Below are 57,671 nucleotides of genomic sequence, written 5' to 3'. Positions count from 1 at the left end.
AATCTGTCACCCCAAAACCCCAGCCCCTCCCGTCCTGCGCGGGAGGGGCAGAAAGGAGGGTAAACCCCTATGGATTTTCTGTGGGATGCCATAACCGAATGGCTCAAGGAGCTTCTGGTGGGCGGTATCACGAGCAACCTGTCCGGGATGTTCGATTCCGTCAACCAGAAGGTGGCTGAAATCTCCGGCCAGGTGGGTATGACCCCCCAGGGCTGGAATGGCAGCATCTATAACATGATCCACAACCTTTCGGAGACGGTCATTGTCCCCATCGCCGGAGTGATTTTAGCGTTTGTTATGACGCTGGAATTGATCCAGATCATCACCGACAAGAATAACTTCCACGAGATCGAAACAGCGGTCTTTTTCAAGTGGATTTTCAAAACTGCCTGCGCCATCCTGATTGTCACCAATACCTGGAACATCGTCATGGGTGTGTTTGATGTGGCGCAGGGCGTTGTCAATCAGGCATCCGGCGTTATCATTTCGGATGCCAGCATCGACATCAGCTCCGTTATCACCGATATGGAGAGCCGCCTGATGGAGATGGAGCTGGGGCCGCTGTTCGGCCTGTGGTTTCAATCCCTGTTTGTGGGCATTACCATGTGGGCGCTCACCATCTGCATATTCATCGTCATTTATGGCCGGATGGTGGAAATCTATCTCGTGACCTCTGTGGCTCCCATCCCGATGGCGGCCATGATGGGCCGGGAATGGGGCGGCATGGGCCAGAACTACCTGCGCTCCCTGATGGCCCTGGGCTTTCAGGCATTTCTCATTATTGTCTGCGTGGGCATCTATGCGGTCCTGGTGGAGAATATCGCCCTGGATGATGACATCATCGGCGCAATCTGGAGCTGTGTGGGCTATACGGTGCTGCTGTGTTTTACCCTGTTCAAAACTGGAAGCCTCGCCAAGAGTATTTTCTCGGCGCACTAAATCGGGAGGGAGGTTTCTAAATGGCTTATGTACCAGTACCAAAAGACCTGACCAAAGTAAAAACGAAGGTCATGTTCAATCTCACCAAGAGGCAGCTTGTCTGCTTCGGGAGCGGGGCGCTTCTCGGCGTGCCGCTTTTCTTTCTGCTCAAAGGGCCTGTGGGGACCAGCACAGCGGCCATGTGCATGGTCATCCTCATGCTGCCGTTTTTCCTGCTGGCGATGTATGAGAAGAACGGCCAGCCGCTGGAAAAGATACTCCGCAACATGATCCGGGTGTGTTTCCTGCGGCCCCGGCAACGGCCCTATAAAACCAAGAACTTTTACGCCGTTGTCATGCGGCAGAACCAGTTAGACAGGGAGGTGTATCACATTGTCAACGGAAAAGCGAAAACTGACCCGCGCCGAGAGAAAACTGATCGAGGCCGCCATCGCCAGGGCGAACCAGACCGATAAAAAGCAGCTTTCGGCGCAAGACAGCATCCCTTATCAGCGGATGTTCCCGGACGGCATTTGCCGTGTCACTGATACCTTTTACACCAAGACGGTCCAGTATCAGGATATTAACTACCAGCTTTCGCAGAACGAGGATAAAACCGCCATCTTTGAAGGCTGGTGCGACTTCCTCAACTACTTCGACAGCTCCATCAAATTTCAGCTTTCCTTCCTCAACCTGACTGCCAGCCGGGACAGCTATGCGAACAGCATCAACATCCCACCCCAGGGCGATGAATTTGACAGCATCCGGGCTGAGTACACGGAAATGCTGCAAAACCAGCTTGCCAAGGGCAACAACGGCCTTATCAAGACCAAGTACCTGACTTTCGGGATTGAGGCGGCCAGCCTGAAGGCGGCAAAGCCCCGTCTGGAACGCATTGAGACGGATGTGATAAACAACTTCAAGCGGCTGGGCGTGGTGGTGGAACCGTTAAACGGCAAGGAGCGCCTGCGGGTGCTGCATCAGATCTTCCACATGGATGGACAGGAGCCATTTCAATTCTCCTGGGACTGGCTGGCCCCATCCGGCCTCTCCACCAAAGACTTTATTGCGCCCAGCTCCTTCTCTTTCCCCAACGGCAAGACCTTCTGCATGGGGAAAAAGTTCGGGGCTGTCTCCTTCGTCCAAATCCTCGCGCCGGAGCTGAATGACCGGATGCTGGCGGATTTTCTGGACATGGAAAGCAGCCTGATCGTGAACCTGCACATCCAGTCGGTGGACCAGGTGAGCGCCATCAAGACCATCAAGCGCAAGATTACCGACCTGGACCGGGCAAAAATCGAGGAACAAAAGAAAGCGGTCCGAAGCGGATATGACATGGATATAATTCCCTCCGACCTTGCCACTTATGGGACGGAGGCGAAAAAGCTCTTGCAGGACTTGCAGAGCCGCAACGAGCGAATGTTCCTTTTGACCTTCCTGGTCCTCAACACCGCAGACAGCCAGAGGCAGCTTGCCAATAATGTGTTTCAGGCCAGCTCCATCGCCCAAAAGCACAACTGCCAGCTCACCCGGCTGGACTTCCAGCAGGAAGAAGGGCTGATGAGCAGCCTGCCCCTGGGCTATAACCAGATCGAGATACAGCGGGGCTTGACGACCTCAAGCGTCGCTATTTTTGTACCCTTTACCACCCAGGAGCTTTTCCAGGATGGCAAGGAGGCCCTGTATTATGGGCTGAACGCGCTCTCCAACAACCTCATCATGGTGGACCGAAAACTCCTGAAGAACCCCAACGGATTGATCCTCGGCACACCGGGCAGCGGCAAGTCCTTCTCGGCAAAACGCGAGATTTCCAATGTGTTCCTGGTGACGAATGATGATGTTCTGATTTGTGACCCGGAGGACGAATATGCCCCGCTGGTGATCCGCCTGGGCGGACAGGTGGTGAAGATTTCTCCCACCAGCAACCAGTATGTGAACCCAATGGACATCAACCTCAACTACTCGGACGATGATAACCCGCTGGCTTTGAAAGCCGACTTCATCCTCTCCCTGTGCGACATTGTGGTGGGGAGCAAGGACGGATTGCAGCCGGTGGAAAAGACCGTCATTGACCGCGCGGTGCGGAATGTGTACCGGCCTTATCTGGCCGACCCGGACCCGGAGAAAATGCCTATCCTGCAAGACCTCTATGACGAGCTGCTGCGCCAGCCGGAGCCGGAGGCCAAGCGCGTGGCGGCGGCCTTGGAGCTGTATGTGACCGGCTCCCTCAATGTGTTCAACCACCGTACCAATGTGGAGCTGACAAACCGGCTGGTCTGCTTCAATATCAAGGAACTCGGCAAACAATTAAAACAGCTCGGTATGCTGGTCATTCAGGACCAGGTGTGGAACCGCGTCACCGTCAACCGGGCGGCTGGCAAGACCACCCGCTACTACTGCGATGAGTTCCACCTGCTTTTGAAGGGGGAACTTGCAAGCTGGAGCGTGGAAATCTGGAAACGCTTTCGGAAATGGGGCGGCATCCCCACCGGGATCACCCAAAATATCAAGGACCTGCTGGCCTCCCGCGAGATTGAGAACATCTTTGAGAACAGCGACTTCATCTATATGCTCAATCAGGCATCCGGGGACCGGCAGATATTGGCGAAGCAGCTCAACATCAGCCCGCACCAGCTTTCCTATGTGACCCACTCCGGCGAGGGCGAGGGGCTTCTGTTCTACGGGAATGTCATTCTGCCTTTCCTGGATCGGTTCCCGAAGGACACGGAGCTGTACCGCATTATGACCACCAAGCCCCAGGAGGTATCGGCATGAGGCAGGAACCCCGCTTACAGTTTACCAAAGAGGAACGGGCTGCCCCGGCACTGGAAAAGCCCATCCGCAAGGCAGACCGGGCGGCGAACAAGGCAGAAAAAGCGCGGGCGAAAATCCCTAAGAAGAAAATCCGCTTCGAGGAAACGGTAACGGACCCTGCCACCGGCAAGACCGTCACCCGCCTGCGCTTTGAGGAAGTGGATAAGAAAAAGCCGCCTTCCAAGCTGTCCCATGCAGTACGGGATGCGCCTGGGAACGCGGTTCTCTCCAAAGTACACAAGGAAATCCGGGAGTCCGAGGAAGATAATGTGGGCGTGGAGAGCGCCCACAAGATGGAAGAAGCCGCCGAAACGGGCGGGCGCATGATTGAGAGCGCCTACCATTCCCACAAGCTGAAACCTTACCGGGAGGCCGCCAAAGCCGAGAAAAGGCTGGAAAAGGCCAACATTAACGCCCTTTACCACAAAAGCCTGCGGGATAATCCCCAGCTTGCCAGCAATCCGCTGTCCCGATGGCAGCAAAAGCACGCCATCAAAAAACAGTATGCCGCTGCCAAGCGTGCGGGCCAGACCGCAGGCAGTACCGCCAAAGCTGCGGAACAGACGGCAAAGACCGCCAAAACCGCCGCCAAAAAGAGTGAACAGGCGGCACAGTTCGTCTGGCGGCACCGGCGGGGCTTTCTGGTGGGCATCGCCCTGGTGGTGATGCTCTGTTTCCTGCTCAACACCATGTCCTCCTGTTCCATGATGTTTGAAAGCGTGGGTTCCGGCGTTGCCGGTTCCACCTATCCCTCCCGCGATGAGGATATGCTGGGGGCCGAGGCCGCCTACGCGCAGATGGAGGCAGAGTTGCAGGACTACCTGGATAACTACGAGGCAACCCATGACTATGACGAGTATCACTTTGATCTGGATGAAATCGTCCATGACCCCTATGTGCTGATCTCCATTCTCACCGCCTACCATCAGGGGGAATGGACCCTTGCCGAAGTGGAAGGAACCCTCTCCATGCTCTTTGAGCGGCAGTACATTCTCACCGAGGAAGTGGTGGTGGAGACACGCTACCGTACCGAAACCTCAACGAACCCGGAAACCGGCGAAACCACCAGCGAGCAGGTCCCTTACGATTACTATATCTGTTATGTGACCCTGGAAAACTTTGACCTGTCCCACCTGCCTGTCTACATCATGGGTGAGGAACAGGTGAGCCTCTACGCGGTCTATATGGCAACGCTGGGCAACCGGCCCGATCTCTTTGAGGGCAATCCCAACGCCTCCAACAGCGGCAGCCTGGAATTTACCGACTATGACATTCCCCCGGAGGCCCTGGAAGATGAAACTTTCCGGGCCATGATTACCGAGGCGGAAAAGTACCTGGGCTATCCCTATGTGTGGGGCGGCAGCTCTCCCAGCACCAGCTTTGACTGCTCCGGCTTCATTTCATGGGTCATCAATCATTCCGGCTGGGATGTGGGGCGGCTGACCGCCAACGGCCTTTTGAACATCTCCACCCCTGTTTCCCGTGAGAACGCCCGGCCCGGCGACCTGATCTTTTTCCAGGGGACCTATGACACCGCCGGGGCCTCCCATGTGGGGCTGTATGTGGGTGACGGAATGATGATCCACTGCGGGTCCCCGATTTCTTACGCAAATATCAACACCTCTTACTGGCAGCAGCATTTTTACACCTTTGCGAGACTGCCGTAACAGAAAGGAGCTTTTGTATGAACGCCAAAATCAAGAAAATCAATGCCGAGTATGAGAAGAACGCCGCGAAGATCGCGGAGCTTCAGGCCCGGCAGAAGGAACTGGACAAACAGCGCACCGAGCTGGAAAACCTGGACATTGTGGGCATGGTCCGCAACATGGGCATGACGCCGGAGGAACTGGCGGCCCTGATCGAAGCGTCCAAAAACGGCCAGATGGCCCCTGCCATGACGGAGAAGGAGGAAACCGGCGATGAAGAAAACTAAATCTCGTATCCTTGCCAGCTTTGTGGCCGTGATGCTCTGCTTCACGGCTTTTTCTACGGTGGCTTTTGCCAATGGGAACGACCCGGAGGCAAAGCCGGAAACCACGGCCAGCACCGAACAGGCCGAGGAAACGGAGGCCCCCACCACCGGCGGCATCGAAGATACTGCGGATGCAGACGAAAATGCCTCTGATACGGCAGAAGCTGAAACCATGACCGAGGAAGATGTGGCCAAGCTGCTTTCCTCCCTGTTCGGCTCCCAGATGGAAGTCACCACCACGGACAGCGGCCTCCAGATCACTTCCAGCGGCGAGGCGGCCAGCACCAGGACCGGGACCGTCACCACCAACGGCGGCAACCTAAATGTCCGCACCGGCGCAGGGACCGACAATGCCGCCATCACCCAGCTCCCCAATGGGACCGAGGTGGAGGTGATCGGCACCGAAGGCGGCTGGGTGAAAATCCTCCTGCCGGAGCGCGAGGGCTATGTGTGCGGCGACTACCTCACCATCAGCGATGCCAGTACCGGCGATGGCAGCTTTTCCCTCTCTCTTGGAGAAGATGAACTTTCTTCCCTGATGGGACTGCTTGGCGGCGGGGGCGGCAGCGCCCTGACCCCGGACGGGAACCTGACCCTGATTGACGATTACGGCAGCACAACCGGCAGCGGCAAGCAGTTTATCACGCTGGAAACGAAAGCCGGGAATGTCTTTTACCTGATTATTGACCGTGACGATAAAGGCGAAGAAACGGTCCACTTCTTGAACCAGGTGGACGAGGCGGACCTGATGGCCCTGGCCGATGATGGCGAACCGGCCACCTGTTCCTGTACTACCCGCTGCCAGGCCGGAGCGGTCAATATGAACTGTGAAATCTGCGCTTCGGATATGACCGCCTGCGCTGGCCCGGAACCAGAGCCGGAGCCGGAAGAAACGCCTGCCGCCGAGGAAACCGAACCAGCGCCGGAGGAAGAAAGCGGCGGCATGGGCGGCCTGCTGATTGTCTTGCTGATCGCGGCCCTGGCGGGCGGCGGCGCGTTCTACTACATCAAATTCATCAAGAATAAGCCCAAGACCAAGGGCGACACCGACCTGGACGATTACGACTACGGCGAGGACGAGGAACCTGCCGGGGAGGAAGATCTGGACGAGGACGCAGAGGAAGAAATGGACGATGAGTTTACTATGGATGCGGAGCCGGAGGATGAGAAGCTATGAGATATTTCACCGACAACCCTCTGGAGCGCATGATGATGCAGGTCCCCCGCCAGGAGCGGGGGCCTGACCTGTCCCGCCCGGCCAAAGGCCATCCCTGCCACGGCTGCAAACGCTACGGGGAGGGCTGCATCCTGCCCTGTTACCGGGGTGTGATGGAACCGGCGGCGATGAAACCCAAAGAAAGGAGCGTGAACCCATGAGCCGACTTGTGATCGCAGAGAAGCCCTCCGTGGCACAGAGCATCGCCTCTGTGCTGGGGGCGGGGAACCGAAAGGATGGCTACCTGGAAGGCGGCGGGTATCTGGTGAGCTGGTGTTTCGGCCACCTGGCGGAGCTTTCGGATGCCTCTGCTTACAACCCGGACTATGCCAAGTGGCGCTATGAGGACCTGCCGATCCTGCCGGAGAAATGGCAGTATTCGGTGGCCGCCGACAAGAAAAAGCAGTTTGACCTGCTCAAAAAGCTGATGGAGCGGTCCGATGTGACCGAGGTGGTGAACGCCTGCGATGCCGGGCGTGAGGGAGAGTCCATCTTCCGCACCGTCTACAACCTGACCGGCTGCAAGAAGCCCATGCTCCGGCTGTGGATTTCCAGCATGGAGGATGCCGCCATCCGGGAGGGCTTTTCGTCCCTCAAACCGGGCGGCGACTATGACGGGCTGTATGCGTCCGCCCTGTGCCGGTCCAAAGCCGACTGGCTGGTGGGTATCAATGCCACCCGGCTTTTCAGCGTGCTGTATCACCGCACTTTGAACATCGGGCGGGTGATGTCCCCAACGCTGGCCCTGATCGTCCAGCGGGAGGCCGAGATCAGCGCCTTCAAGCCGGTTCCGTTTTATACGCCGGTCCTGGACTGCGGAGGATTTTCTGCCGCCGGTGAGAAATGCGCCGAGAAAGCGGCGGCCCAGGCGGTGGCGGATGCCTGCAAAGGCCAGCCCGCCCTGGTCCAGACTGTGGAGCAGAAAGAAAAATCGGAAAAGCCGCCTGCCCTCTACGACCTGACAACCCTCCAGCGGGACGCCAACCGGCAGCTTGGCTACACAGCCCAGCAGACCCTGGACTATCTCCAGGCATTGTATGAAAAGAAGCTCTGCACCTATCCCCGCACCGACAGCCGGTATCTGACCGCCGATATGGAAGGGACGGTTCCGGCTCTGGCGGCTGCGGCGGCGAAGATCTGCGGGGTGGCTGTGCCGGACACCGTTCTGGCCGCCCAGGTATGCAACAGCGCCAAAGTCACCGACCACCATGCCATCGTCCCCACCGAGGGAGCTGGCCGGGCGGATGTGGAGGCCCTGCCTGCCGGGGAACGGGAAATCCTGCGTCTGGTGGCGCGGGAGCTTCTTTGCGCCACCGGCTCCCCTTACCGCTACCAGGAAACGGCTGTCACTCTGGACTGCGGCGGGAACCAGTTTTTGGCCAAAGGAAAGGCCATCACCGCTCCGGGCTGGAAAGCCTATCAGCGGGAAAAGGCAGACCCGGCAAAAGAAAGCGTCCTACCGGACGGACTGACAGAAGGAATGACGCTCCCTGTCACCGCTGTCACCATCAAGGAGGGCAAGACCACCGCCCCCAAGCACTACACCGAGGATACGCTGCTCTCCGCGATGGAAACGGCTGGCGCAAAGGATATGCCGGAGGATGCGGAGCGCAAGGGCATCGGCACACCGGCCACCCGCGCCGGGATATTAGAAAAGCTGGTGTCTACCGGCTTTGTGGAACGCAAGAAGCAGAAAAAGGCCACCAACCTTATTCCCACGCAGATCGGCGTTTCCCTGATTACCGTCCTGCCGGAGCAGCTTCAATCGCCGCTTCTGACTGCGGAATGGGAACACCAGCTCAAAGAGGTGGAGCGCGGTGAAGTGAAGCCCAGCGCCTTCATGGACGGTATCTGCAATATGCTCCGGGACCTGGTGGGGACCTACAAGGTGATTGACGGTTCCCAGGTGCTTTTCCCCTCTGACCGGGAGACGGTGGGCAAATGCCCCCGCTGCGGCGGGGCTGTCACCGAGCGCAAGCAGGGATTTTTCTGCGAAAACGCTGGCTGCCGGTTTGTCCTTTGGAAAAACAGCAAGTTTTTCACCGCCAAGAAAAAGAACCTCACCAAGTCGGTGGCCGCCTCTCTCCTGAAAGATGGCCGGGTGAAGCTCACCGGCTGCTATTCGGAGAAAACCGGCAAGACCTATGACGCAACGGTGGTGATGGAGGACACCGGCGAAAAGACCAACTTCAAGCTGGTGTTCGGGAATGGATAAGCCCCGCATGACGGAGGGCCAGCTTCGGCGCGCCCGAAAGCTGATCCGCCGCCTGTGCGCCAACTATGACGAGGGAAACTGTCTGGCCCTGGATGAAGGCGAGGGATGTGTCTGTGTGCAGAGCATTTCCTACTCCCTTCTCTGCCGGTATTTTAAGGAGGCGGTCCTGCCTGCGGATGCGGAGCTGTGCGCGGCCATCGGCCAAGGAGCCGATGATCTGAAACGCTGCCGGTCCTGCGGCAAGCCCTTCCAGGCCAGAAGCAACCGGGCCTTGTACTGTCCCCGCTGCGCCGCTTTTGAACAGCGGAAGAAAACCCGTGAACGGGTGCGCCGCCACCGGGGGCAGATGTAACGCTTTCGGGGCCGGAAAGCCCAGGTATTTCAAGGCATTTCCGGCCCCGTTTGTGCGTTGCCGTATGTTTTCCCCTTTCCCCCTCAAAACCGTGTTTGAAACCGTTACAAAACCAACGCCAAGCTGTTTTCGTCCAGCAAGTTTACAATTCATCTATTCCCAAAGGCAGCCGGTCATAGTATAATAGGGTCAACGACAAATATACTTTTAGGGGGATATAGCAATATGAAAAGCAATAGATACTTAACTATTGGCTTATTAACAGGATTTATTGTCGGTGGTTGCATAGGTGTGTTGGCATGGGCGTTTTTGCAAAATCTTTTTGCTATTCCTATTTGTGCAGGTATCGGAATGTTGATTGGAATTGTTATAGGTACATTGATTGATTATGAAAAAAATAATCATCAAGAGAAATAGCAAAAATGTATAATGCCTTAAAGGAAAGATCCTAATTTATCGTGCTATCCATCATCGGGCCAACCTGATCTGAACTTTCAAAACTGAATACCAGCCGCCACCGGCGGCACCACCGAGCAGGAAATCAAAACGCTTTCCTGCTTTTTTCATGCCATTTTCAAGAAAGGAGCTGAAATCTCATGGCTGATAAGCCCACCAACAAGGAACGCCTGAAAGACCTGGGTGAGAAGATCGAGGCAGGCATCCGGGAAGTGTTTGACAGCGGCAAGTATGCTGAATATCTGAAAGTCATGTCCCGCTTTCCCACCTACTCCGTCAATAACCAGATGCTGATCCGCTTACAGCGCCCTAACGCGACTAAAGTGGCCGGTTACAACAAGTGGCAGCAATTTGAGCGCCATGTAAAGCGGGGCGAACATGGCATTACGATTATTGCCCCCACACCTTATAAGAAGAAAATCGAGGAACAGAAGCTCGACCCGGACACCAAGGCCCCGGTACTGGACGCCAACGGCAAAGTGGTGATGGAGGAAAAGGAAATTGAAATCCCCACCTTCCGCCCCATCAAAGTGTTTGACTACGCACAGACCGAGGGAAAGCCGCTGCCCCAGCTTGCCGCCGACCTGTTCGGGAATGTCCAGCATTACGAGGCTTTCATGGAGGCCCTGCGGCGCACTTCGCCGGTTCCCCTGACCATCGAACCGATGCAGGACAACATGGACGGCTTTTTCAGCCCCACCGCCCAGCGCATCGCCATCCGGCAAGGGATGAGCGAGGTCCAGACCGTATGTGCCTGCATCCATGAGATGACCCATGCCACCCTGCACAACTATGAAAAGCAGAGGGTGGAGGCCGCTGCCGGGGACCCGTCCAAGGAGCCGCCCAAGCCCAAGCCGCACCAGATCGAGGAAATTGAGGCGGAAAGCACTTCCTACATGGTCTGTCAGTATTTCGGCATCGAAACCGGGGAGAACAGCTTCGGCTATGTGGCCTCCTACTGCAAGAACCGGGAGCTGTCGGAGCTTCGTGCCTGCCTGAATACCATCAACAAAACTGCTGGCAGCATGATTGCCGGTATCGAAAAGCACTTTGCCGAGGTCTGCAAGGAACAGGGCATTGACCTGTCCGAGCAGAAAAAAGAGCCGGAGCAGACGGTCCCGGCTGCGGAAGAACCGGCAGCGGAGGAACCCGCCGCGCCGGAGCTGGACCCCATCGACCAGCTTGCCTCTGACATCGACCAGTTTGCCTTTGAGTTTGACCCTTATGAATACCGGGACCAGGTGGAGGACCGGGAGGCTGCGGTGAAAGACCTGGCGGCTTCTCTCCGGCATGGCGGGGCGCGTGGTGTTCAGGACTGGCTCCAAAGCGTACTGGATGAAAACGAACCTGGGGAAGATACCGCAAAGGCTGCGGAGCTGATGCAGCGGCTGGACCAGCTTGCGCCTGAGCAGGAAAAGCTGCTGCTTCTGGATGAGGCGGTGTATCTGCATCTGCAAACCACCGAGGGCGGCTATGACTACACCCTCTATGACAAAGACACCCTCCGCCAGATGGATGGCGGCCAGTTGGACGCGCCGGAGCTGCCCCTGTCCACCGCCGCCCTGGAAATCTGTGAGATGCACGACCTGGGAGGCCAGTCCATCAAGTATGCGCCCCTTGCCATGATTGAAACCTTGCAGGAGGCGGCCTATCAGCAGATGCAGGAGGCAGCGGCCCAGGCCGCCGCCCCGGAAAGTACCATGCTGCCGGATGCCCCGGAGCAGGCGCTGGATGAGTACCCCATGCCGGACCCGATGCTCACGCTGGATGATCTGGAAAAGTGCGGCTACCGGGACGGGGATATGCTCCCCCTCTCCAAAGAGCGGGCGATGGAGCTTTACGAGCGGGATCTGACGGTGTATGCGGTGGTGGATGGCGGAAGCGCGGAAATGCTGTTTGACCGGGAGGAATTTGACACCCAGGCCGCCGGGACCATGTATGCCGTTTCCCGCGAGGAATGGGAGGAAAGCCCGGAGTTCGATGCGCGGGTGCAGGACCGCCTGAACCACCAGGAAGAACGGGAACGGGCATTTCTTTCCCATGAGGGGGACTGCTTCGCCATTTACCAGGTGGCCGAGAATGACCCGCAGAGACTTCGCTTTATGAATATGGACTGGCTGAACGCCCATGACCTTTCTGTGGAGCGTGGCAACTATGATCTGGTCTATACCGCTCCGCTCCCGGAAACCGGCAACATTGACGGGCGGCTTCACAAGCTGTTTGAACAGTTCAATTTTCACCGCCCGGCAGACTTCCACAGCCCATCCATGAGTGTCAGCGACATCGTTGCGATAAAAAGGGATGGCGTGGTATCCTGCCATTACTGCGACAGTGTTGGCTTTCAGGAAATCCCCGGCTTTCTCCCGTCCAATCCGCTGAAAAATGCGGAAATGACCGTTGAGGATGATTACGGCATGATTGACGGCATCATCAACAACGGCCCCAAAGCAACGGTGGCGGAGCTGGAGGCGCAGGCAAGAAGCGGACAGCCCATTTCCCTGATGGACCTGGCAGATGCCGTCCACCGGGAGGAACGGGACAAGAAAAAATCTGTGATGGAACAGCTCCGGCAGAGTCCGAAACAGGAGCGGAAAAAGACGGCGCCCAAAAGGAGCGCGGAAAGGGAGCTTTGATATGAACAACTTTACCTTTGAAGAAATCAACCTGATGTGCATTTACAATTCCGGGGACGGGACCCGCCAGGAGCTGATCGAGGCCCTTACCGAGATGCGCGGCTACCTGGGCGCAGATGAGACGGAGCTTTTAGAACTTACCGACTCTGCCCTAAAAAAGCTGTCCGCCATGACCGATGAAGCATTTGCCGAGCTGGAACTGTACCCGGATTTTGACAGCGAGGACAATGCCTATGATGAGTAACCTGGAATTTTATTCTGCGATGGCCAGCTACACCGCCACACACCTGACGGATAGCTGGCAGAGATGGACGGCATTTCTCACCACCGCCTCCCGGCTGTATAAGTACCCCTTCCACGAGCAGCTTATGATCTTCGCCCAGCGCCCGGACGCAACGGCCTGTGCGGAATATGACCTCTGGAACGACACCATGCGCCGGTATGTGCGGCGCGGCTCCAAGGGCATCGCTCTTGTGGACAATTCCCGCGAAAAGCCCCGGCTTCGGTATGTGTTCGACATTTCCGACACCGGCCTGCGGAAAAATTCACGCCATCCCTTCCTGTGGGAGCTTCGCCCGGAGCATGAGGCGGCGGTGGCCCAGGCGCTCACCGAGCGGTTTGGCGCGCCGCCGGAAAACAACCTGGCGGAACAGCTTGAAAGCATCGCGGCCCAGCTTGTCAGCGAGTATTGGGTGGAACACAAGCGGGACATCCTCGACATCGTTGACGGGAGCTTTCTGGACGGCTATGATGAATTTAACATCGGAGTGCAGTTCAGAAATGCCGCAACGGTCAGCATTACCTACTCGCTGCTGTCCCGGTGTGGATTGGAGCCGGAAGGCTACTTCGACCATGAGGACTTTTTAAGTATCTTCGATTTCAACACCCCGGAGGCGGTGGCCGCCCTGGGAACGGCGGTCAGCCAGAGCAACCAGCAGGTGCTGCGGCAGATCGGCATTACCATCCAAAACTATGAACGAGCCAAATTCGCGGAAAGGAGCGTCACACATGGAGAACAACCTGACTTACACCAAGAACGGAGATTATCTGATCCCCGACCTGAAGCTGGAAGAAACGAAACCCCTGGGCCGGTACGGGAGGATGCGCCGGGATTATCTGAAGGAGCATCGGCCGGTCCTGTTCAACGCCATGATGGTGAACGGGAAACTGTACCCGCACCTGAACGAGATCGAGCAGACCATGAACCGGCGTCTGGAGCAGATGATGCCGGAGCTGATGCAGGCAGCGGGCGTGACGGAGGAATTGAAAGCCCGCGATCCGATGACCTGGGTGGGGCTGATGAACAACTGCAAAGCCCAGGCGGAGGAAATCCTTCTGACGGAGCTTATATACAGCTAACCCTGTTCCCCTCGGAACAGGAACAAATACGGCGGATTGATGAAGGGCCAGGCGTTTTTGCGTCTGGTCCTTCTGCTGTCCCGGAGCCGGAACCGGCCCCGCCAGCACCGGCGGCCCCTCGCCGGGCGCTTACCCAGGCCGACATTGATGCCGCCATCCAGGAATGGAACGGCAATATCGAAAGCAAACACGCGGTTGCCCGCTATATGAAGGACCATGCCCGTGAAAAGGACACCGCCGCCTGGCTGCGGCAGGAATACGGCGATGCGCTGCCCGCCTTTCCCGTCACAGCGGATGGCGCGGCGGGCGATGTGCCGTGGCCCAAAGTACAGCGCCGGATCGCCCAGCTCATCAAGGAAGATCGGTTCTATACCGAAGTGGAACAGGATCGTTTTGACAACATCGACCCTATCGCCATCCGGGAGGCCCTGGCCGAGCGCGGGATCGTGGACGGCCAGGTGGCGGACCCGGAAAAGCTGGACAATGACCCTTTCATCCAGCAGGTGATGCAGGATGTGGAGACCATCGCAGCCGAGGAACGCACCGAGCCTGGGCCGGAGCCGCCTGTGTCGGACTTATCCGGTCAGCCTGTCACCCGCGAGGGAGACACCATTACCATCGGGAACGGGGAGCCGACCCATGAGATCGACATTACCGTTTCCGATGAGGAATACGAGGCCATCCAGCAGGCCATCCCAGAGGAAAAGGTCTATGACCCTGCCGCGCCGGTCTACCATGAAGGCGATACGGTCTACCTGGAAAATCAGGAGTACCAGATCACGGAGCTTCGGGAAGATACGGTACAGCTTCTTCCTTCCGGTATGGCTTACCCCATCTTCCGGGCCGAGAGCCGGGAGCGGTTTGAGCAGCTTCTGAAAAACGACCTGAGAAACGGCCCCATTACCGAGTTTCTTTCCACTGACCCGGAGAAAGCGGACCAGGACCTGCGGGAAGTGCTGACTTCCGGCCTGTTTACCTGGCAGGACAAGGAGTACATTTCCCGCTGGCTGCGGGATGGCGAGGGCAACACCAAAATCGCCAAGCGGCTTTCTGAGCTATATTCCGGGCGTGTGGAGACGATGGACCTTGCGACCGGGGATATAGCGGACTACCGCACCTTCACCACCAGCGTTGAGGTGGAGATCCTGGATCATGAGGAACGAAAACTTGCTACCCTGGCATACCGCTGGGAGGAACTCACACCGCTTCTGCGGGGGCTGTATGTGAAGGAGCAGGACGGCTTCTTTCAGGACCCGGAAGGCTTCGCAGAGCGGCACACACCTCCCCTGGAAGGAACCCCGTCCTACCAGGTGGGCGACCCTGTGACGCTCCCTGCGCCCGACCACCCCATCACCGGCACGATTGATGCCATTGAAGATACAACGGTCCGCATCTACACCGGGCCTTATGCCTGGAGCTATGATGTCATCAGCCGGGAACAGTTTGAAACCTGGCTGCGCCAGGATGAACGAAACGCCGGACTGTTCACGCCGGAGGAAAAAGAAAACCTTGCGCCGGAAATTACTTCTGAGCCGGTAACGGTCTATCCGGGGGACAAAAACGGACTTCCCTATGATGTGGTGGTGGAACGGCTGCGCGTAGATGAGCCGGAACCCACGCCGCCGGAACCGGCCCCATCTGCGGAGCAGACTGACCATCAGGAAAACACGGACCAGCCCCGCCGAACCGGGCAGAACTTCCGCATCACGGACGATCACCTGGGGGAAGGCGGGCCGAGGCTCAAATATCAGGCCAATATCACCGCCATCCGGCTGTTGAAGGAGCTTGAAGCGGCGGGCCAGCAGGCCAGCCCGGAACAGCAGGAAGTGCTGTCCCGGTATGTGGGCTGGGGCGGCGTGCCGGAGGCTTTCGACCCGTCCAAAACTGCCTGGGCCAAGGAGTATGCCGAGCTGAAGGAGCTTTTGACCCCGGAGGAATATGAGGCGGCGCGGGCCTCCACCCTGAACGCCCACTACACCAGCCCTATGGTGATCCGCGCTATTTATGAGGCCGTGGAGCAGATGGGCTTTCACAGCGGCAACATTCTGGAACCGTCCTGCGGCGTGGGCAACTTCTTCGGGATGCTCCCGGAGAGCATGAGCGAAAGCAAGCTGTACGGCGTGGAGCTGGACAGCATCACCGGGCGTATCGCCCGCCAGCTCTATCCCAATGCCCGCATCGAGGTCAACGGCTTTGAGAAAACGCAGTACCCGGATGGCGTTTTTGACCTTGCCATCGGAAATGTGCCGTTTGGCAACTACCGGGTGAGTGACCGGCCCTATGACCGGCACAACCTGCTGATCCACGATTACTTCTTTGCCAAGACCATCGACAAGGTGCGGGCAGGCGGTATCATCGCCTTTATCACTTCCAACGGCATCAGCGGCGGCACGATGGATAAAAAGGACGCGCACGCCAGAGAGTATATGGCCCGGCGCTGCGACCTGCTGGGCGCGGTCCGCCTGCCGAACACCACCTTCCGGGCCAATGCCGGGACAGATATTGCGATGGACATTGTTTTCCTGCAAAAGCGGGAGGTTCCCCGGATGCAGGGCGAGCCGCTGCCGGAATGGGTGGAGACAGACCTGTTACGCACAAACACTTATACGGATAAGGACGGGCGGGAACGACACGACCATGTGACCATGAACCGCTACTTCCGTACCCACCCGGAAATGGTGCTGGGCGACCTGGATATTGTGACCGGGCCGTTTGGCCCCCAGCTCGTCTGCAATCCGAGGGATGGCGCAGACCTGGAACAGCAGCTCCGTGAAGCGATGCAGCATATCCAGGGCCGCTATACCGAAGCCGAGCTGCCGGATCTAGGCGAAGGCGAGGACATCGACACCTCCCTCCCGGCAGACCCGGATGTGAAAAACTATTCTTACACGGTGGTCGATGGCGCGGTGTACTACCGGGAAAACAGCCGCATGGTGCGCCCTGACTTAAACGCCACCGCCGAGGCCCGCATCAAGGGGCTGGTGGAGCTGCGGGACTGTGTGCAGCGGCTCATCGACCTGGAAATGAACGCCGCCATGCCGGATGCCGCTATCCGGGAACAGATGGCGGAGCTGAACCGGCTCTATGATGCCTTTTCTGCCAAGTACGGCCTTATCAATGACCGGGCGAACCGGCTGGCCTTTGCCGATGACAGCAGCTATTACCTGCTCTGTGCGCTGGAAGTGCTGGACGAGGATGGCAGGCTGGAACGCAAGGCGGATATGTTCACCAAGCGGACCATTAAGCCCCATGAGGCGGTGGCCTCTGTGGACACCGCTGCCGAAGCCCTGGCAGTCTCCATTTCGGAGAAAGCCTGTGTGGATATGGGCTATATGGCTTCGCTCACCGGCAGGACCGGGGACGAGCTGGCCGAGGAACTGCGGTGCGTGATCTTCCAGGTGCCGGGGATTACGGAGCCGGACGGAACGCCCCATTATGTGACCGCCGATGAATACCTGTCCGGCAATGTCCGGCAGAAGCTGCGCCAGGCACAGCGGGCGGCAGAGCGCGATCCGGCGTTTTCCGTCAATGTGGAGGCGCTTACCGCCGCCCAGCCCAAGGACCTGGATGCCTCTGAGATTGAGGTGCAGCTGGGTGCGACCTGGATTGACAAAGAATACATCCAGCAGTTTATGTACGAGACTTTTAAGACCCCGCCCTATCTGCGGGATGTAATCGAGGTGAAGTATGTCCCTTACACCGCCGAATGGCAGGTGACGGGGAAAAACTCTGTGGGCTACAACAATGTGGCCGCCTACACCACTTACGGGACCAACCGGGCCAACGCCTATAAAATCCTGGAGGACAGCCTGAACCTGCGGGATGTCCGTATCTATGACACGGTGGAGGATGCGGACGGAAAAGAGCGCCGGGTATTAAATGCCAAGGAAACCACCCTGGCCGCGCAGAAACAGCAGGCCATCCGGGAGGCATTTAAGGACTGGATTTGGAAGGACCCACAGCGGCGGCAGGCATTGGTGCGCCAGTACAATGAAGAAATGAACAGTACCAGGCCCCGCGAGTATGACGGCAGCCATATCGTCTTTGGCGGCATGAACCCGTCCATCACCCTGCGGGAGCATCAGAAAAACGCCATTGCCCATGTGCTGTACGGCGGCAACACGCTGCTGGCCCATGAAGTGGGCGCGGGCAAGACCTTTGAGATGGTGGCTGCCGCGATGGAGGCCAAACGCCTGGGGCTGTGCCAGAAATCCCTTTTTGTGGTCCCGAACCACCTGACCGAACAGTGGGCTTCGGAGTTCCTGCGATTGTACCCCTCGGCCAATATCCTGGTGACAACCAAAAAGGACTTTGAGAAGCACAACCGCAAGAAGTTCTGCGCTCGGATCGCCACCGGCGACTATGATGCCATCATTATCGGACACTCGCAGTTTGAGAAAATCCCCATCAGCAAGGAACGCCAGGAGCGGCTTTTGCGGGAACAGATATGGGAAATCACCGAGGGCATCTCCGAGGTGGAGTCCAGCGGCGGGGAACGCTTCACGGTGAAACAGTTGGAACGGACCAAGAAATCCCTGGAGGCCAGGCTGGAAAAGCTGCAAGCGGAAGGCCGCAAGGATGATGTGGTAACTTTTGAACAGCTCGGCGTGGACCGGCTCTTTGTGGACGAGGCGCACAACTACAAAAACCTGTTCCTCTATACCAAGATGCGGAATGTGGCGGGCCTCTCTACTACGGACGCGCAGAAATCCAGCGATATGTTTGCCAAGTGCCGCTATATGGATGAGATCACGGGCAGCCGGGGCGTTATCTTTGCCACCGGCACGCCGGTTTCCAACAGTATGACGGAGCTTTACACCATGCAGCGGTATCTTCAATATGACCGGCTTCAGGAGCTGGGCATGGCGCACTTTGACTGCTGGGCCAGCCGCTTCGGGGAGACAGTGACCGCTTTGGAGCTTGCCCCGGAAGGGACCGGCTACCGGGCCAGGACCCGCTTTTCCAAGTTCTTCAACCTGCCGGAGCTGATGAACCTGTTCAAAGAGATCGCGGACATCAAGACCGCCGACCAGCTCCATCTTCCCACCCCGGAGGTGGAATACCACAACATCGTGGCCCAGCCCACCGAACATCAGAAAGAAATGGTGAAGGCCCTCTCCGAGCGGGCGGCCAAAGTACACGGCGGAAGCATTGACCCCAGGGAGGACAATATGCTCAAGATTACCAGCGATGGCCGCAAGCTGGGGCTGGACCAGCGGATCATCAACCCGCTGCTGCCGGATGAGCCGGGAACCAAGGTCAATCAGTGTGTGGATAATATCATGCAGATCTGGCGGGACGGGCAGGCTGATAAGCTGACACAGCTCGTTTTCTGCGATATTTCCACACCCCAGGCGAGTCCCGCCAGAAAGGTGGCGAAGGCACTGGACAATCCGACCCTGCACGCCCTGGAAGATGCGGTGCCGCTGCCGGAGCCGGAACCGGCCTTTACGGTGTATGAGGACATCCGGCAGAAGCTCATCGCCCAGGGGATGCCTGCCGAACAGATCGCGTTTATCCATGAGGCCAATACCGAAGTGCGGAAAAAGGAGCTGTTTTCTAAAGTCCGTACCGGCCAGGTGCGCGTTTTGCTCGGCAGTACCCAAAAGATGGGAGCCGGGACCAATGTGCAGGACCGCCTTGTGGCGCTGCATGACCTGGACTGCCCCTGGCGGCCCGGCGACCTGGCCCAGCGGAAGGGCCGCATTGAGCGCCAGGGCAACCAGAATGAAAAGGTCCATGTATTCCGCTATGTGACCGAGGGGACCTTTGACGCATACCTCTGGCAGACGGTGGAGAACAAGCAGAAATTCATCAGCCAGATCATGTCCTCGAAATCGCCGGTGCGAAGCTGTGATGATGTGGACGAAACGGCGCTCTCCTTTGCCGAGATCAAGGCCCTGTGCGCCGGGGACCCCCGCATCAAGGAGCGCATGGACCTGGATGTGGATGTGTCCCGCCTGAAACTGATGAAGGCCGACCATCAGAGCAAGCAGTACCAGATGGAGGATAACCTGCTGAAATACTTCCCGAAGCAAATCGAAAAACACAAAGGCTTCATCAAGGGGCTTGAGGCAGATATGGGAACACTGGCCGCCCATCCCCACCCGGCGGACAGCTTTGCCGGGATGGAGGTGCGGGGCGATACCCTCACCGATAAGGAGAACGCCGGTGCCGCCCTTTTGGATGCCTGTAAGGAAGTGAAAAACGCCGAGCCGGTCCAGGTGGGAAGTTACCGGGGCTTCGCCATGTCGGTGTCCTTTGATGCCTTCCGCCAGGAATATACCCTGCAACTGAAAGGCCAGATGACCCATCAGGCCACCCTGGGCGCAGACCCGCGCGGCAACCTGACCCGCATCGACAATGCCCTGACGCAGATGCCCCAGCGGTTAGAAAGCGTGAAAGCCCAGCTTGATAACCTCTACCAGCAACAGGCCGCCGCAAAGGAAGAAGTCGGCAGGCCCTTCCCTTATGAGGATGAGCTGCGGGAGAAATCGACCCGGCTTACAGAGCTGGACACACTGCTCAACATTGACAGCAAGGCCCCCGGCCAGCAGGAAACCATCGTTGCCAAAAGCACACGCCCCTCCGTCCTGGAGGGGCTTCGCCGTCCCATGCCGCCGAGAGCGGCAGACAAAAAATCCAAAACCCATGAGGAGGTGCGATAACCATGACACAGGAAGAAATGCTGACAGCCCTTTATGAGAAGATGGCTGCTGAACAGGACAAGTACCGCGACTGGCTGAAAGGCCAGCCTGCGGCGGAGGTCCTGAACCATGCCTACGAGTACACGGTCCGGGAGGACATCGTGATGTGCATGGAGGAATTGGAGCTGACCGAGGCCCAGACAAAGGCGCTCTTGGCTTCACCCACGCCGCTGGCCGATGTTTACAAGGACTTTGAGAAGCTGGAAACCAGCTACATGGATGTGATCCGGGACACCATCGAAACCAGGGCCAACGAGCTATATCAGGCCCAGGAAAAACTGAAAAACATGCCCCTCTATCCCCATTCGGCGGCGTATGCGTCCGAGCATGGAGAGATGGAACAATACAACGCTTCATTTCAGGCAAGTCATGCCTGCAAGGAGGCCATCGAGCAGGCAATCAGCCGCCATTACAGCAATAACCGTCTGGATGCCGAAGCCGCTGTGAACGATGTATTAGAACAGTTCGGGGCGGACCGGGTACAGTATGTGCTGGCCAACACGGTCCGGCATAAGGAATGGGATGGGCGCATCTCCCGCGACAATAAGGCATGGGCCAGCACGATGCCCCTGCCGGAAGGCAGTCCCCAGGACCGGCACAGCGAGTATCTGGTGGTGGACCGCTGCAACCCCGGCCTGACCGACCTGTTTCTGAAGCAGGTACGGCAGCTTGCCGGGGAACGGGAAAAGCCCTCTGTCCGGGAGAAACTGCAAAAGGCTCCGGCGGCTCCCCGGCGCTCTGCCCCGGCCAGGAAGAAAGAGGCGGAGCGTTGATATGGCGAACCGGGAACGGGAAATCCAACTGAAATTCCGCGTCACGCCGGAGGAAAGGGATCTGATCGAGGCAAAGATGGCCCAGCTCGGCACACAGAACATGGCGGCCTATCTGCGGAAGATGGCCCTGGATGGGTATGTGGTCCGTCTGGAATTGCCGGAGCTTCAGGAGATGGTATCTCTGCTGCGCCGGAGCAGCAACAACCTAAACCAGCTCACCCGGCGCGTCCATGAGACGGGGCGCATCTATGATGCCGACCTGGAAGATCTGCGGCAGGGACAGGAAAAGCTGTGGGAGGCGGCGGAGCATATCCTCTCGGCATTGGCGGCCCTGAAATAAGGGTGCGGGGCGGCGGCCAGAACTTTGGCTTGCCGCCCCGCTTTCTTTTTTGGCCGCATCCTTGCAAAAAGAAGCTGGGGCCGCTATGCTGAAATCAGAAACGAAAACAGCGCACGAGGTAAAGGAGCTGATTGCGATATGCTGACACACGAAAAAGTGCTGAAGGTGTTCGGCCCGTATCTGGATGCCGACCCTGACTATGAGGTGGTAAAGACCAGCCGGGGCTATACGCTGCTGGCCTGGAACAACCGCCGGGAGGAATGGTTCAGCGCCGAGTTCTGCAAGACCCCGGAGGACCTGCGGGATGCCCTGTTAGATGCCTATGTGAATTACCTGGAATATGTTGTCACCGATGAGGACCGGGACCCCACCGAGCAGGAAATGCGGGAAATCCAAAAGAAGCGGCAGGCGATGTATGAGGAATGTATGAAGGAGGGACTGTGATGAGATTGATTTTGAAGATTTTGGCCGCGCCCCTGGTGGTCGCCCTGACCCTGTTCGTCTGGATTTGTACCATTCTTTTGTACTGCACCGGCATGGTCCTTGGGCTGGCCGCTTTGGTGGTGGCCCTTTTAGGGGTGGCTGTGCTTGTGACCTACTCCCTGCAAAACGGCATCATCCTGCTGGTGATTGCCTTTCTTATCAGCCCGATGGGACTGCCGACTGTAGCGGCCTGGCTGCTTGGAAAGGTCCAGGGCCTACGGTATGCAATCCAGGACCGCGTTTATAGGTGAACACACCGCCTGGATATGGTATAATCGGAACATGGAAAGGCGGTGGCGGCATGGGGGCCAGCAACAAGGTCTGCCCGGTATGCGGCAGGAAAATGAAACAGCAGTTCATCGGCTTGCAGCACTGTAAATGCGGCATAAGCTGGAAAAAGGACATTGGATTTTTTGAGCGCACCAGCGACATGGTGTTTGCTCTGGAACGGCGGGCGGAGGGCAAAAAGGTAAAACAGATTCCCGTGATCCGGCGCAAAGACTGAACAGAATACCATCAACAAAGGCGGCCTGCAGATGCAGGCCGTTTTGCTGTGAAGGGAGGTTTTTTCATGGCAACCACGCGGCTCATGCCCCTGCACACCGGCAAAGGCCGGACGGTGGGGACGGCCATCAGCGACATCATCGACTATGTTCAAAATCCGCAGAAAACAGACAACGGCAGGCTCATTACCAGCTATCAATGTGACAGTCGAATTGCGGATGCGGAGTTCCTTTTCAATAAGCGGCAGTATATCGCCGCCACCGGCCGGGTACGGGGCGAGGACGATGTGATTGCCTATCATCTCCGGCAATCCTTTGTCCCTGGTGAGATCACGCCGGAAGAAGCAAACCGGCTGGGCTGCGAGCTGGCGCGGCGTTTCACCAAGGGGAAACACGCCTTCATTGTCTGTACCCATATTGACAAGAAACACATCCATAATCACATCATTTTCGATGCCACCGCTCTGGACTACCAGCGGAAGTTTCGGAACTTTTGGGGCAGCACCCGCGCGGTCCGGCGGCTCAATGATACCATCTGCATAGAGAACGGATATTCCATCGTAGAGAACCCGAAGCCGCATGGAAAGAGCTATAACAAGTGGCTGGGTGATCGGGCAAAACAATCCCAGCGGGAGACGCTGCGGGTGATGATCGACCAGGCCCTGGAGCAAAAGCCCGCCGACTTTGATGCCTTGCTGAAGCTGCTGGAAGGGATGGGCTGCGAGGTGTCCCGCCGTGGGCAATCGTACAGCCTCAAAGCGCCTGGATGGGACAATGCTGCCCGCATGAGTAAAAAGCTGGGCAAAGGGTACAGTGAAGCCGAGCTTCGTGCGGTTCTGGCCGGAGAAAAGGAACATACCCCCACCAGGGCCACACTCCACCCGGAGCCGAAACAGGCTGTGAGCCTGATGGTCGATATTCAGGAAAAACTCCGCGCTGGCAAAGGGGCCGGTTATCAGCGATGGGCCACCGGCTTCAATCTGAAGCAGATGGCGCAGACCATGAATTATCTCTCCGAGCATAAACTGCTTGATTACAAAGTGCTGTCTGAAAAGACAGCGGCAGCCATCGCCCGATACAATGAATTGTCCGCGCAGATCAAGGCGGCGGAAAAGCGAATGACAGAGATTGCGGTTCTCCGTACCCACATCATCAACTACGCCAAAACGCGGGAGGTCTATGTTGCCTATCGCAAAGCCGGGTATTCAAAAAAGTTCCGCGCCGAGCATGAGGCGGACATCCTTTTACACCAGACCGCAAAGAAATCATTTGATGAGCTGGGAATGAAAAAGCTCCCCACCGTCAAGAGTTTGCAGACGGAATATGCGGAGCTGATGGCACAAAAAAAGGCAGCCTATTCCGGCTACCGAAAGGCCCGTGATGAGATGAAGGAGCTTCTGACCGTCAAGGCCAATGTGGACCGCATCATGGGCTATGAGGAAGAAAAGCAGACAGAGAAAGATCACACCAAAGAACGATAAGCGACTACTCTAGGATGTAACGCCGCTCTCCAGGCCCTTATGAATATGATGATCCTATGCTAAACTTCGCGGCGGCTTTAGGAGGGAGCCGCCGCGAAGCAAGAATAGCTAATGCCCAATGGAATTATGTTGGCAAGGCAATTTTGACCTCTAACCCATGCGGTTTTGTTTCCGAAAAATGTATTTTCCCTTGATGTGCCTTTACAATCTGACGCACGATTTTCAAACCCAATCCATGCTCTGTATCGCCGTCACTTTTTTGCGAGCTGGAAATATCTTCGTTGCTGTTCAGCGCGCTCAGTTGAGGCTCACTCATGCCATGTCCATTATCAGAAACAACGAAAACGCAACTATTCTCATGGATGCCTACGGAAAATTCAATCTTACATCCTGCCGGATTATGGACAATACTGTTGCGAATTAAGTTTCCCAGCATCCGCTGCAACAGCAAATTATCCCCACTAAGTTGTATGGTTTTCCCCGGCTGCTCTTCATAAAACTCTATCTCAAACTGCTCTGGTATGCCGTCATTCAGTATTCCGCTTACGACCTGTCTTGCCAGTTCCACGGCATCAATATTCTGTTTGTGAATTGCCTGCATGGAGTATTCTAACTTTGTTGTCAAGTTCAAATCAGATACTAAATTTTTCAACTTTTTGCTTTGACTAAGAATAATACCAGCCTGCTTTCTGGTTTTCTCTGGCAGGTCGAGCGTTTCTTCAATTTCGCTTGCATAGCCCAAAATCATAGAAAGAGGAGTGCGTATATCATGAGAAATTCCCCTGATCCATTCCGCGCGCGTGTTGTCCTTTTTTAATAGATACTCGCCAGCTTTATTTAAGCCAGCATTGATTTCTGCTAATTCTCCGGCTTCCTCCAGATGGACAGGCTTCCCGGCTGAAAGATGTCGTATGCCATTCAAAATCGGTTCCATAGCTTTTTCAACTCGATGGATATTTCGGATAAATAAATACAGCATCAATAGGATGTTAATGCAGATAGCCGCTAAAAATCCATACGCAATCGGCCCAACATACTTGGCTTTGATTGAAATGTAGTAATTTGTTATATCTCCCGGTGGAAAGCCAACCACCAAAAGGCTATCCTGTCGGTTCCAAATATTAACTGGATAATCGTTAAGATACCAGCGGCTAAACATGGCAATGTCCATAGACGAATAATGATATGGCAATTCTTCTGGCAGGTTTTCTTCCCAAATGACCGCACCATCCCCATCCAAAATCATAGCCCATGCATTTGCCTTATTTAGCATTTCTGTTGCCTGTTCATCCCCCACAAGTTGTCCATCTTTCAAAGTGATATGATTGGAAAGATTTTCAATGGGAAAATTTGAATCTGCAACATTTTCCAAATAAGCAACTGCTAGATACGAGCCAACTAACAAAACATTAACAGTCAGAAAAAGGACTACAATGCCAATCGAAGAAAAAATATAGCGCCGAAAAAATCGTTCTGTTGCGTTCATGTTTGCGCCCCCTTTATATTCAGGCGATAGCCTATTCCCTTGATTGTCACAAGCGCAACTGGCTTTGAGGGATTTTCCTCAATCTTTTCCCGCAAATGCCGGATATGAGTTGCCAATGTGCTTTCATATCCTTGCCAGAAGTCACCGCAAATGGCCTGACACAAGGAGCCGGTAGTAACTATACGGCCTGCGTTTTCATATAACTTTTCAAAAAGCTGAAACTCTTTGGCTGTCAATGAAATGATTTCCCCATTACGTTGCACGATTGCTTTTTCCAAATCAACGGTTGCAGCGTCCAAAAACACCTTGCGCTCTTTTTCCGGGTAGACTCTTTTTAATATAGCCTGTACTCTGAATAGCAATTCTTTCGGCAAAAATGGTTTCAAAAGATAATCGTCTGCACCATTTTCAAAACCCATAAACTTATCCTCTGCTTCGCCACGGGCTGTCAGCATTAATACAGGGATTTTGCTTGTCTTTCGGAGTTCTTTTAATATAGCAAATCCATCCATGCCCGGCATCATAACATCAAGGATCATCATATCAGGCATTTGCTCTTTACACATTTTTAATGCAGCTTCGCCAGAGGAGGCTGTCAATACCTGTGTAAATCCTGCTCGCTCAAAAATGGACTTTACCATTTCCAGTAACTCATATTCATCGTCCACTACAAGAATCATTCTATCGTTCATAAGGAACCCCCTTTGTGTTCTGTTCTTATTATACTGCAAGATGTATAGATTGCCTATTCTGCCTTTGAAATCTCAAAGCAAACTCAAAGTTGCCTCAAAGTTATCTCAAAGTTGGTGTGATATGCTGATTATGAAATAAAAAAGGAGGCGCAAGCTATTATGAGTGATTACATTATTGAAACGCATGATCTGACGAAAAGATACGGCAATCAGATCAGCGTTTCCCATCTGAATATTCATGTGAAAAAGGGCCGTATCTATGGATTGTTGGGGCGCAACGGTGCAGGTAAGACCACGACAATGCGTATGCTGCTGGGACTGACAGCCCCCACGTCCGGCGAGGTAACAATTTTTGGGAAACACTTTCAGGGCAACGAAAAGAAAATCCTGCCCCGGATTGGCTGCCTGATTGAGTCACCCGGCTTCTATCCCAATTTAACGGGAACAGAAAACTTGAAAATTTTTGCTACTCTGCGTGGTTTGAAAAATCCAAAGTACATTAAAAACGCTCTGGAGCTTGTCAATCTGCCTTACCGGGATAAGAAGCTGTTTTCACAATACTCCCTTGGTATGAAGCAGCGTTTGGCAATCGCATTAGCTGTCATGCACAATCCTGAATTGTTGATTTTGGACGAACCAATCAACGGCCTTGACCCCATCGGCATTGCCGAAGTGCGAGATTTTATCCGGGAATTGTGCGATGCCAGCGGTAAAACCATTTTAATTTCCAGTCATATTCTTTCGGAAATTTCTTTATTGGCAGATGATGTTGGCATTATTGACCATGGAAAGCTGCTGGAAGAAGAAAGCCTGAAAGAGCTGGAGGCTAAAAACGCCAAATTCATCCACTTCTGCGTATCGGATGCACAAAAAGCCGCGCAAATTATTACTACAACATTTTCCAGCAAGGATATTCGGCTTGCAGATGCCAATAATCTATATCTTTACAATACGACTCTGCCGGTAGCAAAGATTAACCGTTCTTTTATTGAGGCTGGCATTGACATTCAGGAGGCCCACCTCTGTGAGGACACTTTGGAGGACTACTTCAAAAAGATAACGGGGGGTGAAGGGATTGCTTAACTTGATTAGGTGTGAGTTTTGGAAACTGAAAAGAAAAATGTTCGTACAGTTGGTATTAGCAGCATCTTTTTTGTTTCCTATCCCTCTGACCGCCATTATCTATTATCTAAACACAGCCCAGGATAAATATGCTACGAAAGCCGCAGCTTTTGATGCTCTTTGGCAATCTGTGATAGGGTTCGGTATGCTGTTGCTTCTCCCTTGTATTTTAGGAATTGTTGCGGCCCTCCTCTTTTTTATGGAACGCGATAACGATACCTTTAAGAACCTGCGGACAATCCCAATAACAAGTTCACAGATGGTCGTTGCAAAGTGTATTGTTTTACTTTTGTTTAGCGTTGTATTTTGTATATCTTCAACCGTGGCATCTATACTTTGTGGCTTTGCTTTTTTTGGAGTAACAGATGTTCTGTTTAAGATACTGTTTTCTGCTGTTTATGGATTGTTAATTGCATTTAGCGCATTGCCATTGGTATTGCTGATTGTATTCTTCAGCAGATCCTATATCTTTTCTATTATGCTTTGCGTATTTTACAGTGTATTCAATCTGCTTGCTACATTTTCTATGACAGCACTCCCGAAATGGCTTGTGCTTACCTTGCCCACACCGAGCATTATGATGTGGGGAACGCAGCAAATGGCTTCTCGCATTGCTGTAAACGACACAGAAGATTTGCAGAATTTCATTCAAATGGGGCTAATTCCTTCCACCCCTCAACTGATTATAACTTTGGGGCTAATTGGGGCTGTTTCTCTTCTTCTGGCGGTCTATCTTTATAAGAAAAGGAGTGAGTGAAATGGTGACAATTATAAAAACCGAGTTTATAAAACTGAAAAGATACTTCATTATCTGGATTGGCGTGTCCCTCATGCTTCTCACGGTCTTGTTGACTCTGTTTACTACAATGGCTGATGATGGAATGACATGGGATTACCAATTTCTTTTTGAACAGGTGGTCAAAAATTTTGTAACGATGATATTTCCAATGTGTATTACGCTGATTAGCGGGTATATGATCTCTCGTGAATATACAGATGATACATTAAAAAATATTGAAACATTACCTATTTCGTTCCAAAAACTTTTGGCAGGCAAATTGATTGTTTCCGCAATACTGTCTCTTTTTTTAGGAGCCGTATGCTTTGCCTTCACAGTCATTGCGAATTTTATTATGGGATATGAGGGAGTTTCTTTAGTCTCTGCACTTACCGGACTGGTGCAAATGACATTGTTAGGCTTTTTTCTTTACTTGACGATGCTGCCGATTATTGTCCTTACAAGCCGGCAGAGGAGCAGTTTCCTTGTCGGGGTTATTGTAGCCTTTGTATATGGCTTCATAGGAATGTTCGCAAATGGAGCGTTGGAATCCATCTATCCAGTTACTGCTGCGCTCGGTCTAATCAATTATCGTTCTGGAACAGAGGGCGTTATGTGGAACAAAGGGCTGTGTCTCATTAGCGTTCTAGCCATGTGCGCTATCGGCATTGCGTTTATGTTTATAAAACCAAAGCCTGAAAAGAAAGAGGTTAAAAAAACAAATCGCCCAGCACATAAAAAGGGTTGGTAAATGAAAGAGAGGTAAACTTTATGACTTCTAAGAAAAAGATTGGAATTGTGCTTGTTATTGCTGTGTTGGCAATCATCTTTATGACCGTAGCTTTTCTTACTACGCAAACCAATACAGACTACTATACACAGATTGATAATCGCTGGGTAACGGATATTGCACCGCATGGTGCTATGAACTATAAATATACATTGGTTGCCTATGATGATAGCGGGAATGCGAAAGATATTACTTTTGAGACAAGTAAAGTTCTTACAGATGATGCGTACCTATGCTTGAAAGTGGCTCCCATTAGAGGGGTTGTAACATGGGCTGAAGTACAGTTTGATGAATTGCCTTCTGCTGTTCAAGAAAAGTATAATGAGTAACCTTTTAGGACGACAATAAATACCGAAAGTGTGGTGAGTGTGGCATGAAAAGGCTGAAAAAACTGATAAAACGGCTCTTTCTTTTGACAGTAGTTGTAATTGTCATTGCTGGTTGTGTACTAGCTGGAAGCGGCTATAAAATGTATCGTGACGCACTCAATCACCAGGGCCTTGAAAGTAAGGTTGCCGAAATTCAGTCTAATCCCAGCTATACTACATTGTCTGAAATGCCAGAGCTATATTTGGATGCAGTGGTTGCAGTGGAGGATCATCGCTTTGAACAGCATTTAGGGATTGACTTAATTGCAATAGGCCGGGCTGCATGGAATAACCTGACTTCATGGAGCTTGCGGGAAGGCGGAAGTACCATTACCCAGCAGCTTGCCAAAAATATGTATTTCACACAGGAAAAGAGCTTCATCCGAAAGATTGCTGAAATGTTTATGGCGTTCCGGCTGGAAAGCAGCTATACAAAAGATGAAATTTTAGAGCTGTATCTTAATTCCATATATTTCGGTGATGGCTATTACTGTGTTCGAGATGCCAGTCAAGGATACTTTGGGAAAGACCCCATTGATATGACGGATTATGAAAGTACCCTGCTGGCGGGTATTCCTAATGCCCCGTCTGTTTACTCGCTGACAGCAAATCCCGACTTGGCAGAACAACGACAACAATATGTTATTCAGCAGATGGTGAAATACGGATATATAAGCGAGGGTGAGGGGAAAAAAATTATTGCAGTAAGAGGATAATGGGAAAGGCGGAACAAAAGAAAGAATGAAAAAACTGCTTATCGTAGATGATAACTTAGATTTTTTGGGCTTTTTAGTTTCTATTTTGAAACAGCATTTTGAAGTTTATGAGGCATCAGGAGTAAAAGAAGCCTTGCAAGTGTTGGAAAATACCGAAATTGAAGCAGTCTGCGCTGATTTCAATATGAAGGATGGCTCAGGTTTAGACTTACTTAGAGAAATACGGCAAAAGAATTTGACTATTCCATTCCTGCTCATGTCCGGTGATGATACGATGCTCGAAAAAGAGACTGAGCATTATGGCGCAGTGTTCTGTTGCAAAACCGATTATGACTTCATTGCGAAAGTAAAAGCATTAGCAAATCCCGAACCCGAAACATAATATTTTAATCATCTGCCGGACGACGGCAAAAGAAAAAAAGCCGTCGTTCAGCAGACAATCATCATGCCATAATTCTATCGCGGCGGCTTTGAACAAATCAGGGCCGCCGCTCTTTTGTACCCTCGAAGGAATGACGACCACAAGCTAAAGATCACGGCGGCTTTAGGAGGGAGTCGCCGTGAAGCGAGAACAGCTTCGACATAATCCGGCAGGAATTTACCTGCCAAAAAAAGTCTGTCCCCGGCAGCGGGGACTTATACCCAAGAAGATGAACTATACCATGTAGGCAAACAGCAAAGCACACCAGAAAGCGTCTGGCTGGCGTATGACCAGTCAGGCGTTTTCTGTCGTATCCTGCGGTTCTCCATAGGGTGCCGATCTCCGCCGTCCCCGTTTCAATTCACCCGTTAACCCCTGAATTGAAATGGAGGACAAATATGTTCAATAAGAAAAGTGAATACGCGCAGAATAAACGCGAGAAAGATAGCATCATCTACATAAGTGTGAATGGACGCATCCGGCTCACCCGCGCAGACTTTGCCAGCGAGGAAGAATTTCTCCGCTGGAAACAATGGTCCGATGAGGATTATTATGAGACAGAACGCCGGGGGCGCGGCTACTATGACAATGGGGTTCCTTTGGACGAAAACATAAGCGCGGCAGGTGCGGTGGCGTCTGCGGAGGATGAGTATTTCCGTGAGCAGATGGCTGATGAAATCGAAGCCACTCGGAAGGCTCTGTGTCAGGAGCGCATGGCCAAGGTGAAGGCACTTCTGACCGCCAGGCAGTACCGCCGGATCTGGATGTATTTGGCCGAAGAAAAATCCATCACAGAGATTGCCAAGGCTGAAGGACTGTCTAAAGCCAGCGTATCTCGTTCTGTTGCTGTGGCGCTTCGTAAGCTCCGCAAACTGCGCTAAACAGAAAAAACTATACACAAGTGCTAATGCCGATAATCACCTAATGAATTGAGCTTTACGGGAGGGAAAGCCTTTGGTGGCTTTCCCTCTTGTCTGCTCATCGGCGCAGGACGGGAACCGGGTCAAGAGTGCGAAGCACCGCCCACCGGCGACTTGCTCTTGATGCGGTTTCTGTCCTGTGCTATCCATCGCCTGGGCGATTGAAAAAGCGTTCTATCAGAACGCGCAGCCAGCTCCAAAATGGAGCTGTTTATGGGGGCTTGGGGGCAGCGCCCTCAACAAGCAACCTGGGATCTTCGCACCAGCGAAAATCCCAGGTTTGGCCTCGGTGGGTCCCACGAGGCATTGCTTGCCGGTTTCTCGTACCCCGTATTTATGCCCTTTCGGGCGGTATTTCTTCAAATGAGAAAAGAGGACGCTTACACATCCTCCTTCTCATCATCCGCATCTTTCAATTTGATGGCTCCGTCAATGACACCTTCCACAATGGGCAGATACTTCTCCGGGCAAAGCTGTAATTTGTGGCTTGTCCGTTGGCGCTGCTCACTGTCCTCCCGAAGCAGCTCCGGGTTGAAGTAGCGTTCTGCGGGCAGCTTGCAAATGCGGATGAGCTGCATCACAACCGGCACGCTCGGTATTGTGCCGCACAGCTCAATATTTGCAAGATAGCGCGGGTCAATGCCGACCTTTTCGGCCAGCTCCCGGCGGGACATTTTCACAGCTTCACGCGCCTGCTGAACATCTGCTCCGAAAGTTTCAAATCCAGGGCAATCTTTTACATTCGGCATATCACATCACCCTATTACATTCTATTGTTCATAGGATGTGCTGGGAATGATGTGATATGTGATTTAGGTTCATTTTATAATTCGTTCTCGGAGAAAAATTGCAGGATGGAGGCGGCGGGTGTCACCGAGAAACTGAAAGCCCATGACCCCATGCGCTGGGTGGTGCTGATGAACACGCTGAAAGCGCAAGCGGAGGAAATTATAGAAACGGAATTGATATATATTTAGTATAGGCAAAAGGCCGAAACACAAGCATAAGTGTTTGCTTGTATTTCGGTCTTTCATTTTGTCAATCCCACCCGTTGGTCTTGTTGCGATATTCGGATGGCGAAAATCCTGTTTCTTTTCTAAACCAATCTGAAAAACTCCCTTGATTTTTGAACCCTATGGAATGGGCAATTTCATAAATACTAATCCCTGGATGTTCCAGTTGTTTTTGCGCCTTCTCTAAACGCATTTTTTGAATATAATCAGGGATGCTTTCGCTATAAACCAAACGAAAGAGATAAGAGAGTTTGTTTTTATTGATATAAAAAATCTTGCCTAACGTTTCAAGTGTAAGGTGCTGATCGCAATGGTTTTGCAAAAAGGCTGCTAAACGATGTATCATGGCAATCGTATCTTCATCTAATGCTGATGTATCAGGAAATACCTTTTGCTGTTCTTGCTGTATCTGTATCAACGAAAGTAATTCCAGTACCTTGCTCTCAAAATAAAGTCCGCCGTATTTAGCCGATGGGTTGACGCGACAGATTTGAGCGAACAGATATTCAAGCTCCGGCATCGTTACCATACCAGCCAATCCTTCAACAGAGTGGACAAGCTCCTGATGGTCTACTGAAAAACATTTCGGGAGAAAGGAGCGAAAATATCCCGGCAGCATCGTTACAGATACACAGCGCATTGTACCGCCCTCGGATATTCCAGCACGAAACCTTGAGGCGTTGTTGATATAACCGACCAGATGATTTTCTGTCCGTACACACCGGGCAGAATAAGAGGCCACAGTGTTCCCTTGAAAATGGGGTACTAATGGCGGCGCATAATTGCCTACTGCAAGGAAAGAAGGGTGTTCGTAATTTAATTCTACTTCTTTCTTGAAAGTCAAATCAGCGATTGTAACCGCACACAAATCACGAATTGGTTGCACCCAATAATATCCCTCCCCCACATCCGGCGCAGGACGATAAGTGATGCCACTGCCTTTGATCTGATTGTTACCAGAAACAGGGCGTAAAGATATTTGTCTGAATTGAGGTTCAAATATCTGCTCTATGATATTTTCCAAAAGTAATACCCCCTTTTTTCGGCTTCTGGCACGAACCTTTCGGCTGTCAGCACAAAGACCGTCAACCATATTGAACAAAGTATAAAATGACGCTAATGTAGAGATAGGTTAGCGATGTCTAACCAATAGAATAACACAAATAAAGAAAAAATGCAAATCGCATTTGGAAAGGGGTGTCCATCTATGGCACAAAAAAAGCAGGCAAGTGGAATATCACGCCTGATGCAATTTGCAGGAACAAAGAAATACTTAGTTTTTCTTTCCTGCGTGTTATCTGCAATCAGTACGGTTCTTTCGCTTTGCCCGTTCATTTGGCTTTGGTTTGTAGCAAGAGAAATATTTACCGCTCTTCCTGATCTCAGTCAAGTTTCTATTTCTGCTCTGATGCAATATGCGTGGCTTGCTGTGGCATTTGCTGCGGGTGGTTTTTTACTCTACTACATTGCGCTGCTTTGTTCCCATCTGGCGGCTTTTAGCATTGCAAAAAACATGAAAATGACCGTTTTACAGCACCTGACGACATTGCCTCTTGGATTTTTTGGCAGTCAGGGCAGCGGCAAGATCCGCAAAGTGATTGATGAAAACTCTGACTCCACAGAAGCGTTTATCGCTCATCAGTTACCAGATTTAGTGGGAGCATTTATTACTCCTTTTGTTATTTTGGCGTTTTTGTTTATTTTTGATTGGCGGCTGGGCCTGCTTAGTTTAATTCCTCTGGCTTTGGGTTTTGTCGTGCAGGGCGCTGTCATGGGAACTACCGCTCCAAAATACATCAAACAAGTGCAGGATGCAGGAGAAACAATGAACCGCGAAGCTGTCGAGTATGTGCGGGGTATTCCTGTTGTAAAAGTATTTCAGCAGACTATTTATTCTTTCAAAAGTTTTTACCGTTCCATTCTGAACTACAAAGAAAACATCACTGCCTTTGCTCTCGTCTGTGAATGGCCTATGAGTATTTTTTACGCGTTAATCAATGCGTCATTCTTACTTTTAATTCCGTTTGGTCTGCTGTTCCTTTCCGGGGCCGCAGATTATCGGGGGTTTGTGATTGACTGGCTGTTTTATATTCTGTTCACGCCAGCCTGCGCAGGAATGATTAACAAGATCATGTATGTGTCCTCTTATAAAATCGCGGCAGAAGAAGCCGTCAAGAGAATTGATTCCCTTTTAGGTGAAAAGCCGCTGGACAAAGCAAAACAGCCGATGGTGCCTGATGGGAATGACGTTACTTTCTCCCATGTCACGTTTACTTATCCGGGAGCACATACACCTGCGTTAAATGATTTATCATTTGAACTTCCGGCCGGAAAGACCTATGCGCTTGTGGGAGCATCCGGCTCTGGAAAAACAACAGCAGCGAGTCTTATTCCACGGTTTTATGATGTGGACGAAGGCAGTATTAAAATAGGCGGTGTAGATGTTCGGAATATCTCTGAGGAACGTCTTTCGGAACAGACTGCATTTGTACTTCAAACAACACGACTGTTTAAGGCCAGTATTTTAGAGAATGTCCGTATGGCCCGTCCCACCGCAACAGAGGATGAAGTCCTATCAGCACTTCATCAGGCACAATGCGATGAGATAATTCAGAAATTTCCGCAAGGTATTCATACAACTATCGGAACAGAGGGAGTCTATCTTTCTGGAGGCGAGGTGCAGCGGCTTGCTTTGGCAAGGGCTGTTTTGAAAAATGCACCAATCATCATTTTAGACGAGGCAACTTCCTTTGCGGATGCCGAGAACGAGTACCAGATACAAAAGGCATTTGAGCATTTGATGAACGGTAAAACGGTTCTGATGATTGCCCATAGACTAACTACGGTTCAAAATGCGGATTGCATTCTTGTTATGGATGATGGGAAAATCGTTGAAATGGGAACACACGAGGAACTGCTAAAGTTAGATGGTGTGTATGCAAAGATGTGGCGGGAATATCAAAAGTCCGTTACATGGAATTTGGGAAAGGAGGTTGCGGCTCATGCTTAAACGATTGTTTGCTCTTAGCGATAAAGGAGCGGCAGACTTAAAAAAGGGCGGTGCTGCCTCCGCGTTTTCAAGTCTTAGTCTGTTTGTGCCGATGGCACTGTGTCTTATGCTTTTGCAAGAAATTTGTAAGCCCCTTTTAGGCGAAAAGGCCGATAGTCCTAACATTTGGCTCTATACCGTTCTTGCAGTAGTCAGCGTTGTTGTCATTTTCATTGCGAATTTTATTGAATATCGCTGTACCTATATTGCAGCTTATGAAGAGAGCGCGACACGGCGTATTACTTTGGCAGAAAAACTCCGCAAACTCCCGCTGTCTTATTTTGGAGAACATGACCTTGCAGAAATGACAACTTCCATGATGAGTGACTGCAATGAGTTGGAACGGACTTTTTCTGGTGCCATACCAAAGATGATTGGTTCCATTATCAGTATTATTCTTATTATGGTCGGGTTGTTTGCTTTTGACTGGCGTATGGCATTGGCATTGTTCTGTGTTGTACCCGTAGCATTACTGCTGATCGTGGGCAGCAAAAAGTTGCAGGACAGAATGGGAACCAGAAGAATGGAGGCGAGGCTTGCTGCTGCCGATGGTATTCAGGAGTTTTTGGACAACATTGCAGACCTTAAAACCTGTAATCAAACAGAAAAGTATTTGACAGAACTTGAAACAAAATTACAGGATGTGGTTAATGCCTCTGTCAAAGTAGAGCTTACTTCCGGCACGTTGCTGACCTCTGCTCAAATGCTTTTGAGACTCGGTCTTCCTTTGGTTATTTTAGTGGGAACTACTTTGTTGATCGGTGGTGGTATAGATTTCTTTACCTATTTACTGTTTTTGCTGGCAGCATCAAGGGTATATGAACCACTAAGCGGCGTTATGATGCAGTTGTCTGAAATCTTCAACGCCAATCTGCAGATCAAGCGTATGAAAGAAATGGAAAGCCAGCCGGAGCTGTCTGGAACAGATAGCTGTGCGAATAAAGGATATGACATTACCTTTGACCATGTTTCCTTTTCCTATCAGGACGGAGAAACTGTTCTGAAAAACGTGAGCTTTACAGCAAAGCAGGGAGAAGTAACAGCCTTAGTCGGCCCATCTGGAAGTGGTAAAAGTACCGCCGTAAAGCTGGCAGCCCGCTTTTGGGATGCAACGGGTGGAGAAATCCGACTTGGCGGCATCAATATCAGGACAGTTGAACCGGAAACGCTGCTTTCCAATTACTCGATTGTTTTTCAGGATGTAGTTTTGTTCAGCGATACAATCATGGAGAATATCCGTATTGGCCGAAGAAACGCCACGGATGAAGAAGTCATTGCGGTTGCAAAAGCCGCCTGCTGTGACGAGTTTGTATCTCGTTTCCCACAAGGGTATCAGACAATGATTGGAGAAAACGGTTCTACCCTGTCCGGCGGTGAACGTCAGCGTATTTCCATTGCAAGGGCATTGTTAAAGGATGCTCCTGTTATTCTGCTTGACGAGGCAACTGCATCCCTTGATGTGGAGAATGAAACCTCTGTGCAAAACGCAATCACCCGGCTAACGAAAGGAAAGACGGTTCTTGTTATTGCACATCGTATGCGTACTGTTGCTGGTGCAGATAAAGTTGTTGTTCTGGAACAGGGAAAAGTTGTTCAGCAAGGTGCGCCTTCCAAACTCATAGAGGAAGATGGATTATATCGCCATCTTGTAGAATTACAGCAGCATAGTCAAACATGGACAATAAACACAAAAAGTCAGGAGGATTGATTACTATGAATACGAAAACGGCTCGGATTGGAGCAAAAGACCTTGTTACAGTTGGCATTTATTCAGCCATCTATCTTGTCATTACCTGTGCGCTGGCTTTTTTAAGCCTGATTCCAATTATGTATCCGCTAATGACGATTATCTGCCCGATTGTCGGAGGCATCCCCTTTATGCTCTTTCTGACGAAAACAAAAAAATTTGGCATGATTACCATTATGGGCATTTTGATGGGCCTTGTCATGCTTTTGACTGGTATGGGATATTGGAGCCTTATTACAGGAGTAATTGCTGGACTTTTGGCTGACCTTGTATGGAAAGCTGGAAGATATTCCAGCGCAAAAATGAGTATCGTAACAAATGGAGTATTCAGCCTTTGGTATATCGGCAACTATATAGCGGTATTTGTAACCAGAGAGGCTTACTTTCAGCACGCAGTTGAAAGCTATGGTCAGGCATGGGCCGATACGATTCAAACTTACCTGCCAAATTGGATGGCGGTTGTGCTGTTAATCGTTTGCTTTATCAGCGGACTTGTGGGTGGTTTGATTGGAAAGAGCCTGTTGAAAAAGCATTTCAAGAAAGCAGGAATAGCATAATGTCCTGGGAATTGCTGAGCGCCTCAAAAAAAACAAAGGGAGTTACTCTCGATCCACGCACAAAACTAATTGTGTTGATTACTATTTGCTTTCTGGTTCTCGGCGGCGAGGGCGGCGGTCTTGCGTTGGTTACAAAGCCAATGCTGACCGCCATCCCCATTCTGCTACTTTTCTGTTTTGGAAAAAAGAAAGCGGCTCTCGTTTGCGTGATCATTTATGTGACCTGCTATCTTGGGGAACAGTTTGTTGTGCCTGTGACTACCGGGGCTACAAATTTTGTTTTGCTCTTTTTGTGCGGCTTTATTTCCCGTGTGTTGCCAGGACTGGCAATGGGATATTACACCGTTCGTACAACAACAGTCAGTGAGCTTGTAGCCGCCATGCAACGTATTCATTTGACGGAAAAGCTGATTATTCCTCTGTCTGTTATGTTCCGCTTTTTCCCCACAGTGGGCGAGGAATACCATGCGATTGGTGACGCTATGCGGATGCGGGGGATTCGGTTTGGCGGGAAGAAAACTGTCAAAATGCTGGAATATCGGTTTGTCCCGATGATGATTTGCTCTATTAAAATTGGTGAGGAATTGTCTGCGGCGGCTTTAACCCGCGGACTTGGAGCGCCAGTACGTCGTACTAATATCTGCAAGATCGGGTTTAAGGCATTAGATATAGTTCTCATTACATTTTGTGCTGTGCTTTTTATTCTGACCATCTTACGGAAAATTGGACTGCTGGGGGTGTTGGCATGATTGAATTTCAAAATGTTTCTTTTGCCTATGAAAACGGCGATCATGCCGGGCAGCTTCATAACATCAATTTTACGATTCCGGACGGTCAGGTTGTCCTGCTCTGCGGTGAGTCAGGCTGTGGGAAAACCACATTGACCAGGCTGTTAAACGGACTTATACCAAACTATTATGAGGGACGGCTTGAGGGGAGCGTTTTTATTGATGGGAAAAGTATTGTAGAAAAACCGTTGTACGAAATTGCTTCTCTGACAGGCTCGGTATTTCAAAATCCACGGAGTCAGTTTTTTGCCGTTGATACAAATTCTGAATTGGCTTTCGGATGTGAAAACTTGGGGATAGCGGAAAATGAGATTATCGCCCGGATGAAAAGAACAGTGGCGGAGCTGCATATTGAAACGTTGATGGACAGAAGTATCTTTGCGCTTTCAGGAGGAGAAAAGCAAAAAATAGCTTGTGCGTCGGCAGCCATGATGGAGCCGGAGGTTTTTGTATTAGATGAACCATCTTCCAATCTGGATATAAAATCTATTCGTGAACTTGCAGAAGTTATTACACTTTGGAAAAATCAAGGCAAAACTATTTTAATTGCTGAACACAGACTAAGTTATTTAATGGATTTGGCAGACCGCGTTCTTTACATGAAAGACGGACAGATTGAGAATGACTTCTCAATAGCTGATTTCCGAAAAATCCCCCCGGATGAAATATCGCGTATGGGACTTCGTTCTCTTTACCCGGTGACATTCCACAATCATCACACTTTTACAGCAAAGAACAAAGACGAAATCATTTTATCCGATTTCCGATTTGCGTATGCTGAGAGTTTAGTGTTAAAAGTTGAACATCTTGTAATTCCACAAGGCAGCATTGTGGGGGTTATAGGCAATAATGGCGCAGGAAAAACAACTTTCGCCCGTTGCTTATGTGGTTTGGAAAAAAAGGCATCCGGGGCAATTACGATAAAGGGGAAAACTTACTTACGAAAAAAACGTCTCAATCAATGTTATATGGTGATGCAAAATCCAAGCCATCAACTTTTTACAGAAGATGTGTTGGATGAAGTTCTTTTGAGTATGGATGGAGACGAAGAAGAAAATCGGCCAATAGCAGAGAAAATTTTATCTGATCTAAATTTGACGCCATTTACTGAACGGCATCCTATGTCTTTGTCTGGTGGTCAGCAACAACGAGTGGCAGTAGCCAGCGCTGTGGCATCTGGCCGGGAAATCATGATTTTTGATGAACCGACCAGCGGATTAGACTTTCGCCACATGGAGGAAGTCGCAAAGGTGCTTAGAAAATTGCAAAAAGCGGGAAAAACATTGTTCATTATTACGCATGACCCGGAATTGATAGAAAGATGCTGTGATTACTTCATTTTCATTGAAAATGGAGAAGTGAGTTGGCATGGCGGCTGGAATTTGCAAAATAAACAGCAGTTAGAATTATTCTTCGGGCCACAAAGGAAAAGGAGATGAAAGATGAAACTTCATGCGTCCGGGGAGGACTACCTGGAAACCATCCTTGTTCTCCAAAAGAAACTCGGTATGGTACGCTCCGTAGATGTGGCCCGGCACATGGAGGTGTCAAAGCCCAGCGTGTGCCATGCAGTGGCTACTTTGCGGGACGGCGGCTTTCTTACGATGGACGAAGATCACTTTCTCCATCTGACCGATGTGGGCCGCGAGGTTGCCGAAAAAATCTACGAGCGTCACTGCTTCTTTACCGAGCAGCTTATCGCCGCAGGCGTTGACCCCAAAACTGCGGAGGCCGACGCCTGCCGGATTGAACACATCATCAGCGACGAGAGTTTTGACCGGCTGAAAGAGGCAGCCGAACAAGAACAGGACTGAACTAAATAATTGAGACTATCCTGCCCCGGTAAACGGGGAAAGAAAAAAACCGTTGCTGGGGTAGGTAGTTTCGTGCGCCCATTACATAACTTTATCCTGGCGGCGGTTTTGAAACACATTTCAAGGCCGCCGTTCTTCATGCCCTTATGAGGATGACGACCCTGTGCTGAATGTTACGGCGGCTTTAGGAGGGAGCCGCCGTGAAGCACAGAGGGTTTCGACATAATTCGGCAGGAATTTACCTGCCAAAAAAAGTCTGTCCCCGGCAACGGGGACCTATGCACAAGAAGATGAACTATACCATGTAGGGAAACAACAGAACACACCAGATAGCGTCTGGCTGGATTATATCCAGTCAGGCGTTTTTTGTCATATCCTGCGGTTCTCCGTAGGTTGCCGGTCCCCGCCATCTCCATTTCAATTCACTGTTCACCCACCACCCCCTGAATTGAAATGGAGGACAAGTATGTTTGATAAGAAAAGTGAATATGCCCTGAACAAACACGATCAGGACAGCATCATCTACATAAGCGTCAGCGGACACATCCGGCTCACCCGCGCCGACTTTTCCAGCGAGGAAGAATTTCTGAAATGGAAAGCCTGGTCTGATGAGGATTACCACGAGAGAGAAAAAAGCGGCCGCAGCTTCAACGATAACCGTGTGGATCTGAATGAGTGCCTGGATGTGATCGGCACAGTCCAGTCCGCAGAGGATGAATTTTTCTCGAAGATCATTGAGGCTGATTTGCAGGCCGTAAAGAAAGCTATGACGGAGCGGCGACTGGCTGCACTCAGGAGCATTTTGAACGCCAAGCAGTACCGGCGTATTTGGATGTACTGTGCCGAAGAAAAGTCCGTTACGGAGATTGCAAAGCTCGAAGGAGTAACGAAAGCCAGTGTTTCTCTCTCCCTTGACGGGGCGATGAAAAAAATCTCAAAAAAGTTTGCGAAAGCTCTTAAAAATACCTAACAAATGGCCTTAAAAAATGTGATAGGTGAAGGACACATTTTCCTCACCCTTCACAGAACCATGACAACTGAATATACGGTATTGCAGGTACGAAACCCGCGTGATGAGCGACATAAGGTGCGCCGCCAGGACGATAGCTTCAAGGAGGTGATGGGACAAGCTATCCGAGCGATCAACGCATACCTTAGACTCGGACAGGCACTCCGGGCGCGATGACAGCGCGGGGGTTAAAGATACTTTCTCACGACCTCCCACAGACTTGAGGGGGAACCCTGCGGCACACGCTTTGAACGATGCTGCGGAGTTATGACAGCCCTGCCAGGGGCGGCCTGTAATATCCCCACCGCTGGGGATGCGTGGCAAATACAGCGGGCTTGAAGTTACTGAAAAGTCAAGGCAGCCGCGCCGAAGTGCGCCGTATGTTACAACGGCTCCAACCAGATCGGCGCGGCTGCTTTTTTTGTTCTCGAAGGAGGCGAACAATTATGACTTCAAATTCGCCTGTTTGTTATGCGAATATCCCGTCCGGAACTTCCGGGCGTACTCATACAGAAAGATACTCCGCTGTTCAGCCTGCGGGCTTTGGTAAGATCGGCATGACGATTGAAGAAGCTGCCGACTATACCGGCATTGGGCGCAACACCCTCCGCCGCCTCGTGGATTGGGGAAAAATCCCGGTCCTGCGGATTGGGCGTAAGTCCATAGTCCGTGTGGATGTGATTTGCTGTTTTATGCAGATCAACGAGGGCCGCGACCTTCTGGACCGCAATCAGGTCCTTGCAGTGGATTGAACATAGAAACTTTTGATATTTAGCAAGCGGTATGTTTGATAGATTGGCCACCCTTTGCTATAATCAGGGTGACACATCACTACGGTTCCGTTTGCCAGCATAGAAAGGAGTTTGCTATGGCAAAAGGATCTGTAAGAAAGAAAGGAAAGAAGTGGTACTATCGCTTTTATGTAGAGGATGCCAGCGGCAACCGCGTTCAGAAGGAATTTCCGGGAACGGAAAGCAAGAGTGAAACCGAGTCACTGCTCCGCAAGGCGATGGAGGACTATGAAACCAAGATGTTTCTGGCGCAGGCCAAGAACATCACTTTGGGAGATATGCTGGATATGTGGGTGGAGGAAGAACTGAAACCCGGCTCATTGAGTGATGGAACGGTGACAGCCTACATCAACACTGTTTCCCGCATCAAGAAGCATCCCATTGGAAAACGCAAGCTCAAGACGGTAACTTCCGACCATCTGCAAAGCTATATGGACTTGTTGAGCTTCGGAGGGACAGGCCCTGATGGGAAAACTGTTGAGGCATTGAGTAAAGGATCGCTGGGCCAGTATTCAGCGGTGCTTCAAAACTCTTTCAGATTTGCGGTTTTTCCCAAGCGGCTGATTACTTTCAATCCGATGCAGTATGTGGTGAAGCGGATTAAAGGTGATGAATATGAGCTGTTCACTGAGGATGGTACAGGCGACCTTCCTGCTGAAACGCCGACAATCTCCCATGAGCAGTATTTGGCACTGAACGAGCTTCTGAAGAAAAAACACAATCCCGCGTTACTGCCTATCCAGATCGCCTATTTCGCCGGGCTTCGTATCGGTGAGGTGTGCGGGCTGACCTGGCAGGACATCGACCTGAAGGAACAATGCCTCACCATTCGCCGGAGTATGCGGTATGACTCCGTAAGGAAGAAAACACAGATCGGCCCCACAAAGCGTAAGAAAATCCGTACTGTGGATTTCTGCGACACCCTGGCGGCTATCCTGCGGGAAGCCAAAAAGGAGCAAATGCTGAACAGCATTAAATATGGACCGCTGTACTCACAAAACTACTACCGCATCGTCAAGGAAAAGAACCGCACCTACTATGAGGTCTATTCCTTGCCCCGGACAGAGACACCACCAGAAGGTTACACCCAGGTTTCCTTCGTTTGCCTGCGGCCCGATGGAGCTTATGAAGCCCCTGCAACGGTCAGCAGTGTGTGCCGATACTCCCGAAAGAAGATCGGGGATATGGATGATTTTCACTTCCATCTGTTGAGGCATACATATACGACCAACCTTCTCTCTCACGGGGCAGCACCCAAGGATGTGCAGGAGCTGCTGGGACATTCTGATGTAAGTACCACGATGAACATTTACGCCCACGCCACCAGAGAGGCCAAGCGAACTTCCGCAAGGCTGCTGGATAAGGTTGTAGGGACAGCCTGAAAAAAGTTTCCCTCATTTCTTCTCGCAAGGGAAAAAATGAGGGAAAAGAGCCAAAACGAAGTGGCGAAAACGCTGTAAACGCCAGTGTTTTCAAGGGGTATAGAAATTTTAACTGAGAAATAAGAATTACTCTGCTTCTGAAAACAGCATAACAATGGAGTTAAAGGCGCATAGCAGTTCCTTCTTCTTTTCATCGGAAAGGTGAGAGGCAGCGCCAATAAGCTGCGAAAGCGGAACCGTCACTTTAAGCTCATCTTCAGAAGATGAGAGCAGTTCCAGTGGATCGACATGGAGCTGTTTCGCAATCTGTTCAATTGTATCAATTCTTGGATTTCCATTACCTTTAAGAATTTCCTGCAAAGATGATCTTGAAATCCCCAGTTCTTCGGCAAACGCAGTGAGCGTCTGGTGCCGGGAAGTATGAATCGCGTTTAGGCTGTCTGAAAGATTTTTTTGTAAACTCATAAGAGTCCTCCTTTTCTGTGTTCTATATTAGGGGGATTCGACAAAAATTGACAGAGTGAAATACTGGTATTCCGTACCGACATTTCGGTAAAAACACTGTGAAAAAAGATAGGATTTCTAAATTTTGGGTATATAATAAAAAGAGAGAATAGGGGGCGGTTATGAAGAAATGGCAAATTTACAAAATTTATGGGACAGATTACACGGAAATGACAAAGGAGCTGCTGAAGCGAGCCAAGCTGAAAAAACGAATTCCTCATAAGAACTGCAGGATTGGGATCAAGCCGAATCTGATATCGCCTACAGAGGCGTGCCGCGGCGCAACCACTCACCCGGAAATTGTGGCAGGAATTATTGAGTATCTGCAGGAACGGGGATTTTTCAATTTGGTGATGCTGGAAGGCTCATGGATAGGAGCAAGGACATCAGAGGCTGTAAAAGTTTGTGGATATGAATCCCTTTCCCAAAGGTACGGAGTACCGTTTATTGATACGCAGCAGGATGAAGCTGTTCGATGTGATTGTGCGGGAATGCCGATTGAGATCTGCAGAAGCGCAAGAGAAGTAGAATTCCTCATTAATGTGCCAGTCCTCAAAGGGCATTGCCAGACTAACATGACTTGCGCGCTGAAAAATCTCAAGGGACTGATTCCGAATTCGGAAAAAAGCCGCTTTCATACCTTGGGGCTGCATGAACCGATTGCCCATCTGGCAGCAGGACTTACACAGCATTTTATCGTTGTGGATCATATCTGCGGCGATCTGGAATTTGAGGAAGGCGGGAATCCGGTCACGACTAATTGCGTTATGGCGGCCAGAGATCCAGTACTCTGCGATACATATGGCTGTAGGCTTCTTGGTTTAAAAAAAGGGGATGTGCCCTATATTGGCATCGCGGAAAGCCTGGGCGTGGGAGCATCGCGCCTGAAAAAGGAAGCGATACTTGAACTGGAGTGGAACAGCGCGGGTGAAAAGAAAAAGCAGCCGAAAGAGAAGCTTTCCGGAAAGCAAAGGAAAAAGGAGCAGCTGAAAAATTTAAAAACGCTGGTACAGGAATCGAAAGCGTGCAGCGCTTGTTACAGCAATTTGATGAATGCGCTGATGCGCTTGGAACAGGAAGGAATGACCCGGAATATAGAGAAGGGGAGCATCTGCATTGGACAGGGATTCCGCAAAAAGACGGGGAAACTGGGTGTAGGATCCTGTACCAAAAATTTTGACCGCTGTCAAAAGGGCTGCCCTCCCAGCGCAGAAAAAATATATTCATTTCTGAAAAAAGAATATCAAAAGGTGTGACATTTGATTTGCATTGGAATCCTTTTTATTTTTAATCTGATTCTAATGTTTATGCTTTAAACTACGGATAGTGAACAAGAAGGAGAGGACGACGACATGAAAAAATTATCAAAAAAAGGAATTGCGGGAATCGTGATCGGAATTATTGTGGTAATAGCTATTATCGTAATCGCTATTATAATGACGATGCGTATTGACAGTGAAGAAGCAAGGAGCATCGCGCTCAGCCAGGCGGGCGGAGGAGAAGTCCAGTCTGAAGAAGTGAGCAGCGAAGGGCTTTGGAATGAATACAGCTATGTGATTATCAACGGTGACAAGTGGTATGAAATTGAAATTGGCGGATTTGGCGGAATCGGCGAAATAAAAAGCGGCACAGGGCAGGTCCCGATTGATTAATAAAATAGATTCAGGAAACGGAAAACGCCTTCGGAATGATCCGCAGGCGTTTTCCTCTTTCATTGCCAGTTTTCCTGATATTGACACAATTCGGCAAGTGGAGTATTCTATAAACGGAAAACTGAAAGAGAAAAGGGGAGGATTTATGACGCTGAATTTTTGTTCCTTTGCCAGCGGGAGCAGCGGAAACTGTTACATGGTGCGCTGCGGTGATACCGCGCTTCTGGTGGACGCGGGGATCAGCGGAAAACGTATATTTGAGGGGCTGGAACGAACCGAGACGCCTCTGGAACAGGTAAAAGGGCTGCTGATTACCCATGAGCATATTGACCATGTAAAAAGTATTCCCATTGTCACCAAAAAAGCACCCGCGATCCGGGCATACGCAAATGCCGCCACATGGGCAAATATTGAGCGCAAAGTCGCGGAAGAAAAGAAGGCGCTGTTTACGACGGGAGAAGATTTTTCAATTGGCGGAATCCGTATCCGACCGTTTGCGATTCCTCATGACGCGGCGGAGCCGGTAGGATTCTCTTTTTACGCGGCGGATCGGCAGATCAGTATTGTGACGGATGCGGGCTGCATTACGGACGCGATTTTTCAGGAGATCATGGACGCGGATCTGCTGGTGCTGGAAGCAAACCATGAAGTGGAAGTACTGCAGATGTGCAATTACCCATACCAGACCAAGCGGCGAATTTTAGGAGATAAAGGGCATCTTTCCAATGTGACGGCAGGAAAGTGCATCTGCCGTCTGATGGAGGCAAAGGACAAGGCGCGGCGGATTCTGCTGGGACACTTGAGCCATCAGAATAATGAACCGGAGTTGGCGAAAATGACCATTGGAAATATTCTTCAGGAAGAAGAAATTTACATAGGCGGGCGTTTGAAGATGGATGTGATTCTGAGAGATCGCATCAGCCCTGTGTATGAGGTGTAAGCAAAGAATGCAGATACAGATCGCGGCGGTGGGAAAAATAAAAGAACGTTATTTAAAAGACGCCATAGAAGAATACAGCAAGCGGCTGTCCCGGTACTGCAGCCTGGAAATTACGGAAGTCGCCGATGAGAAAGCGGCGGAAAACTTGAGTCCGGCGGAGGAAGAGGCTGTTCGGGAGAGGGAAGGAGAGCGCCTGTTAAAGCAGATTCGGGGCGACGCATATGTTATTACACTGGATCTTCAGGGAAAGCAGCTGAGTTCGGAACAATTGGCTGCGCAGATGGAAGATCTGGTTCTTCGGGGTGAAAGCAGGATCACCTTTGTAATCGGAGGATCTCTGGGCTTGGGAAAGAATGTGAAAAAACGTTCGGATTACGCCCTCAGCTTTTCGAAAATGACCTTTCCCCACCAGCTGATGCGGGTGATTTTGCTGGAACAGGTTTACCGGAGCTTTAAAATCCGAAAGGGAGAACCGTATCATAAATAACGGGAAGAAGCTTGCGCAAATTGATTTTATATTCGATTCATCGGATTGAAATTTAAAAACAATATCCCTTCATCGCCGGCGGGAGCTGCCGGCCGTTTAAGACAATCGAACAATATGAAAATATACGAACAGAAAGAAAACAAAAAGCAATTTTTGCCTTTACTGTTGTTGGCAGATGAACAGGAAGATATGGTAGATCGCTATCTGGACAGAGGCAGCATGTATATTCTGGATGATGACGGGGTGAAATGCGTGTGCGTCGTAACGGACGAAGGAGGCGGTATCCTTGAGATTAAAAATATTGCCACAGTACCGGACGGCCAGAGGAAAGGCTATGGGAAAACGATGATCGGTTTTCTTGCCGCCCAATACAGAGGAACGCATTCGGTTTTGCAAGTTGGGACAGGAGACAGCCCTTTGACCGTTCCCTTTTACGAGAAGTGCGGATTTATCCGGTCGCATAGAATTAAAAATTTTTTTACAGATAATTATGACCATCCGATCTATGAATGCGGCATACAACTGATGGACATGATTTATTTGCGGAAAAACTTGTAGGCTTCATATTTTCCGGTGCGCCGTAGCTGCGGATCCTGCATAGAAACAGCGCCCTGTGTGGACTTTCACCACAGACTGACGGCATACCCGTCATATAAGCAAGATGCGACGGATTTTCCGCCGCATCTTTTATATTATCGGTTCTTTCTCATTCTTCCATACAGGAGCGCCGCTAATACCGCCGCTGATACCAAAAGGAGAATTCCCCAGATCGCCAGTGTGAAGGAATCGCCAGTAGCCGGAGCCGGCTCCGCCGCTTCTCTGCTTTCTTCAACGAACCGGTCTGTCCTTTTCCCGTTTTCTTTGGGGTCCGCCTGCACAGGGCTCCAGTTGGCGGTATAGTGTCTGTCGCCGCCCGTTCCCTTTGAAACAGTCACCGTCTTTTCCGGCGTTTCTCCATTCGAGCCGGTCCAGCCTAAGAAGAGATATCCCTCTTTGCTCGGATTGTTAAGCGTGAAATCCTCGGTCTCTGTTGTATAAACATGCGGGTTTTCTTCCTCCAGCGTTCCTCCCGCCAGATCATAGGTAATCGAATACTGAATCGGATTCCACAGCGCTTTGAACGTCTCATCTTCCGTCACCTTGCACGCGTAACCCGGATTATGCTTGTGCCCGTAGGCATCCTCCCACCATTCGAAGGTATAATATTCCCTTGCAGGCGCGTCCGGGAGAGTGATAAAGCTGTCGTATTCCGCCTGTTTGACGACCGTCTCTGTCGTGCCATCCTCCCAGGTTCCCCCGTTCGGATCAAAGGTAAAGGTCTTAATCTCCGGTTTCCAGTTGGCCGTATAGGCGCGGTCGCCGTGGGATCCTTTCGGAATGGTCACCGTCTTTTCCGGCACCGTTCCGTTTGAACCGGTCCATCCCAGGAAGAGATAGCCCGTCCGCTGCGGCTCTTTAAGCGTGAAGCTTTCGGTGCCAACGGTATACACTTCCGGGTTTTCTCCCAATATCGTCCCTCCCGCGAGATCGTATGTAATGGCGTATTCTTCCATCTCCCACTGCGCGTACAGCGTGAGAGCAGCCCCATCTTCCGCTTTGTCTGAAATAAATTCAGCCCCATCCGGATAAAAGACGCCGCTGCCGTCCGGCTTTGTATTCCAGCCGGTAAAGCGCCAGTAGTCCCGCGTAAATTCACATTCTTCCAGTGTCGTTTTGCTTTCATAGAAGGTTTCCTGCTGTATCATCGACCCTTCGCCGCCGTTGGGATCGAATTGAATAAACGTTCTGACCGGAGTCCACTGTCCATATAAATCAAGCACCTCGCCATTTTCCGTCTTGAGGTTTTTAACCGGTTGGGAATCCTTATAATCACATGTGATTATCCAATCTTTCGTTTTCGTCCACCCCGCGAATTGGTATCCGCGCCGCTCAAACTGATTAGCGATCAGCATCTCCTCCTGATCATAGACCATATCCTGCGTAACCGTCCGGTCGGTTTCCCCGTCATTGGCGTGGAACACGATCTGATAATGATTCGCGGCAGAATGGGCCTGGAGTTCCGCCGGTCCCGTAACGGTGATCGTCTGATTCGGTTTCGTCATATCCTCATTTTCAAAGCCGGGCTCGCTCCCGACTGCGGTGTAGCCTTCAAAATGGTAGCCGGAGTTCACGACTGTTCCAATGTTTATTTTCTCCCCGATTAGAATCTTCTCCACGCTAGTCTTTCCCTCATTGCCGATCCACGATTCCGCGTGGGCGTCCCCGGATATCTCAACCGTATAAAAATCGAAATTATACGCGTTTTCCTTTTGCTCTACGTCGATCGTCCTGCCCTTCGCATCGTAGCCTGTTTCGGGATCAAACAGAACCTCATAACTGCCAGTTGTTATACTCCCATCTTCTTTTATTGTGTAAACACCGACGGCTTTCTTATCAAATGGTATAAACGTTTCATCGCCTCCAAGTTCTTTCAGCTTAATCTTCTCCGCATCGAGGTCTACCATTTCGCCGTTGTTTGTAACCACAATCGTCGCGCGGTTTGTATCCAGCCAGTTGGCAGTGAGGGTGGCCCCTTGTAATTCTTCTCCATTGTCTTCATTAAGAACCGTACAGAGATTGGTCACCACAGCTTCATCCGCGTAATGGCTTCCAAGAGCTGCCGTGGACCAGTGCGTAAAAACGGAGCTCCCATTTGTAAATTTACAGGGATCCAGGGTCTCCGAAGTGTCGTATTTCATCTCCTGTGTCATTGTTTCCCCGGTCGCCCCCTCGCCCGGCTCGAAGGTAACCGTATACGTCTTCGGCTCCCACTGGGCGTAAAGGGTGATGTGCTCCTTCATGCCGTATCCAAAGTCTTTCTCTGGCACATTTGCTTGATCCGCATAGAATTTTCCACTGCCGTCCGGCTCCGTATTCCAACCTTTAAATTCCCATCCGGTCAGCGTATAGTTGTTTTCCGGAAGGGTAATCCCTTCATATAGGGTTACTTCCTGATCCTCCATCGTATTCTCAACTATGTGAGATGCGTTCCCCGGTTTATTCTTATCGAAATGGATATAATATTTGTTATGCGCCCAGACCACGTAAAGCGTCGTATCCTGTTCCACAGTGATCGAATTTCTTGGTAGGTACTTAACTTTCGACGAATTTGGTTCTATGGACCATCCGCGAAAGAAAAGCCCAGTTTTTCCTGGTATGTTATCCGGAATTTTCGCTGTTTTCTGATCGGGGTACGCATAGATCGCGTCCGGCATATACTTCGCCGGTCCGCTGGTATCCTCATCAACAAAGGAAATCGTATAACGCGTCATGTCAATCGCAACATACAGATGCTCCTGAATCAGCTTATCATTATCATCATACCCTTTTTCCTCAAACTCCTCGGTTGTCTGGTAGGTATGGCCGGTTTCGTCCTTCGCCGAAACGGTGATCGTATGCGTTCCGGCAGGCAGGTAGATTACAGCCTTTCCTTCCGCGTCTGTTTTTCCGCTCTTTATGGATTCAAACTGTTTGTCATCAATTTTGTAGGAGACCTCCGCGTCTTTCAGCGGCGTATTATTTTGGTCGGTTACATGAACGAACAGCCGGTATCCCCAATGGGGGCAGGTCGTGGCCGCGGAATCATTGTAGGTCCCTGAATAGTAAAACGGCGTGATCGGGATGGTCGGTCTAAAAATGCCGGAAATGCCTTTGCTGAAAACCCCCGCGTTGACGCTGACGCTGTAGCCCAGCATTTTGTAGCTGAGATCTCCGTCAATACATTGAAAATCCTTGCACGCGTGATATTTCCTTTTTTCATCGAAGTAATGCCCGCTGGTCAGCTTTCCGGAAATTTCCAATCCAGTTTCCAGTTCCGCGCTGACCGAGAGGACCTTAAAGCAGGAAAGCGAAAGCCCGCTCGCGAATCCGACGAACACCGATCCCTGGATGGAAAACCCTCTAAAATCGAATTTGGGCATGGTCGATTTGTTGTTTACGAAAAGATCCAGTCCGGTCAGGCCAGCCTTGCCTCCGATCTCGATCCCGGTACACATGCTGGCATCAAATCGGATTCCGCCGGTCGCAGTGCCGGAAATTCGAAAGCTGGTGTTATACTCAAGGTTTACAACCCCGGTCACGATGATGGGAATCGTTAGAATGGGAAAGTCTTTCGTCACGGTAGGGAGATCCACATCGAGTTCGGTATCCGGGCAGTGGAGATCGTTGACGATCGAAAAGGCGACTTCCGCTCCGCTCCAGCTGAAATCCCCGGTCAGGGAGACGGTCAGGGTTCCCTTCATATTCATAGACAGCGTTCCCCAGGTTCCCAAAGGAATGCTGTCAAGCGGGACGTTATATTCTTGCGACGCTTTTAAGTTGATCGCGGTCAAAAAGGAACGCAGGGCCTCTATATCCGGTTCTTTCGTTTCATCCAAGCTGTCATGAACCTCTCCGCGGAGAACCGCGCTGTCGGACGCGTCATCGACATTTACGCTGTCCACACTGAACATATAGTAGCCTGTTGTTGCCTTCCCTTCCGCGTTTGTAGTCTCATCGATCAGAAAGACCGGCGCGTCCTCTTTCAGATTCCGGAGCTGCCCGGAAAGTCTGCTGCCGATATGATTCAAAGTGCACAGAGAATCTCCGCTGTTGGCAGGTATAAAGTCAATCTCCACGCCGGATCCACCTTCCGCGCCCTCCGACGCGCCGGCGCCTTCTTCGATGCGCAGAACATCATCGGCAAGAATCATAAAGCTGCCCTTATCCGCGCCGGAATTGACTGCCAGCTCGACCAGACGATCTCCTTTATGACGGTAGTCGGCCGCTGTCTTTTCACTGACCTCCCGAATCTTTTCGGAATACGCGTTCGACAAATACGGATCCGCTGTATTTGTTCCGGAAGCATCCTGCAGCAGCACTTCCAGGATAAAATATTCCGGCATATCCGCATCGAAGGCCAGATTGGTCGTAACCGGAGCATCAAGAGAAGGAGATACGGATACGCTCTTCTGATAAACCGGGCGTTCGTCGTCAAACGTGCCTTCATAGCCATCCTCATAAAAATTCACCTGCATCTGCCGGGCGTCTCCATACCAGGTGATCGCGCCGGTGTTCGCGTCCGGATCGATCTCAACACTGACGAACCCCGCAGTCGCTTCACCCTCAGCGGACGCGGCCGATGCCGATACGTTTCCGATCACGTTCGCCCCGCTTTCCGATGCGGCTTCCGCCCTTGCCGCGCCGATATTTGGAAAAATCGAAAGGGTTAACGCCGCGATTAAAGCGATCGCAATGATTCTCTTTGCACAATTCCTCATATCTTCCCCTCCAAAAGAGCTGTAATTTCAAACATTGTTTCAGTTTTATTTTATCAAAAACAGGTTTGGCTGGCATCACCCGTTGCAAAGGGTGAAATGGGTTAGTAGCCTCCTTCATTTTTCCATCAAAAAACGCCCGAATCGGGTAAATTCCCGCATGGGCGTCCTGTTCGCGCTAATTCTTTTTTTGTTCGGCGCTGCGAACGATTATATCACCTTTATTTTTGAAGATCGAGTAGGGGCTACAGGTTAGCCCCTACTCGATTTAACGGTGATTGGTTTGCTTTCTTCTGTAAAGGACCGTGCCGGTCAGGGCTATACCGGCTGCCAGCATAATCGCGATCCAAAGGGCGATATTACTGTCATCGCCGGTCCGAGGGCTGTCTGTTGTCCCAGTGTTCGGATTGTTTTTATCGCCGGTCTGGTCGCTGTCGGTTGGGGTATCGGTATCTGATGGTGTTCCCGCTGCAGGAATTTCTACCGCCGCTTTTTCATAACCGCAGACGGTACATTCCTCATGCTTTGAGCCTGTCTCATCTGCTGTGGCTTCTTTGTCCGTCACCCATTTGTAAGTATGGGCGGATTCATTCATTTTATCTCCACAATATACGCATTCGTTCCAATGTCCGGTTCCATCCGATTTCCATTCCGTCCCTGCCTTATGACCGGTCGCCGGGACAGCCGTGATATTGCCTTTGGCGTCGCAGCGTTCACAGTGCTGGTATTTGCTCCCATCTGTTGTACAGGTGGCCGCAGTATCGATTGTCCAATCGGAACTATACTTGTGACCGCCGTAGTAATCCTCACAGATATTGGCCAATACCTCATTCGTGCTGCCGCCTTCCACACCGGACGAAATGGTGCCTGTGCCGGCTGCGGTCAAACCGCTGTTTTTCTCGCTGTCAAAGGAGCAGCCTGCAAATGTGCCTCCCACATAATTGCCGACAAAGCCTCCGGCTTTATAATCCGAAGAGGCGGAAACTACATCTCCCGCCGCATGACTGCTACTGACCTCGGCATTATCGCTTTGCCCGATAAATCCTCCGACATTCGGCTCCCAGCCATCGACAGTGCTGGTAATATCTCCGAAAGCAACGCAGTTATCGAATTTCCCGTACTCCGCATAACCGGCAAAGCCGCCAAGTCTCCAGTCAGAGCCTGTAATCTCCACATCGGCGGCACAATGCTTATAGACGGACCGAGTAGCATCTGAAAAGTCTGCTGCAGTGGTATATCCGACAAAGCCTCCCAGCGCCCACATACCGGAAACCGTTCCGGAAGCTTCACAATTTTCAAAGACAGAGTCACTGCTGTTGCCTATGAATCCGCCGCTGTTGCTGGCTCCTGTGACAGAAATATTTTCAGCTTTACAGTCGGTTGCTTTTACCCCGTCGCCGTATCCGATCATTCCGCCGACGTTGTTAGAGCCATCGGTGCTTTCTATCTCAATATCACCTGAAACAGTTATGTTTTCAAATACGATCTGTTGACCCGGATTGGACGAAGCATATCCTGCAAGAATGCCTGCCCTTAATTCCATAAGTCCTTCTTCATCGGCATAGATGCTGGCATCTGAAATGATCAGATTTTTCGCGCCTACGGTACCCCCGCTGACATTTCGGATGTCCCCAAAGAAACCGGCGGCATTTTTATCCGTTCTCTCATCCACAATAAGCCCACTGATCGTCTTATTGCTCCCATCGATAAAGCCTTCAAACCAGTTGGAGGTAGTTGCTCCACTCGATTCCCATTTATTAATGCCTATAGGGATCCAGCGATGACTGCTCAGATCGATGTTTTCGGTAAGCTCAAAAAACGTCCCCTGGTAGTTGTTTCCCTCACTTACATCCTTTGACAGCTTGGCTAATTGCTCCGCGGTAGCAATCTGATAAGGATCTGCCTCCGTTCCTGTGCCGCCTGCAAAGTCTGCCGCGGCATAGTCCGTCCATGCGGTGTCAGGAACATTGCCCGCCGCAAAAACAGCAGTTGGGGACATACAGAAAACCATGCAGACTGTCAGCAGTACACCCCAAAATTTACGTTTTGTTTTCATGTCTTTAAATCCTTTCGTTAAATATTTTTGCTTATACCTGAACGCGAAAAGGCGTATTCCACCCGCGGTAAATCGGGCAGAATACGCCTTCTGTTTTGTACAGCTTTCAGCTTGACAGGGACAATGGGCAAAGTTATGCTATATTTGCTTGCTTGCTATCAGTGTGCCGATTGCCGCCATTTTTGTCGAGCTCCTTTCTGAACATATTTATACATATATGAATTTAGCATAAACCCGACTGATTTTCAATCTTTTCGCAGTATTTTGAGGAAATAGTCTATTACGAAAAGTAAAGGAGACTGCATGGACATTTCGACCATCTGTAAACTAGTCAGGCCGCCAGGTTAGTGAAGGCCTTTCTGGAAATTCGAATATAGGTTCTGTTTTCAGAGAGCATAAGGAAATTGGAAAAGATAAGAAAAACAGGGTATTTTCGCGCGGAAGATTGTATTCACCACAGAGAGTCGGTATAATAGGGGAAAGGAGGAAGCTCAAATGAAAAAAATACTGCGCCTGCAGAGCGCTCTTTTGAAAGAAATTGACAAGTATGAAAAACTGGTGACGGAACGTTCCCACTTTATTGACTGGGAGCGGGTACATATTGTGAGCTGCGCGAAGCTGGGTTATCTCATGGCTGAAAAACGAGGCGTAGATCCGATTTTGGCCTCCTGCGCCTGCGCGGTTCATGATTATGGGCGAATTATTACGGGAAAGCAAGAGAACCACGCGGAAGCCGGATACCAGCCGGCTATGGAATTTCTGCGCGGAACCGGTCTTTTTGAAGAGGAGGAAATTCAGCAAATCGGAATTGCTGTAAAGAATCACAGTAAAAAAGCGGAAATCGGGAGTCCTTTGGAAGAAATCGTAAAGGATGCGGATGTCCTGGATTTTTATCAATATGGATATGGCTTCGCGAGAGAAGAACAAAAAGTAAGGTTGGAGAAGCTGCTTGGAAAGCGCGTATAGGTAGGTGAGCAAAATGGCGGAACAGCGGATCAAAGAAGAGTATTATAAAACCATCCAAGAGTCAGGATTTTTATGTGGAATTCCGGAGATAGAACAGAAGAATGCGGTACGGCGACTTCAAATTCGTATACGGGAATATAAAGAAGAAGAACTGATATTTTTGGAAGGAGAAGAAATAAAAGAAATCGCGATTCTTCACTCCGGAACCGTGCGAGGAGAAAAATTTCATATGGAGGGCGCGGTAGACCTGATGTATATTTACAAGCATGGAGAAATTTTTGGGGCTGAGGCGCCGGTATCCCGGATGAAGACATCTCCTTTAACCTATATGGCAAATGAAAAGGCGGAAGTGATTTTTATTGATTTTCAAAGCGCGATACAAACGGAGTACGCGTCAGGAATTGCGTTGGGACTTCTGCAAATTCTGGCAGATGACAATATCAAGAAGCTGTATAAAATTGAAGCGCTTTCAAAACGGGGACTTCGGGACAGAATTATGACCTATTTGAAGATTATCAACAACAAAGCTGGTGGTTCAGAATTTTGTATCCACATGGATCGGGAACAGTTTGCCCAGTATTTATGTGTTAACCGGAGCGCGTTGTCATATGAACTGAACCAGATGAAAAGGGAAGGAATTATTGATTTTAAAAAGGATCACTTTCGGATTCTATGAAATTAAAAAAATTTAAAAAAGTTGTTTTGACAACAGACTTTTGGGGCGACATATGGTACTCTTTAGTCATGGTAATAAACAACCATGACTTTTCTTCAAAACATTATAATAATAATTTGCCCGGAAAACAGCGATGAAACCGTACATCGCTGTTTTCTATTTCGTATAAAAGCGCGCTGCTTTGCATATACTAGAACTTCCAGGAGGAGTTGTATGAGAAGCGCGTATAAAGCAGTATGGGGCGTTCTCTGCCTTCTTTTTCTTGCGGTTCCGGCTGTGTCTTCTGCCGAAAGCTATGATGGCAGCCAATTTTTGCTGTCATGGTCGGAGAGCCCCTCACATAGCCAGACGATCACCTGGCACAGCCCTTCTCGCCGGGAAGGCTATGTTCAATATAATAAAAGCGGGGATGAATTGTCGGGACAACATCAGGTGAAAGCGGAGATTACAGATGTGGGAGAAACCGGATATTATCGTTACGAAGCTGTTTTAAAGGGATTGAGTCACAACACAACATACGATTATCGGGTTGGAAATGGGGCAGAATGGAGTCAGATCCGTACCTTTACGACTGCGCCGGACCCTGAAACATGGGAGGAAAAGAGTGAAACCTCCTTTGACTTTCTATATTTAGGAGATGTTCAGTACCGGAACAGGAACCGGGACTATGGGGAATGGGGCAAACTGCTGCAGGATATTCGGGAGAGGAATCCGGGAATCGCTTTCGCTCTGATTGGAGGAGATATGGTAAATTCCAGCAGAAAGATGAAGGACTGGAATTTGTTCCTCGACAATGCTTCCTCAGTATTTTCCTATATTCCTATGATGCCGGCTATTGGTAATCATGAAACTTCCGTAAAGGCGGATCCATACCTGCAGATGCTGGCGCTTCCGGAAAACGGGCCGCAGGATCTGGAAGAAGAATTTTACTCCTTTGACTATGGAAACTGCCATATTATTGTATTAAACACTTGCTTTTTGCTGGATAATCGAAAAGCTTCCATGGCGGAAGAATGGGACGAAAAGCTTCATGAGATCCGGATCTGGATGGAAGAGGATTTAAGGAAAAGCAATGCCAAATGGAAGCTTGCCGTTCTTCATCACCCGCCTTACGGGATCTCAAACGGAGACTCGGTTTACGAATGGATCCGTCAGGAATGGGAACCGATTCTGGAAAAAGGAGAGATTGATCTGGCTCTTTGCGGTCACCAGCACATTTATATGAGAACGAAAGAGATCGGTGGAATTACTTATGTAATCGGCAATTCCGGGAAGCGGCGCAGCACTTATTATAACGGCGAAAACGCTCCGGCCTATACGAAAGCGCTGGATGCGGTAAACAGCAATTACCAGATTATTCGGGTGGAAAAGGATCGGCTTTCCCTTCTTTCCTATGATGAAAAAGGGCAGATTATCGATCGGTGGTCAAAA

53 protein-coding genes (2 of these 53 running past the window's edge) are annotated in these 57,671 nt (G+C 51.0%); 45 read left to right on the top strand and 8 right to left on the bottom strand.

The window, feature by feature from the left end:
• The 12 genes from H9L42_RS17425 to H9L42_RS04120 all read left to right on the top strand — a co-directional run.
• Positions 1 to 2, top strand: a 2-nt sliver of a protein-coding gene (locus H9L42_RS17425; protein WP_187302162.1) for a Maff2 family mobile element protein. The gene continues 145 nt to the left of window position 1, outside the view; only 2 of the gene's 147 nt are visible here; its start codon lies off the left edge, out of view; only part of the stop codon is in view: it crosses the left edge, with 2 bases visible at positions 1 to 2.
• 67 nt (positions 3 to 69) lie between these two features.
• Complete coding sequence (locus H9L42_RS04170; RefSeq protein WP_072849328.1) at positions 70 to 939, top strand: VirB6/TrbL-like conjugal transfer protein, CD1112 family; 870 nt, start codon at positions 70 to 72, stop codon at positions 937 to 939.
• Positions 940 to 959: 20 nt separating this feature from the next.
• Entirely contained in the window at positions 960 to 1,394 is a 435-nt protein-coding gene (locus H9L42_RS04165) for a PrgI family protein (RefSeq protein ID WP_072849326.1), read from the top strand.
• Complete coding sequence (locus H9L42_RS04160; protein ID WP_207734914.1) at positions 1,312 to 3,693, top strand: VirB4-like conjugal transfer ATPase, CD1110 family; 2,382 nt, start codon at positions 1,312 to 1,314, stop codon at positions 3,691 to 3,693. Before H9L42_RS04165 ends, H9L42_RS04160 begins: the two co-directional genes overlap by 83 nt.
• Positions 3,690 to 5,399 carry a C40 family peptidase gene (locus H9L42_RS04155; protein WP_187302127.1) on the top strand — a complete coding sequence of 570 codons (1,710 nt, stop codon included), beginning with the start codon at positions 3,690 to 3,692 and terminating at the stop codon, positions 5,397 to 5,399. The genes H9L42_RS04160 and H9L42_RS04155 overlap by 4 nt, the downstream gene beginning before the upstream one ends.
• Positions 5,400 to 5,416: 17 nt before the next feature.
• Entirely contained in the window at positions 5,417 to 5,665 is a 249-nt protein-coding gene (locus tag H9L42_RS04150; protein WP_187302126.1) for a DUF4315 family protein, read from the top strand.
• Positions 5,652 to 6,881 carry a CD1107 family mobile element protein gene (locus H9L42_RS17340; protein ID WP_187302125.1) on the top strand — a complete coding sequence of 410 codons (1,230 nt, stop codon included), beginning with the start codon at positions 5,652 to 5,654 and terminating at the stop codon, positions 6,879 to 6,881. Before H9L42_RS04150 ends, H9L42_RS17340 begins: the two co-directional genes overlap by 14 nt.
• Positions 6,882 to 7,077: 196 nt before the next feature.
• Positions 7,078 to 9,135, top strand: coding sequence for a type IA DNA topoisomerase (locus tag H9L42_RS04140; RefSeq protein ID WP_187302124.1), 2,058 nt, complete (start codon positions 7,078 to 7,080; stop codon positions 9,133 to 9,135).
• Positions 9,128 to 9,487: a cysteine-rich VLP domain-containing protein gene (locus H9L42_RS04135; RefSeq protein WP_154238902.1), complete on the top strand. Its 360-nt coding sequence runs from the start codon at positions 9,128 to 9,130 to the stop codon at positions 9,485 to 9,487. The genes H9L42_RS04140 and H9L42_RS04135 overlap by 8 nt, the downstream gene beginning before the upstream one ends.
• Positions 9,488 to 9,712: 225 nt before the next feature.
• Complete coding sequence (locus H9L42_RS16965; RefSeq protein WP_243235645.1) at positions 9,713 to 9,904, top strand: hypothetical protein; 192 nt, start codon at positions 9,713 to 9,715, stop codon at positions 9,902 to 9,904.
• Positions 9,905 to 10,083: 179 nt separating this feature from the next.
• On the top strand, positions 10,084 to 12,576 hold the full coding sequence (locus H9L42_RS04125; protein WP_187302122.1) for a YodL domain-containing protein: 2,493 nt from the start codon (positions 10,084 to 10,086) through the stop codon (positions 12,574 to 12,576).
• Between the two features lies 1 nt (position 12,577).
• Positions 12,578 to 12,820, top strand: a complete 243-nt coding sequence (locus tag H9L42_RS04120) for a transposon-transfer assisting family protein (protein WP_087989205.1) — start codon at positions 12,578 to 12,580, stop codon at positions 12,818 to 12,820.
• 301 nt (positions 12,821 to 13,121) lie between these two features.
• On the opposite strand, the gene H9L42_RS16960 is transcribed toward H9L42_RS04120, so the two are convergent.
• A complete protein-coding gene (locus tag H9L42_RS16960) occupies positions 13,122 to 13,430 on the bottom strand; it encodes a hypothetical protein (protein ID WP_243235644.1) in 309 nt (102 codons plus the stop codon).
• Positions 13,431 to 13,548: 118 nt separating this feature from the next.
• Here H9L42_RS16960 and H9L42_RS16955 point away from each other — a divergent pair, with 118 nt between their 5' ends.
• The 8 genes from H9L42_RS16955 (at position 13,549) to H9L42_RS04085 (ending at position 24,222) form a co-directional block, all read left to right on the top strand.
• Complete coding sequence (locus H9L42_RS16955) at positions 13,549 to 13,935, top strand: TnpV protein (RefSeq protein WP_465270642.1); 387 nt, start codon at positions 13,549 to 13,551, stop codon at positions 13,933 to 13,935.
• 206 nt (positions 13,936 to 14,141) lie between these two features.
• A complete protein-coding gene (locus H9L42_RS04115; protein WP_243235642.1) occupies positions 14,142 to 20,603 on the top strand; it encodes an SNF2-related protein in 6,462 nt (2,153 codons plus the stop codon).
• 2 nt (positions 20,604 to 20,605) lie between these two features.
• Entirely contained in the window at positions 20,606 to 21,415 is an 810-nt protein-coding gene (locus H9L42_RS04110) for a DUF3848 domain-containing protein (protein ID WP_187302120.1), read from the top strand.
• A 1-nt stretch (position 21,416) separates the two neighbouring features.
• Positions 21,417 to 21,755, top strand: coding sequence for a plasmid mobilization protein (locus H9L42_RS04105; protein ID WP_072849293.1), 339 nt, complete (start codon positions 21,417 to 21,419; stop codon positions 21,753 to 21,755).
• Positions 21,756 to 21,893: 138 nt separating this feature from the next.
• A complete protein-coding gene (locus tag H9L42_RS04100) occupies positions 21,894 to 22,199 on the top strand; it encodes a hypothetical protein (RefSeq protein ID WP_072849344.1) in 306 nt (101 codons plus the stop codon).
• The gene (locus H9L42_RS04095; protein WP_096348612.1) at positions 22,199 to 22,489 is read left to right on the top strand and encodes a CD1845 family protein; all 291 of its coding nucleotides are present in this window, start codon (positions 22,199 to 22,201) and stop codon (positions 22,487 to 22,489) included. The genes H9L42_RS04100 and H9L42_RS04095 overlap by 1 nt, the downstream gene beginning before the upstream one ends.
• The gene (locus H9L42_RS04090; RefSeq protein ID WP_243235641.1) at positions 22,486 to 22,743 is read left to right on the top strand and encodes a hypothetical protein; all 258 of its coding nucleotides are present in this window, start codon (positions 22,486 to 22,488) and stop codon (positions 22,741 to 22,743) included. Before H9L42_RS04095 ends, H9L42_RS04090 begins: the two co-directional genes overlap by 4 nt.
• A gap of 66 nt (positions 22,744 to 22,809) precedes the next feature.
• On the top strand, positions 22,810 to 24,222 hold the full coding sequence (locus H9L42_RS04085; protein WP_187302119.1) for a relaxase/mobilization nuclease domain-containing protein: 1,413 nt from the start codon (positions 22,810 to 22,812) through the stop codon (positions 24,220 to 24,222).
• 124 nt (positions 24,223 to 24,346) lie between these two features.
• Here the strand turns inward: H9L42_RS04085 and H9L42_RS04080 are convergent, their stop codons facing one another.
• Positions 24,347 to 25,708: a sensor histidine kinase gene (locus tag H9L42_RS04080; RefSeq protein ID WP_087415943.1), complete on the bottom strand. Its 1,362-nt coding sequence runs from the start codon at positions 25,706 to 25,708 to the stop codon at positions 24,347 to 24,349.
• Complete coding sequence (locus H9L42_RS04075) at positions 25,705 to 26,400, bottom strand: response regulator transcription factor (RefSeq protein WP_087415944.1); 696 nt, start codon at positions 26,398 to 26,400, stop codon at positions 25,705 to 25,707. The genes H9L42_RS04080 and H9L42_RS04075 overlap by 4 nt, the downstream gene beginning before the upstream one ends.
• A 159-nt stretch (positions 26,401 to 26,559) precedes the next feature.
• Here H9L42_RS04075 and H9L42_RS04070 point away from each other — a divergent pair, with 159 nt between their 5' ends.
• The 7 genes from H9L42_RS04070 to H9L42_RS04040 all read left to right on the top strand — a co-directional run bounded on the left by H9L42_RS04070 (position 26,560) and on the right by H9L42_RS04040 (position 31,476).
• Positions 26,560 to 27,483: an ABC transporter ATP-binding protein gene (locus H9L42_RS04070; protein ID WP_087415945.1), complete on the top strand. Its 924-nt coding sequence runs from the start codon at positions 26,560 to 26,562 to the stop codon at positions 27,481 to 27,483.
• The gene (locus H9L42_RS04065) at positions 27,476 to 28,279 is read left to right on the top strand and encodes an ABC transporter permease (RefSeq protein ID WP_087415946.1); all 804 of its coding nucleotides are present in this window, start codon (positions 27,476 to 27,478) and stop codon (positions 28,277 to 28,279) included. The genes H9L42_RS04070 and H9L42_RS04065 overlap by 8 nt, the downstream gene beginning before the upstream one ends.
• 1 nt (position 28,280) lies before the next feature.
• On the top strand, positions 28,281 to 29,051 hold the full coding sequence (locus H9L42_RS04060) for an ABC transporter permease (RefSeq protein WP_087415947.1): 771 nt from the start codon (positions 28,281 to 28,283) through the stop codon (positions 29,049 to 29,051).
• 20 nt (positions 29,052 to 29,071) lie between these two features.
• Positions 29,072 to 29,419, top strand: a complete 348-nt coding sequence (locus tag H9L42_RS04055) for a YxeA family protein (RefSeq protein ID WP_087415948.1) — start codon at positions 29,072 to 29,074, stop codon at positions 29,417 to 29,419.
• A 44-nt stretch (positions 29,420 to 29,463) separates the two neighbouring features.
• Positions 29,464 to 30,174, top strand: coding sequence for a transglycosylase domain-containing protein (locus H9L42_RS04050; protein ID WP_187302118.1), 711 nt, complete (start codon positions 29,464 to 29,466; stop codon positions 30,172 to 30,174).
• Positions 30,175 to 30,199: 25 nt separating this feature from the next.
• Positions 30,200 to 30,556 carry a response regulator gene (locus H9L42_RS04045; protein WP_187302117.1) on the top strand — a complete coding sequence of 119 codons (357 nt, stop codon included), beginning with the start codon at positions 30,200 to 30,202 and terminating at the stop codon, positions 30,554 to 30,556.
• A 437-nt stretch (positions 30,557 to 30,993) separates the two neighbouring features.
• Positions 30,994 to 31,476 carry a hypothetical protein gene (locus H9L42_RS04040; protein ID WP_087415951.1) on the top strand — a complete coding sequence of 161 codons (483 nt, stop codon included), beginning with the start codon at positions 30,994 to 30,996 and terminating at the stop codon, positions 31,474 to 31,476.
• Positions 31,477 to 31,895: 419 nt separating this feature from the next.
• Here the strand turns inward: H9L42_RS04040 and H9L42_RS04035 are convergent, their stop codons facing one another.
• On the bottom strand, positions 31,896 to 32,264 hold the full coding sequence (locus tag H9L42_RS04035; RefSeq protein WP_055163974.1) for a helix-turn-helix domain-containing protein: 369 nt from the start codon (positions 32,262 to 32,264) through the stop codon (positions 31,896 to 31,898).
• Positions 32,265 to 32,369: 105 nt separating this feature from the next.
• Between H9L42_RS04035 and H9L42_RS04030 the strand changes: the two genes are divergently transcribed.
• Positions 32,370 to 32,492, top strand: a complete 123-nt coding sequence (locus H9L42_RS04030; RefSeq protein ID WP_465270641.1) for a TnpV protein — start codon at positions 32,370 to 32,372, stop codon at positions 32,490 to 32,492.
• A gap of 61 nt (positions 32,493 to 32,553) precedes the next feature.
• On the opposite strand, the gene H9L42_RS04025 is transcribed toward H9L42_RS04030, so the two are convergent.
• On the bottom strand, positions 32,554 to 33,552 hold the full coding sequence (locus H9L42_RS04025; protein WP_187302116.1) for a helix-turn-helix domain-containing protein: 999 nt from the start codon (positions 33,550 to 33,552) through the stop codon (positions 32,554 to 32,556).
• 183 nt (positions 33,553 to 33,735) lie between these two features.
• Between H9L42_RS04025 and H9L42_RS04020 the strand changes: the two genes are divergently transcribed.
• The 9 genes from H9L42_RS04020 (at position 33,736) to H9L42_RS03980 (ending at position 43,665) form a co-directional block, all read left to right on the top strand.
• Positions 33,736 to 35,538 (top strand): ABC transporter ATP-binding protein, encoded by a 1,803-nt coding sequence (locus H9L42_RS04020; protein WP_187302115.1) that lies wholly within the window; start codon positions 33,736 to 33,738, stop codon positions 35,536 to 35,538.
• Positions 35,531 to 37,285, top strand: a complete 1,755-nt coding sequence (locus H9L42_RS04015) for an ABC transporter ATP-binding protein (RefSeq protein WP_187302114.1) — start codon at positions 35,531 to 35,533, stop codon at positions 37,283 to 37,285. The genes H9L42_RS04020 and H9L42_RS04015 overlap by 8 nt, the downstream gene beginning before the upstream one ends.
• Positions 37,286 to 37,290: 5 nt before the next feature.
• Complete coding sequence (locus tag H9L42_RS04010) at positions 37,291 to 37,881, top strand: MptD family putative ECF transporter S component (RefSeq protein ID WP_187302113.1); 591 nt, start codon at positions 37,291 to 37,293, stop codon at positions 37,879 to 37,881.
• Positions 37,881 to 38,630, top strand: coding sequence for an energy-coupling factor transporter transmembrane component T (locus H9L42_RS04005; RefSeq protein ID WP_187302112.1), 750 nt, complete (start codon positions 37,881 to 37,883; stop codon positions 38,628 to 38,630). The genes H9L42_RS04010 and H9L42_RS04005 overlap by 1 nt, the downstream gene beginning before the upstream one ends.
• Positions 38,627 to 40,108, top strand: a complete 1,482-nt coding sequence (locus tag H9L42_RS04000; RefSeq protein WP_187302111.1) for an ABC transporter ATP-binding protein — start codon at positions 38,627 to 38,629, stop codon at positions 40,106 to 40,108. Before H9L42_RS04005 ends, H9L42_RS04000 begins: the two co-directional genes overlap by 4 nt.
• Before the next feature lie 3 nt (positions 40,109 to 40,111).
• Positions 40,112 to 40,483, top strand: coding sequence for a metal-dependent transcriptional regulator (locus tag H9L42_RS03995; RefSeq protein WP_187302110.1), 372 nt, complete (start codon positions 40,112 to 40,114; stop codon positions 40,481 to 40,483).
• Positions 40,484 to 40,949: 466 nt separating this feature from the next.
• Complete coding sequence (locus H9L42_RS03990; protein ID WP_187302109.1) at positions 40,950 to 41,453, top strand: sigma-70 family RNA polymerase sigma factor; 504 nt, start codon at positions 40,950 to 40,952, stop codon at positions 41,451 to 41,453.
• Between the two features lie 485 nt (positions 41,454 to 41,938).
• Positions 41,939 to 42,244: a helix-turn-helix domain-containing protein gene (locus H9L42_RS17420; protein WP_082669687.1), complete on the top strand. Its 306-nt coding sequence runs from the start codon at positions 41,939 to 41,941 to the stop codon at positions 42,242 to 42,244.
• A 116-nt stretch (positions 42,245 to 42,360) separates the two neighbouring features.
• A complete protein-coding gene (locus H9L42_RS03980) occupies positions 42,361 to 43,665 on the top strand; it encodes a tyrosine-type recombinase/integrase (RefSeq protein ID WP_187302108.1) in 1,305 nt (434 codons plus the stop codon).
• Positions 43,666 to 43,791: 126 nt separating this feature from the next.
• Here the strand turns inward: H9L42_RS03980 and H9L42_RS03975 are convergent, their stop codons facing one another.
• A complete protein-coding gene (locus H9L42_RS03975; RefSeq protein ID WP_187302107.1) occupies positions 43,792 to 44,130 on the bottom strand; it encodes a helix-turn-helix domain-containing protein in 339 nt (112 codons plus the stop codon).
• A 161-nt stretch (positions 44,131 to 44,291) separates the two neighbouring features.
• On the opposite strand from H9L42_RS03975, the gene H9L42_RS03970 reads away from it, so the two are divergent.
• From H9L42_RS03970 to H9L42_RS03950, 5 genes are all read left to right on the top strand, one after another.
• A complete protein-coding gene (locus H9L42_RS03970) occupies positions 44,292 to 45,425 on the top strand; it encodes a DUF362 domain-containing protein (protein ID WP_187302106.1) in 1,134 nt (377 codons plus the stop codon).
• A 96-nt stretch (positions 45,426 to 45,521) separates the two neighbouring features.
• Positions 45,522 to 45,821 carry a hypothetical protein gene (locus tag H9L42_RS03965; protein WP_187302105.1) on the top strand — a complete coding sequence of 100 codons (300 nt, stop codon included), beginning with the start codon at positions 45,522 to 45,524 and terminating at the stop codon, positions 45,819 to 45,821.
• A gap of 145 nt (positions 45,822 to 45,966) precedes the next feature.
• Positions 45,967 to 46,761 (top strand): MBL fold metallo-hydrolase, encoded by a 795-nt coding sequence (locus tag H9L42_RS03960; protein ID WP_187302104.1) that lies wholly within the window; start codon positions 45,967 to 45,969, stop codon positions 46,759 to 46,761.
• 7 nt (positions 46,762 to 46,768) lie between these two features.
• Positions 46,769 to 47,248 carry a 23S rRNA (pseudouridine(1915)-N(3))-methyltransferase RlmH gene (gene rlmH, locus H9L42_RS03955; RefSeq protein WP_187302103.1) on the top strand — a complete coding sequence of 160 codons (480 nt, stop codon included), beginning with the start codon at positions 46,769 to 46,771 and terminating at the stop codon, positions 47,246 to 47,248.
• Positions 47,249 to 47,362: 114 nt separating this feature from the next.
• A complete protein-coding gene (locus tag H9L42_RS03950; RefSeq protein ID WP_187302102.1) occupies positions 47,363 to 47,806 on the top strand; it encodes a GNAT family N-acetyltransferase in 444 nt (147 codons plus the stop codon).
• 134 nt (positions 47,807 to 47,940) lie between these two features.
• On the opposite strand, the gene H9L42_RS03945 is transcribed toward H9L42_RS03950, so the two are convergent.
• Both H9L42_RS03945 and H9L42_RS03940 read right to left on the bottom strand, forming a co-directional pair.
• Positions 47,941 to 52,545, bottom strand: a complete 4,605-nt coding sequence (locus H9L42_RS03945) for an InlB B-repeat-containing protein (protein ID WP_187302101.1) — start codon at positions 52,543 to 52,545, stop codon at positions 47,941 to 47,943.
• Positions 52,546 to 52,810: 265 nt separating this feature from the next.
• A complete protein-coding gene (locus tag H9L42_RS03940) occupies positions 52,811 to 54,598 on the bottom strand; it encodes a GLUG motif-containing protein (protein ID WP_187302100.1) in 1,788 nt (595 codons plus the stop codon).
• Between the two features lie 495 nt (positions 54,599 to 55,093).
• On the opposite strand from H9L42_RS03940, the gene H9L42_RS03935 reads away from it, so the two are divergent.
• The 3 genes from H9L42_RS03935 to H9L42_RS03925 form a co-directional block, all read left to right on the top strand.
• On the top strand, positions 55,094 to 55,564 hold the full coding sequence (locus H9L42_RS03935; RefSeq protein ID WP_187302099.1) for an HD domain-containing protein: 471 nt from the start codon (positions 55,094 to 55,096) through the stop codon (positions 55,562 to 55,564).
• A 13-nt stretch (positions 55,565 to 55,577) separates the two neighbouring features.
• Positions 55,578 to 56,240, top strand: a complete 663-nt coding sequence (locus H9L42_RS03930) for a Crp/Fnr family transcriptional regulator (RefSeq protein ID WP_187302098.1) — start codon at positions 55,578 to 55,580, stop codon at positions 56,238 to 56,240.
• 213 nt (positions 56,241 to 56,453) lie between these two features.
• Positions 56,454 to 57,671, top strand: the 5' portion of a protein-coding gene (locus H9L42_RS03925) for a purple acid phosphatase family protein (RefSeq protein WP_187302097.1). The gene runs 108 nt beyond the window's last position; the window shows 1,218 of its 1,326 coding nt (coding positions 1–1,218); the start codon lies at positions 56,454 to 56,456; its stop codon lies off the right edge, out of view.

This window comes from Zhenpiania hominis (assembly GCF_014333425.1).
GTDB classification, from domain to species: domain Bacteria; phylum Bacillota; class Clostridia; order Peptostreptococcales; family Anaerovoracaceae; genus Hominibacterium; species Hominibacterium hominis.
This window is presented reverse-complemented; position numbering and strand designations above follow the sequence as displayed.

Bases quoted from the DNA above. Each gene is read 5' to 3' on its own strand.
- H9L42_RS04170 (WP_072849328.1), top strand. From the start codon at position 70: ATGGATTTTCTGTGGGATGCCATAACCGAATGGCTCAAGGAGCTTCTG.
- H9L42_RS04165 (WP_072849326.1), top strand. From the start codon at position 960: ATGGCTTATGTACCAGTACCAAAAGACCTGACCAAAGTAAAAACGAAG.
- H9L42_RS04155 (WP_187302127.1), top strand. From the start codon at position 3,690: ATGAGGCAGGAACCCCGCTTACAGTTTACCAAAGAGGAACGGGCTGCC.
- H9L42_RS04150 (WP_187302126.1), top strand. From the start codon at position 5,417: ATGAACGCCAAAATCAAGAAAATCAATGCCGAGTATGAGAAGAACGCC.
- H9L42_RS17340 (WP_187302125.1), top strand. From the start codon at position 5,652: ATGAAGAAAACTAAATCTCGTATCCTTGCCAGCTTTGTGGCCGTGATG.
- H9L42_RS04140 (WP_187302124.1), top strand. From the start codon at position 7,078: ATGAGCCGACTTGTGATCGCAGAGAAGCCCTCCGTGGCACAGAGCATC.
- H9L42_RS04135 (WP_154238902.1), top strand. From the start codon at position 9,128: ATGGATAAGCCCCGCATGACGGAGGGCCAGCTTCGGCGCGCCCGAAAG.
- H9L42_RS16965 (WP_243235645.1), top strand. From the start codon at position 9,713: ATGAAAAGCAATAGATACTTAACTATTGGCTTATTAACAGGATTTATT.
- H9L42_RS04125 (WP_187302122.1), top strand. From the start codon at position 10,084: ATGGCTGATAAGCCCACCAACAAGGAACGCCTGAAAGACCTGGGTGAG.
- H9L42_RS04120 (WP_087989205.1), top strand. From the start codon at position 12,578: ATGAACAACTTTACCTTTGAAGAAATCAACCTGATGTGCATTTACAAT.
- H9L42_RS16960 (WP_243235644.1), bottom strand. From the start codon at position 13,430: ATGGTCGAAGTAGCCTTCCGGCTCCAATCCACACCGGGACAGCAGCGA.
- H9L42_RS16955 (WP_465270642.1), top strand. From the start codon at position 13,549: ATGAACGAGCCAAATTCGCGGAAAGGAGCGTCACACATGGAGAACAAC.
- H9L42_RS04115 (WP_243235642.1), top strand. From the start codon at position 14,142: ATGAAGGACCATGCCCGTGAAAAGGACACCGCCGCCTGGCTGCGGCAG.
- H9L42_RS04110 (WP_187302120.1), top strand. From the start codon at position 20,606: ATGACACAGGAAGAAATGCTGACAGCCCTTTATGAGAAGATGGCTGCT.
- H9L42_RS04105 (WP_072849293.1), top strand. From the start codon at position 21,417: ATGGCGAACCGGGAACGGGAAATCCAACTGAAATTCCGCGTCACGCCG.
- H9L42_RS04100 (WP_072849344.1), top strand. From the start codon at position 21,894: ATGCTGACACACGAAAAAGTGCTGAAGGTGTTCGGCCCGTATCTGGAT.
- H9L42_RS04095 (WP_096348612.1), top strand. From the start codon at position 22,199: ATGAGATTGATTTTGAAGATTTTGGCCGCGCCCCTGGTGGTCGCCCTG.
- H9L42_RS04085 (WP_187302119.1), top strand. From the start codon at position 22,810: ATGGCAACCACGCGGCTCATGCCCCTGCACACCGGCAAAGGCCGGACG.
- H9L42_RS04080 (WP_087415943.1), bottom strand. From the start codon at position 25,708: ATGAACGCAACAGAACGATTTTTTCGGCGCTATATTTTTTCTTCGATT.
- H9L42_RS04075 (WP_087415944.1), bottom strand. From the start codon at position 26,400: ATGAACGATAGAATGATTCTTGTAGTGGACGATGAATATGAGTTACTG.
- H9L42_RS04070 (WP_087415945.1), top strand. From the start codon at position 26,560: ATGAGTGATTACATTATTGAAACGCATGATCTGACGAAAAGATACGGC.
- H9L42_RS04060 (WP_087415947.1), top strand. From the start codon at position 28,281: ATGGTGACAATTATAAAAACCGAGTTTATAAAACTGAAAAGATACTTC.
- H9L42_RS04055 (WP_087415948.1), top strand. From the start codon at position 29,072: ATGACTTCTAAGAAAAAGATTGGAATTGTGCTTGTTATTGCTGTGTTG.
- H9L42_RS04050 (WP_187302118.1), top strand. From the start codon at position 29,464: ATGAAAAGGCTGAAAAAACTGATAAAACGGCTCTTTCTTTTGACAGTA.
- H9L42_RS04045 (WP_187302117.1), top strand. From the start codon at position 30,200: ATGAAAAAACTGCTTATCGTAGATGATAACTTAGATTTTTTGGGCTTT.
- H9L42_RS04040 (WP_087415951.1), top strand. From the start codon at position 30,994: ATGTTCAATAAGAAAAGTGAATACGCGCAGAATAAACGCGAGAAAGAT.
- H9L42_RS04035 (WP_055163974.1), bottom strand. From the start codon at position 32,264: ATGCCGAATGTAAAAGATTGCCCTGGATTTGAAACTTTCGGAGCAGAT.
- H9L42_RS04030 (WP_465270641.1), top strand. From the start codon at position 32,370: ATGGAGGCGGCGGGTGTCACCGAGAAACTGAAAGCCCATGACCCCATG.
- H9L42_RS04020 (WP_187302115.1), top strand. From the start codon at position 33,736: ATGGCACAAAAAAAGCAGGCAAGTGGAATATCACGCCTGATGCAATTT.
- H9L42_RS04015 (WP_187302114.1), top strand. From the start codon at position 35,531: ATGCTTAAACGATTGTTTGCTCTTAGCGATAAAGGAGCGGCAGACTTA.
- H9L42_RS04010 (WP_187302113.1), top strand. From the start codon at position 37,291: ATGAATACGAAAACGGCTCGGATTGGAGCAAAAGACCTTGTTACAGTT.
- H9L42_RS04005 (WP_187302112.1), top strand. From the start codon at position 37,881: ATGTCCTGGGAATTGCTGAGCGCCTCAAAAAAAACAAAGGGAGTTACT.
- H9L42_RS04000 (WP_187302111.1), top strand. From the start codon at position 38,627: ATGATTGAATTTCAAAATGTTTCTTTTGCCTATGAAAACGGCGATCAT.
- H9L42_RS03995 (WP_187302110.1), top strand. From the start codon at position 40,112: ATGAAACTTCATGCGTCCGGGGAGGACTACCTGGAAACCATCCTTGTT.
- H9L42_RS03990 (WP_187302109.1), top strand. From the start codon at position 40,950: ATGTTTGATAAGAAAAGTGAATATGCCCTGAACAAACACGATCAGGAC.
- H9L42_RS17420 (WP_082669687.1), top strand. From the start codon at position 41,939: ATGACTTCAAATTCGCCTGTTTGTTATGCGAATATCCCGTCCGGAACT.
- H9L42_RS03980 (WP_187302108.1), top strand. From the start codon at position 42,361: ATGGCAAAAGGATCTGTAAGAAAGAAAGGAAAGAAGTGGTACTATCGC.
- H9L42_RS03975 (WP_187302107.1), bottom strand. From the start codon at position 44,130: ATGAGTTTACAAAAAAATCTTTCAGACAGCCTAAACGCGATTCATACT.
- H9L42_RS03970 (WP_187302106.1), top strand. From the start codon at position 44,292: ATGAAGAAATGGCAAATTTACAAAATTTATGGGACAGATTACACGGAA.
- H9L42_RS03965 (WP_187302105.1), top strand. From the start codon at position 45,522: ATGAAAAAATTATCAAAAAAAGGAATTGCGGGAATCGTGATCGGAATT.
- H9L42_RS03960 (WP_187302104.1), top strand. From the start codon at position 45,967: ATGACGCTGAATTTTTGTTCCTTTGCCAGCGGGAGCAGCGGAAACTGT.
- rlmH (WP_187302103.1), top strand. From the start codon at position 46,769: ATGCAGATACAGATCGCGGCGGTGGGAAAAATAAAAGAACGTTATTTA.
- H9L42_RS03950 (WP_187302102.1), top strand. From the start codon at position 47,363: ATGAAAATATACGAACAGAAAGAAAACAAAAAGCAATTTTTGCCTTTA.
- H9L42_RS03945 (WP_187302101.1), bottom strand. From the start codon at position 52,545: ATGAGGAATTGTGCAAAGAGAATCATTGCGATCGCTTTAATCGCGGCG.
- H9L42_RS03940 (WP_187302100.1), bottom strand. From the start codon at position 54,598: ATGAAAACAAAACGTAAATTTTGGGGTGTACTGCTGACAGTCTGCATG.
- H9L42_RS03935 (WP_187302099.1), top strand. From the start codon at position 55,094: ATGAAAAAAATACTGCGCCTGCAGAGCGCTCTTTTGAAAGAAATTGAC.
- H9L42_RS03930 (WP_187302098.1), top strand. From the start codon at position 55,578: ATGGCGGAACAGCGGATCAAAGAAGAGTATTATAAAACCATCCAAGAG.